Raw genomic sequence first — 57,671 nt, forward strand, 5'->3', positions numbered from 1 at the left:
GACCCGCTCAGCGGCTTCGACACGGGCACGCCCTCGGGCTGGATGGCCACCAACGCCCTCATGGCCGCCTCCGACCCGCGCTTCTCCGCCGGCTTCTGGGAGGCCGTGGACGCCCGCGGCGGGCTCAGGCGGGGGTAGGGGCGCGGCGCGCCTTACCGAACATAGCACGGAACACTGCGTTGAGGTGCCAGGTTTCCTGGACATAACCTGGACAGTAATGACATCTTGTCCAGAACAGTTTCCAGATAGCGACGAGGTACTGAAGTGCGGTGCGCTTGATGGGGTGCACTTGGGTGGCGAAGGCGTAAACGTTGAGTTCAAGTGCTACGGTGCTCGGCAGGGTGTATTCGGTCATGCCCTATTGAATGGCTCGGTCGCATCGTTTTCTGTGCGTTTTACGCGCCTGCCCTTACTGCATGGGGGCGTGACTCGTGCGTCAAAATCGTCGCAGAGTTGGATGTGTCTGCCGTGGTGCAAGATCCTGTCGATGACGGCGACTGTCATCTGGCCGCTGCTGAATACCGCTTTCAACCCAGGATAAGACACACGCGGCGATGGCTCTCGATGCTATGGTGGCAAGATGCGAGATTCCCGGAATTTCTTCCAGCTTGCGATGTGGGTAGCGTGCTTGTCAAGGCAAGGTGTAGGGGTTCTCTTGACAAGTTTCTGATGGACGCCAGCGGGGCGCGCTTCGCGTTTCGCGACGAATTCGACTGCGCGTCCTTTGGTGTGATTGGCTCGCTTGACCACAATCGATTCTTACGAAGGGGCATTGTGTTTCCGTGAACGTAAAGCTCAGGTGGTAGGCGAGATTTTCAAGGACAACCAGTTCGACATTGCAATCTTTGGATACGTAGTCTGCCATGAGAGGCTCGTGAAACTCGGCGACCTCGGTTACCGGATCGAAGAGTCGCTCGCGGTCGGTAAGGTGGGGCCTGGCGATATGCTTGCGTTGAAATCTGAAAAAGATGGCATTGCATAATTCGAAAGAAGGACCGCTCATTTTCGAAAGGGAAGATTGACCAAACATAGAAGCCTCAATGAGTTTAAACCTAGAACACGTGCAGTATAAGATTAAATTCTGTAGAATATCTACAGAATTTAATCTTATACTCAATATACTATTCATTGAATCTGGTCATTCTTATTCGAAGGGTTGGCTGCTATGATTCTTAATTTCTCGTTCAAAAACTTTCAAAGCTTTGCAGAAGTTCAGCAGTTTTCGATGGAACGAGAGAAACGCGATATTAGCGATAATCAGGCGTGGATTCGACCAGATATTTCTGCCGTGACCGCCATTTATGGACCTAATGCATCGGGAAAGTCAACTTTTCTTGAGGCTTTTAATTTCGTTTCCCGTTTTGTGAGGCTTAGCGACAGGGAAGGTGACGCGTTCAGCGCGATAAGCCATTTTGAGCCTTTTCTTCTAGATGAACAGCTCTGTCATCAGCCCACTGATTTTCTTATTGAGTTCATTGTGCCAGAAGGGGAAAAATATGTTTACTCATTTACTCTAACGTCAGATGAGATTTTGGAAGAGGAACTCATTGCATATTTCTCAAATCAGCCTACAAAGCTTTTTTCCAGATTTAGCGTAGATGGTGACCAGCACATAGAATTCGGCTCCTCGCTCAAAGGGCCAAAAAGGCTGCTATGGGATATTACCAGGCGTAACGCCCTTTTTCTCTCAGTCGCGGGGTCACGTGGTAAAAATGAAAAGCTCAGTAACGCATATAGATTTCTAACAAGGGACATCGTTGTCCCCGCTTTAACCAGGCGTACCGGATTATTCCGTCTTTACAATCAAAACCAAAATGTCAATCAATCGAACATTGCTGAGTTTCTTAGACATGCAGATTTCGGCATTGAGGGTTTCGAAGTTCAAACACGGCTTGTTGAAAATGAGAGCCTTCACTTCGTGGAATCAGGTGATGTTCCGCATCCCGACCCTGGCGCGCATCGCGAGAGGAAAGAAGTATACTTCCTGCATAAAGGTCCGAAAGGAAATGTCAAGCTTTCCTCGAATCAGGAATCAGAGGGCACGTTGATGGCCCTTTCGTTCTATGCTGAAGCACTAGGTTGTCTCGAGCGTGGTAGGACCATGTTGATAGACGAGCTTGACATGAGCCTACACCCTACTCTGGTGAGAGAGTTTGTCGCTCTCTTTGCAAATCCAGAAACAAATCCGAATCAGGCGCAGCTAATCTTTACCACTCACGACGTTTCGCTTATTTCCGTCTCTCAAGGACCTATGCGTGTCCTTGATCGCGATCAAGTTTGGTTTTGTGAAAAAGATGATTTTGGTAGAACGGAACTCATTCCTGCAACGGATTACAGTCCGCGCCGTGAGGAGAACCTTGGCAGAAACTATCTGAATGGGGTATATGGCGCTCTTCCACGTCCTTCTTTTCAGAGCTTAACGTCTAATCTTGTTAAGAAAGATTATGCAGAATGAGAGGGGCGGGGCAATGGGCAGGCAGATGAAAAAACTTAGCAAGGGGCGACCTCACAAAAAGCGTTTGCGAAACAAAAGAGTACTCATTGCTTGCAACGCAGAAATCACAGAGCCTCACTATTTTTCTATGTTAAGCGAAAGCCCAGAGTTTTCACATTGCAGTATGACTATTGATACCAAGCAGAAGCGTAGAGACCCGCTTACGCTTGTTCGAGCAGTCAAAACATATCTAGATATTGATGCAAAAGATGCGAAGAAGGAGGGTTTCGAGCCGTATTATCGAGTGTGGGCGGTTGCGGATACGGATGACCATACTGTTAAGCTTGACGAGGCTCAAAGAGAGATAAAGGCTAGCAAAGCAACACTGATACTCAGTAATCCGTGTTTTGAGGTCTGGCTATTAGACCATGTGTGCGTCTGCCCAAGTTCATGTGCCGAAACCAAGGCGTGTGAGAGGCTTGCTTGCCAAAAGGGTCTTGTCATCCCAACGGGCAGCAATAGGAAAGCTTCCCGTTCGCGTCAAAAAGAGATTAGCTTAACAATGATAGAAGGAAAGCTGCATACAGCGCTAAAAAATGCGGAGTTTCACAATACGGAAGAGAAGGGCCTAATCCGAAAAAGTAATCCAGGAAATACTGGTGGGTATGCCGTATGGACGGATATTCCTAAGCTGGTAAAAGAGCTACTGCTGATTAATGGTGATAGTGGAATCGGTTAGGTGAGAGAGGTAAATGCTGAACGTTTCCAGCTATAGAATCTGCCCGAGCAAGCTGACACGAGTGGCATTACATCGAATTCGGGTGCGAGCTTTCCCATTTTAGGTCGTCCAACACCGCCCTGACCAGGATGTTCTCGGTCATGGCGGCCTCGTAGGCAGCCCTCTCCTCGGCGTTCGCGGTGGGCCCATCCCTGTTCGTCTCCTTGTAGACAATTCTACCTGCCCGGCGCTCGTGCGGGACGCGGCTCGCGGCCGACCTCGACACTGCCATCACGAAGGTTTCGACCAGTGTGTTGCCCCCCCCCTCACACATACGGGAGCAACCTCGTCAGGGCATACAGCGAGCTCGTCGGCTTCTGTGAGAAGTGGCTGCCGGACTCCTTCGTGCTCGACGGGGGGCAGCGCAAGAGCGCGCGCGATGTCATCGCCCGCGAGCTCGTGTGCAACTGTCTCATCCATCGGGAGTTCGTCAGCCCGCACATCGCCCGCATCACCATCGATGGGGAGGGCATCCGCACGAGCAACGCGAGCCGCGCGCTCTTCGCCGGTCCCGTGACGCTCGAGAGCCTCGACCCCACGCCCAAGAACCCCATCATCGCTAACTTCTTCACCCAGATGGGACGTTCTGAGGAGCTGGGGAGCGGGACGAGGAACCTCTACAAGTTCTCGAGGCTCTACACGGGAAAGGATCCCGTCTTGAAGGACGGTGACCAGTTCACCGCGTTCGTGCCGGCACCGTCTGTTATGGGGAGTGCAACGGATGGTGAAGGCGACCGAGGTGTTGCAGGGGGCGCGAAGGGAAGCGGGGCTGCTCGCGGATTCGGAAAGAACCGTACCCGTACGGAGGTCGAGCGCGTGGTCGATGACCTCATTGCTTGCTATGACTCTTTCCCCGCCTCGGCTGTTAGCGAGCGGGTTACGAGTGTAGGCGAGAGGACAGTGAGGCGCTACCTTGCCGACATGGTGGGGGAAGGCAAGCTCATTTGTGTCCCGCGTGGTAGGTCGACGATGTATCGGGTTGGCGATCCTTCCGACAGCTCCAATGCTGATTGCTGAGTTCGGCCTTGTTGGAGACGCCTGCTAAATCTCTGTACCGAACATATGCTCCTTGCGCTATCTGAGGGCTTCCTTCAGCATGGGCAGTCGGCTTGAAGTCGCTCTGTTTCATGCTCCAGGCTCCTTTCCCATGTGTCGCTCACAGCCCCGAAGCGCTTTACTGATGAACTTACCGGGCAAGCCGCCGAGCCGCAAGGCACCATTCAGTGCATCAAGTTTTATAAGACGGTTTAGGAGACGAAGCGTTCCAAGCAGAGCCTTCGTTCTTTATTGGAAAGCTCTTCTTTTTCGTTCGTAGTATACGGCTCGGTTCTCGTAATGCCTTTCGCAGCATTATACTTTTCATAGAAGCCATCGCCGGAATACTTCTTGTTTTTATAGGTCACTATGGAAGGCAGCAGGGGATAGCCCTGCGCCGAGCATGCATCGGCGATGTGCCCCAACGGTTTGCCGAGTGCACGCCAGTGAATCCTGAGCCCCTTTCCATGGCTGGAGACCTGGACTTTCTCCTCTGCACTATCATGGATATAATGCGCGAACTCTCCGTAGCTGATGGGTTCCCCCTTCCGCTCCCTGAGCACATTCACAAGGTGCTGAGCGATCAATTGCTCATCATCGGATAAACTGTTGAACACAAGCATAAGAGCCTCCGTTTCTAGTTTGATTACCAAACTGCTACGTAACTAATATAGGTGCGACGCCGTGCGCTTATCGATGTGGCTCCTTCAGGGGGTGGGTTCTTTTTGGCTGGATTATGACTGGTGTTCTATTCGGTCACACTTTTGTCCTATAAGCCAACAATCCTCCTGGACCAGAAAAGAAGTCTAGGAGGATTGTGCCGAAACGCTCTTAGAAGCGTGACCAATCGAAAGACGTTACGATTGCATTACCGCAAAACGGACAGATATTTCGTCCGGCTTTGACATGAACCGTGTTATCGCAGTGTGGACAGGCGATATTGACGCCTGCTTGCGGAAGTTGGCGCTTTACGGAGCGTTTCATATCGCGCTCGATGTCTCGCATGAAGCGTTTCATGTCGGACTTTTTTGTGATGTCGTATTTTCGTGTCATGGGTACTCCCTTCAGGATGCTTATTAATAAGAACGAACGTTCGTCTCTTGAATCATATCAGAGTCGAAAAACAGAAACGCTATATATGCTATTAATCTGCAAACGGTAACACAATATATAGTATTTAGATGGGTTGTTTATTATGAGACTTACAAGTGGAGGGCACCTTGATAAGGGGTTTTTATCATTATCGCTAGCGTCATATATTGGGATCAGTCTAGTAATGAACGACGAGGAATGCCGTTCATATCCTCTAGGGATAAAGGATGGCTTTCAAGGCACTTAAAGCTTATGCAGCTTGCGATCATATCTTGAACGTTTTTGACGGTGCACTAAAGAAAAAAGTAAGGCCAGACGACACGAGCTCCACGGCACCTTCGACGAACGTATCCTCGTTTAGGTTGAGCATATTCAACGCTCGCGATATGACGCTTGCGAGCCCGCGCCGGCTCTTTAAGCATAGCGTACCTGAGTTTCTCATGTTCAAAGGGTTTATGTTATGCGTCACGGGAGGCTCTTAGGCGTCGTCTGCATACTACTGCACTCTGTCTGCTCCTGAGCGTTCTACTGGTGTTCACGCTTATCTCATACATATTCATTTGGGTGAACGAGCCCAGCGTACTGAAGGCGTGTCCATCATTGAGGATGCTCCGATTGGAGCGAGTGGGGGAGTGAGCCGAGCTAGGCCTGAGGTGGTGAGGCTCCGGTTTGGATCGGCAAAACCTATTTGGACGATTCTGGGAAGGTCAGTTCGCAATTCCTGAACTCGACGGGCTTATGTGGTTTTACGTAGAGCGCAGCCTGAAGTCGTCGTGCCGATGCACGTAGTCTGACAGCTTGGTCTGGAGGTTGTGAAGGTCTCTCTCACGACTCTTCTCATTGGACGTTACGACGGGCTCGGATGTAGCCTTTCTCCAGTCCAATCGAAACTAGGCAACTCGAATCATTCCGGGGCGAGTGGTGTCCCCGTTCTATCTAAATGCTATTCCGCTGTCGGCGTGTGCGGGAGATTGTACGTTTCTTTGATTGATCAAATGGATGCTCGAGGGTTTTCCGGAAAATAGGTGCACGTGACATTTGGCGCAGAGCCTCTTCCTGTAATGCATCGATTTCATGTTGAATCGATTTTTTCGATTCAATGAGGTAGACTGTCAATTGTCTTCGAGGCAAGGAGGATACATGCTTATCAAGCTTTCTTGCAAGAATTTTCGCTCTATCGGATCTGAGCCCATAGCGCTCGACATGATTGCCTCTACAAAAATCAAAATGCACGAGAATCATATGCGTCCTCTTGGTAACAACGCATATGCTCTACGCAATGCTGCAATTTATGGTGGAAATGCCGCCGGCAAGAGCAATATCATCCGCATTCTTTCTCTCATGCAAGCTGCAGTTATGAATGGCTTTATTCCTCAGATGGCCTCTCAGGAATTTTGCCGGGCTGGATCTGGATTTGAAAATCATGAATCGGTCTTTGAGCTTCAGTTTGAAAAAGATGGGCAAGTTTTTGATTACGGTTTTAGTTGCATATTGAATAAACTCAGTGTCCAATCCGAATGGCTCTATGATTTGGGTGATGCGCCTCGGTTGCTGTTTGAGCGTTTTGCAAACGGATCTGTTTCACTTGGGGACGATTTAGGCGCTGGCTATAATGAGCAAGAAGAGACACGTCTTAGCATCTACACTTCAGATTTCACAGGCCAGGCAAAACAAAACCCTTCGCTCCTGTTTCTCAGCGCCATTGGGCGTGGTAAGTCTTTTGAGTCCGGCACCCGATTGGAGAGCTTTGCCCGAGCGTTCAACTGGTTTGCCGAGAATCTCCTCATTTTGGTGGCAGGACAGCCCTCTCCCACATCAGACTTTTATCGTGATGATACAACGCTTGACCAGGTAGCCGAAGTACTCGCCTCCTTCGATACCGGTGTTTCCGCACTAGCCAAGCGGTTCATCAGTCTTGACGAACTTAACAAGCGCCTTGACCCCAGCCTACTCGCGATGATTCGCAATCTTATGACGCAAAGCACGCAAAATAACTTAAAAAACAGCTATCTCATTACCGCTCGAACTGGTAAAGAGTTTGTGGGCATAGAGTCAAGTGGAGGTTCTGAACCGCAGGCTTCCCTCCTTGAAATCCAGCACAGCGGATCCAGGTCGCTTTTTGATTTTGGGGACGAATCGGACGGAACGCAGCGCCTTTTTGATTTCATGGATATCCTTTTCTCAAAAAAGGCTGATGCCACCTTTGTGGTCGACGAGATTGATCGCAGTCTCCATCCTATGCTGACGCAGCAGCTTATTGATCTTTTTAATAAATCTCATGTCAACGATACCTGTCAGCTTGTGTTCACAACGCACGAGAGCGCGATTATGTCGTTTGACTACCTGCGTAAAGACGAAATTTGGTTTATTGATAGAAATGAGATCGGGACTTCGCATCTTTATTCTCTTGACGATTTTGCCCAAGTTGGAAAGGTGCGGACCGATTCGCGTATCGACAAGCAATATTTGGAGGGTCGATACGGCGGCGTGCCATGCTTGTCTTCTGTCCGCGCGCTCGCAGCACTTAATCAGAAAGAGGCGTGACGGTATGCCACCTTTGATTGCGCTAGATACTTGGAACGAGCGGACGCCTCGTCCCGAGCGCAGCCCAAAGGCGATTTGTTTTATTATCGCAGAGGGTGCGAATAGCGAACTCTGGTATTTTACGGAGCTTGCGTTGCATTTGGCAAAGCAAAATATTCCCGAGCTCATCGAGTTAAAGCCGATTGAGCGAACAGATGATGATCAGAACAAGTCCCACCCTCATGCCTTGCTCGAACAAGCTGAGAGCATTCGGGAAGGCAAATTCGGTTTCAATAAAGATACCGACCGAATCGTTGCTGTTTTCGACGTTGATATCTACAAGGGAAACAACGATCAGTATCAAAAAGATTTGCAATCGTTTTCCGGCATGGCTGAAGTGGCCGTGACCAATCCAAGTTTCGAGTTATACCTTCTGCTTCATAAAGAGGATGCATATAAAACGTATATCGAACCGTATAGGGAAAAAATCTTAAAGAACGCCTACGTAGAAGGAACTCACAGAAGATTTATCAGCAGACACGCCAACGACGTGCTTGGCATAAACGTAAAGTCGAATAAGCGTGTCGCGGGGTTTGCCCACCGCTTTGGGTGCGCTATTAAAGAGGAGCGTCATCTAAACCAAGATCCAGCGACAGCCATGGGTCGGCTTACGAGCAATATAGGAAAAGTCATTAAGGAAGTTATAGAAGTGGGAAGAATCCAGCGATAGGTTGTTCGAACTCCGGCAGAGCACCCTGCTCTGTTTCAGCGCGATGTTCTTTGCGCATGCCGTGTGAGCTTTTGCAATGATTGACAATCTGTCTAGGTAATTAAACCAACTGTGCCCAGCTGTCAGCTGGGCACAGTCTGCTGAGCGCGGTCTGTCGACCGTCTTGTTGCAAGTTTATCATGGAGTCCAGTTGCCCTGCTGCCGAAGACTGATAGGTCGCGAAAAGTGACGTAGGGTTATTTCCTGGAGACACAGTCTCGACTGGTATCCTTTACAGCTCTGCTGATGGGCTCGTGCAGATCATATTTCAGGGATTCCTCATTTAACGTTACGATTGGCTTGGGCGCGGCCTGCCTCCAGCATGCTTCTTGTCTCGGAAACTCGGATTATGCCGCGCAAGGCCCTCCTTCCTATCCGGACGCTATTTCGTCGTTAGAGTGCACAAGAACTAGTACGCTATCCGCTTGAGTACTGTACAACTCTCTGCGTAATTTGTCGGCTGGACTGCATTCAAATTGAGAGGACGTGACTCGTTTACGCATAGCATTGCGAGATTCTCCATCGTGCCGCATTGAGAAAGCTTGAGTTTTCAAACTGGTCGATAACCTCTTTTGGAAGTCCCAAACGTTTCATAAGGATGATATAGGCAATAACTATCTGCGCGTTGTAGTGATTAATTTGTAAGTGGGGATCTGCCGAGCCGTTCTTTCCGTGTGCCCCATTGGTTCTGAGAGCATGTTGCTCCTCTTTAAATCGTTTCCAATTCGGGATGAGCCTGCTGCTCCAAGGAAGACTTTCTTCGTATGCCTCATTGAGCAGCTGGCTATATGAGGGCTTTTGAAGTAATCCGAGCAAACCGTTAACTCGATCTTTTATCTGCTCGTCCGCTGCGTTAATCATTGGCTTTATAAGTTGAGCGAAAGTCTCCTTGTCGTAGATATCTGCTCGATCCGCCCTCATGAGCGCTTCAAGCATTGTTGTCGCCGATAGAAGTTTTAGATCAATTGGCATGTTCCATGCACCCAGCAGGGACGTTAGCATATTTGCTGCATGGTGTTTATCGCCGCTGAGTTGAAACCAATTATCTGCTAATGCTGCCAATCCATATGAGCCCAGCGAAGAAAAGGCTAGCGGCGGTAAATTGAGTAGTCTTGGCTGCTCGATTGTGTTAGCAGAGCTTCGGTAGACGTTAACCCACTGTTCGTCATGGCGATATTGGATCTGCGCGCGGGAAATCGCTGGGTAAAAGCCAAAGCAAAACGCAAACAAAGACCGTATCCGCCATATAGAACCTTGCCAGATTTCTTCAAGAGGCATGCCGCTTGAGTAATTGATATTAACTTGGCAATGCGATTTAGCGGTTGTTTTGCCTGGGGAAAAGTTTGAGTTATCGAAATCAAGCAGTATTTGAGCGCGCATTATTGGGGACTCGAAAAGCTTAACCGCTGCACCCCTGTTGTCATGATACGTCCCATCACCCATTAATTCAAAGCGGTTAAACCTCATCCAGTCGTTAAGCCGTTGAACTTCAAATCGTACAGAGGTCACGGGCGCTTCTGGCTCGAACCGATTGTGAGCAGCTAGGACGATTGGAGCGGAAAGCATTTCGCTGGATTTTGAAGAGAGGGAGATGCTGGATTTAATGGATAGTGCATCGCAGAGCACGAGATGAGTTCCGTCGTCGGATCTGCCAAAAAGATAGTTATAGTGAGCTCCGCTAAGACCGTGTGGGCTTGATCCTGTTGCGCTGAGCGAACGAGAGATGCTCAAATTACCGGAAGGTATCTCAAGGCAGGCGCCATCAGTCGTTGAAAAGCGGCAAGTCCCTCTACACCTGAACGTCTTTTCTTCAAGTGCGTGCCAACTTATATCCCATTGGCCGTCCCATTCCGTCGTTTGCATTGCATTCCTAAAAAGAGAGTTCTGGTCACGTGCCGGTTCGGATTTCCGTAGAACAATGATACTGTCTCAGAGTCCCTCTTTACCCCGTCAGAGCGTAGACAACGCGCAATACTTGCCGCTCCTAGCGTCTTGTGCGCCGCCCCTGCACCACCGCAACAGCCCTTCCAAACACCGCCTGCGTCGCCCGCACCACGGTGGTATCCACAACCGAGGCAACTGCAAGCGCCAGCGCCCACGCGCCAACGACCATGACAATCCACCACATAAGGCGCAGGGGAGCGGCAAGCGCGGCAACGCCGCCGCCGAGCACCATGTCGTAGATGAAAGGCGCTACCAGGGCGATGGTCGTGTACTGCAGCAGGTAGATCGCAAACGACCTGCGACCCGTCCACTCGAACACCTTCTGCAGCCGTGGACTTCGAACCTCGATTTTTCGAAGATGAGCAGTACCGCGATGGACACATCGGAAAGCTACCAGCGCGATCGCGTCGAGATCGAACGGCTAGCGTATAAAACTTGAAAGAAAAAATGTGTGCTCTTTCCTGAAAGCAAGATTTGATCAAACACAAACTGGGTGAGGATTCGCTCGGTATCGGGGATCTCGGCTTCGAGGAGTTTGGAGCGAACATTATGGAGGATTTCGTCGGGAAGGTGGCGTAGAGCTTTTATATGAGAGTCGTGGGACAAGCAAAACGATTATTATCGTCATACGCCATGTTTATGTCGTTCTAATCAATGATGTGGCGAGAGTGTTCCCGTAGAAAATCGATATAGTGTTGAATATTTTGTACTAATAGTACAAAATATGTTTAAGAGAAAGGAGAGCTGGTGTCAGATGAGCGTGTTTTTGACTTGTCTCACATTAATAAACCTTACGAAGAAGTCTCCAAATATCTGAAGAAGATTAAGCGACATGCATCTCAAGGGGATTTCAAGATTTCTGAGCGCGAGGACAAGAATCTTCCGTTTATGCGGGTCTACAACTTGGCAGGTAATAAAAAGAAATGTGCCGAAATGATCTGCAGCCTTGATCCTACGGATTATGTCCATACGGTATCCAGCAGAATGAAGGGGAATGAAGGACAGGAGCTATTCGTCTTTTGTCGCAAGCACGCTCTATACAAACTTATGGCTAATTCTGCAGACGAAATATGGGTTTACTACAAGTTTGACGTTGTCAGCGATTCGTTCACCGTTGTAGTGTCGTTTCACGAGGCTGAGCACGAACCAGAGTTTCCTTTCCAGTAGATATAGATTGGGGGAGAGGGTTATGGACGAGAAATGCATGGCCAAGGCATATTGCGAGCAGTGTCGAGACTTCGTTGATGTTGAAATCGTTGCAGCTGAAGAAATAACCATGCTCGATGGGGTGCCGTATGCCTATCCGGTGCATTACGGCGTTTGCAGGCATTGTGGCGGTAAAGCAACCCCAGATGAAATACTCCAAGAGAATCAGAGGGCGTTCATTGATGCGGTGAGGGCTCATAACGGGATAGTATCTCAGCGCGTGATCGCTAACATCCCGAAGCGCTATTGCATTGGGAAGAGGCCTCTTTCAAAGGTACTTGGCTGGGGAGAGCAGACGTATTCGCGGTTCCTCGACGGAGATGTTCCTAGCAGGTATTATTCCGACATAATTGAGCGCATTGGAAGGAGCCCCTTGGCGTATCTTCTTGTGTTGCATAGCAATAAAGAGGCGTTGAGCAAGGTGGCATTTGAGAAGAGCAAGCGGGCATCTCTTCAGTTCTTGATGTCGGCTGGGAGTATGATTGAACGAGTTGCCGCATATATCTTGGCAAGAACGGGCAGCGCTTCTCCATTGGCACTGCAGAAAGAACTCTATTACGTTGATGGCGTAGCTAATGCATTCTTAGGATGCCCGCTTTTTTTCGAAAGATGCGAGGCGTGGGTTCGCGGCCCTGTTTACCCGCAGCTTTGGAAAGATCTCGATCTTAGAAATGTGCGTGAAGAGTCGTTATTTGGCGAGGAGGTCGCTCAGGAAATCGAGGATACATTCTCTGAAAGCGAGCTGGTAATTCTACGTGCCATCGTAACTCACGTGGCGTGTTATAGCCCATTTGTGCTGCAAAATATCACGCATAAAGAATCTCCTTGGCTCGATGCCCGGGCAGGTATTTCCAATGACGAGGCTTCAGATGCCGAGATAACTGAGGATGCAATCAAGAATTACTTTAGCAAGATTAAAGCGGATTACGATATGCAGCAACCATCTGACATTGGGAAGTATATGCAGGCAATGGTGGTAAGGCTGCAGGAAGAGTCAAAGCTTTAGTCTATCTGACAGCGTTCTGTGCGAGGGTGCTTTCTTCTCTTTTCTGGAGGATGAGAATGGGCGCGTTATTAAGTAGCTTGCCAGCTCCGCTCGGTAAAGAAATTGAGTTCTTTTTAGTTTCCGAGTTTTCATTTGATCAAGTTGGACTTGGGGATATCCTTGTTAATCTCCTTTTTGCTGTGCTTGCATTTCTTTTAGTGCGAAAAATCGGACCATATGCAATAGATCGTTATTATCTCGAGCCTTATCGCAATGTCTCCAGAGGCTCTGCGATGGCTAATGTTCTCTATAGGATTATTGCTCCAGTTATCGTTTTAGAAGTGCTTCACCTTGCTTTATCTGTGTCGTTATACTTTGTGTTTGAAAGAATAATGGCAGTAGATTTGCGCTGGATATCTGTTGCGGTTTATTGGGTGATTCTGTTTGGAATAAAAATAACTAAGAGACTGTTTCTTGCCCCAAAGGGTCTTCTATTAGAGGCGCTTGCATCGCTTACCCTTTTCATGTTGTTCGATTCTACGGTGATTAGTCGCATTCCGCTCGAAGGACTTACCGTTTTTGACGGCACGAATATCGGTTTCCAAATGTTGATCTCCATCGGGTTTATGCTCGTTTATTGGATTACATCATTAATTGTCGGCTCTACTGGGTTTGGCGAAGATCCCTCTGCCGTTCTGAAGGAGCGGCTCGAAAAAACGCTCTATAGCTATCTTAGACAATTTAGGCATGTAATAAAGAGTTGTAAAAATGGGGAGCGTTTTGAATCTGATTACTTATTAAGGGCGATTGTTTTATCGGTTATGTACATCGAGGATCAAAACAGACCGAAGCCTGTGAGGCAAATCGAAAACATGCTTTCGCGTGTTGGGTTAAGCAAAACCACCGGAATCATGCAATGTAAGATGGAGAATAATGCAAGTCATGCTAAGCGATGCTACACCGATGAAGAAAGCATACAGGTGGCTGTTCCGAAGCTAATTACTCTTTGGGAGAGATTCATCTATGCTGCGGCAATGAACGGCGACGGCGATTCTACCGGCAGGACAATTTGGTTTACATCCAACTGGTATTCTTTTGATGCAAAATGGTTTGAAGTTGCTTTAAAAAGCCACTTTTCTCTTTTATACGGGGAGTATCGAGGGTCTAAGGTCCTGGATTGTGATTCGGTGTTTGCACAGATACTTGATTTTGTAAAGAACGAAAGAAATCAGATGACCCCATCTAGGATAGCTGTTTCTTCTGATCTGTTTGAGAAAAGCGTCCAAACCTATTCCGATGCGGTGATGACTGTGAATGGAGGCAGTTTAGGCTTCTACGGTGATTACGAGCTAGAGCCGGGGCATGGCGTATATTGGTCCCTGACTTTTAACGAGAGTACTATGGACGAGTTAAATCGCATCGTTAAGGCCTTAAGAAAGACTAATGCGACAACGATTGATTCGATAAGAATTGAGAATAATGTGTATTGTAAAGTCGAATATAGTGGTCGTTCGTTGCAGAACTTGGATCTTAGAGCTGCCTGGTATAAATATGAGAAACCAAAAGCGCGGAAATAGGTGAGCGCAGAACAATAGGCGTTACGTTGTTCAAGGAAGACACTACAGGAAAACACGTTTCCTTGAGCTGGATTAACGATTTGTATCATTTGGCGAGTCGCGTCCCGAAAAGTGGTGTACTGCCGTTCCCCTGAAGTTACTGCCTCACCCAATATCTGAATCTGCCTCCGATTTCGTTTACGCCTCTATGCTGCCCTCAGGGTAGCGCTCTCCATAAGTCCGGCATCGAACTCCTTTGAGGCCGAGGTTGTCGAGCGCCGAGTGGATCCGCACCTTGTTGTAGAAGCACTCAACGTACTCGAAGATCTCCAGGGCTGCCTGTTCGTGCGCCTTGAACATGCGGAGCTGCACGCACTCGGCCTTGATGAGGAGCATCAGCGACTCCATCGCGGCATTGCGTGTTTGGGCATGTACCTCTCTCGGAAATGATCACGGAAAACCAGGTCATATTCGACTCTTACGAGAGGAGGAGCATCGTGTTCACCACGAACGTGGAGTTCAGCCGGTGGGGCACGGTCTTCGCGGACGACAAGCTCGCCGCCGCGATCGTGGACCGCGTCGTCCACCACGGCAGGCTCGTCGAGTTCGGAGGCCCCAGCCACCGGCTCGAGGAGTCGCTCATGCTCGGCAAGTCAGGAAGCTAGGGGCGTGCCGGCGCCGGAAACCGAAAAACTTGCGTGCTGAAACCCGAAAGAAGGGCGCGCTCTTTTCCGAAAGTGAGACTTGACTAAACACAACCCTGGCCTACACGCGCTTCCCGTGCGAGGACTGGCGGCGCATATGCGCCGGCGACGCCATCGAGTGGCTCGACCGCAAGATGCGCAGACGCACGCGCGTGATCGGAACCTTCCCCGACGGGAAAAGCGCACTCATGCTCGTCGCCGCGAGGCTCAAGTACGTCGCCGAGGGCGAGTGGGGCTTCCGCCGCTACCTGGACGTGACCCTGCTGGACGAGTGACCCTTCAGGAGGACGGGCCTATAGGGCTGTCGGAAAGTGCGCAGGAATCTTGGCGGCATCGATGCCGTTAGCCACGCGCTTACGTGGCGATTGTGGCAGAACTTCAGCTAACCGAGGGGGCTTGGCATCGCGGATCATCGGGGCACGGGCGTAGGTCTTGCGATACAACTATTGTCTCTCGCCCTGCGAATTCAAGATAGGGGGGAGGGAGCTGTATCGTTCGGCCCAAACCGCTTTTACCACTTGATGTCAATTCCAAGCTTGTTAATCATAAAGCGATAGCAAGTTAATGCGATTGGCATGAGATGCATCTTGTAGATCAGTTTGCCAAAGTACATATTTCTGAATGGGCCCCCATAGCGAACTGCATTCGAAAAAGAGATATCTTTCGAAGTATTCCAACGAGGGAAGTTCTTATCTAGGAATAGCTTATTTTGCCTGAGTGCATCTTTCATGTTTGCATTCTTGTCGCAGGATATGCGAAACATTAGAGATATGCCTAAATGGAGGAACGCGGCGCTGTCCAGGAAGGACATAAGCTTGGTGGATACTCGGCGATCTTGATAGTGCTCGCGAACTTTTTTCATCGCTTCATAGGTAGAAGCTATTTTTGATTCATCAATGGTAGTCATGATGGAATCGCTACGGATCAGGTAATAAACAAGCGCCTCTGGAACGAATGAGACATGAGCAACATCGGGGTAAACGAGCAGGTGCATCATCATGTCGTCAAAAATCTTCGGAGGATTTTCGAAATCATACATGCTTTTAAGAAGGCTTGCCTTAAATAGTTTATTCCAAGGAGCACCGTTGAGCTGGAGAAGCAACTCGGGATGTTCCTTTACCGAAAATGACTCACGATGTTCCGTCATCTCTTCAGTTAAGATTTCCCCACTCTCTACATCCACGCGATAAAAGCCGCAAACAGTTAAATCGGAATTATTCGACTTTGCAGCTTTATATAAGGATTCACAGAATGTGGGGGCGACATAGTCATCGCTATCGACAAAGCCGATGTATTCTCCGCGTGCTATCGCAATGGCATCCTGACGCCCGCGCCAAACCCCTTCGTTTTGCTTGTCAATAACAACCATTTTAGAGGGATTCTTTTCTTCATAGGCACGAAGAATATCTATGCAGCGATCGGGCGATCCGTCATTGATGCAGATAATTTCAATGTTCTCCAAGGTCTGGGCTACAAGTGAATCAAGGCATCTCGGAAGGTACTGCTCAACTTTGTAACAGGGAACAATTACGCTAACTAGCTTTTTTTCGCTCGAGGGTTCTTTTCCTTGATGCATCGATTAATCCTAACGTGTCCCAAGTTGTTTTATTAGAAGGTAAACCATGACATTCTACCAATGTTTTTTACATCTTAGGATCGTTCATATGTGATTGACGGACGTTGCCGAAAATTTGATGAGTTTGATGGTCTTCATTTTAGCTTTTCACGGCTGCTAGAATGTCAATGATTGAATCGAAGTATCGTTAAGCTTTTCCTGCCTTGGAGGAACTGTGTTTCACGGACATGGATCTCGAGCCTGCCGTCTAATTGTGTCAGCGCTTTGCTGCGTGCTTGTATTCGGCGCTCTATTTCAGCCATTTTCGATTTACGCTTCCATTGCTCTTCAGGAAGAAAACACCCAGAAATTCGAAGAATCAGACGCGGTTGAGTCAAAATCGGATTCACAAGCAGGTGATTCTGCCGAAGTATCTGGAAATTCTTATGAATCTGAAATCTCCGGCGCGCAGAGCCAGCCGAGTCAATCCGTCCGCGCCACGGAAGAGGATGCTCAACCCGCTTCTGGTGGTAACGGTGAATCGGCCCAGTTGACTGACGCGGCGGTTAGCGACATGAACAATGAGACTGGGCTTGATGATAAGCGTGAAGATAAGGCAAACTCTTGGCGCTATAAAGATGGTCAGAGAATTGATGTTTCTTCTGAGGGTAATGGCATCTCAACTTTTTCGATGAGTTTTTTGCCCGAAGGAGCGTCTGCTCAGGGTATTGATGTTAGTTCATGGCAGGGAGTCATTGACTGGCAGAAAGTCAAGGATGCGGGTATCGATTTTGCGATTATCCGTCTAGGCTGGTGGGTCGACGGAAAGGATGCTTATCTCGAGCGTAACGTTGCGGAATGCGAGCGCCTTGGGATTCCGTGGGGAGCCTACCTATATTCTTACTGCTCCAATCCTTCGCAGGCATCTGCTGAGGCGGATCATGCCCTTGATTTGCTTGGCGAATTGAAAGCAAAGGGCTATACACCTGATCTCCCAGTTTATTTCGACATGGAAGATAACGCTCTCCTTAACGGTAATCGTGACTTTGCTGGGATGGCTACGCAGTTTTGCAGCAAGATTGAAGCCGCGGGTTACATGGCAGGTGTTTACGCAAACTTAAATTGGTGGAACAACAATCTAACTTCCAGTGTTTTCGATAGTTGGAATCGTTGGGTTGCCCAGTATTACAGCGCTTGCACATATGAAGGAACATATAGTGCATGGCAGTATACGTCCAGAGGAAGTGTCCCAGGCATTTCTGGCAATGTGGATTTGAACTGGTGGTATGGGGATTTCCCGGGCTATAGTCTGGATTACTACAGTTCCGTTTTTGATCCTGATTACTATTTAGACAATAATCCTGATGTAAAGATGGCGTGCGGAAATAACCCATACGCGGCTTTGCGTCATTTCATCAACTACGGTATGTCTGAGGGCCGCAGGAGCTCCCCGGACTTCGATATCGCGAGCTACTACAACGCCAACCGCGACCTGCGCCAGGCATTCGGCATGGACCTGCCCCGGTACTACGAGCACTACGTCGAGTTCGGGTCGGATGAGGGGCGCCCCTGCTCGGGCGCGCCCGAGATCACGCGCTACGTGACGGCGCGGGGCGGCGTCGACTGGTCCCCCGTCTACGACGGCGCCTACTACCGCGAGAGGAACGCGGACGTGGAGGCCGCCTACACCGAGGACTTCGGCTCGGTCGAGCTCCTCGACGACTCCGGCATGCTCGCCCACTTCGTTACCTATGGTATGGGAGAGGGGCGTTCCGCCGCATTAGATTTCAATGTCGATTTTTATCGGAGTCGCTATCCGGATCTTCAGAAGGCGTTTGGCTCTTCACTTCGAGACTACTACATTCATTATGTTGAGTATGGCCGGTTTGAAGGCCGTATTGGGAACGATTGGGCGAGCTAAATCTGATAGGTGTTTGGGTGCGATTTTATCTGCGGCCATACCCCTTGTGAGGATGGCGGCGTGTTATCGGCTTTCCTATTGAGCGCGCTGGAACACAGCTAGCGGCTTGGAGGCGCTTTGAACGAACATACGGAAAACAACGCTGGAAGTACAGAGACTTCTAGAACTGTTTTTGCAGCTAAAAACTCTTTTTATGGATTGATAGGCAAAGCGGCGGGTTTGATAGTCTCATTCGTTTCCAGGACCATTTTTATCTACGCGCTTGGGCAATACTATTTGGGCGTAAATGGTCTTTATACGGACATACTGAACATGCTTTCTTTTGCAGAGCTTGGCTTTGGCTCTGCAATGACGTTCGCGTTGTATGGTCCAGTTGCTCGGAATGAAGAAAGGAGAGTAGGGGAGCTTCTTAGCTTTTATAAAAAAACATATCGAATAATCGCTCTTGTAATTACGGTTCTCGGCATAGGACTGGTTCCATTTCTTCAATACATTATTCGCGGAGCAGATTCTCTTTCACTATTTGAGCTGAGGCTATACTTTTTAATTTTTCTGGCAAATACGGTTGTTACCTATTTTGTTTCATACAAATATGGCCTCTTGAATGCTATGCAGAGAACATATCTTCAAACGAATCTGGAAACCTTGACCACTGTCACGTCTGCCGCAATTCAGATCGTAGCGTTGCTGCTCACGTCTAGCTTCCTGGTATATCTGCTCTCGAATACTATCACCCTTATCATTTCAAGAGTTTTGATTGCGAGATATTTAAATCGCAAGTATCCACTGCTTACTCGATATCCAAACGCATCTTTACCTCGTGCGGAGAGGAAAAAAATCATTCACGAAGTTCAGGGGCTTGCGGTGCACCAGTTTGCGTCAGTTGCAGTCTATGCAACTGATAGCATCATTATTTCTGCAATCCCCACTCTCGGTATTGCTGTAGTCGGCGCAGTGAGTAACTATAATATGATTATTAATGCCATTTCAGGTATTGTGATCGTTGTACTAAATGGCGCTGTTGCCGGCTTTGGGAACCTGGCGATTTCCTCATCTAAAAAACGATTCTTAGATGTGTTTAAGGAAGCGAATTTTATTGACTTTTGGATTTACGGGGTGTGCACGGTCTCGCTGTTTGTTCTTCTGCCCCCATTCATTGAATTATGGATTGGTGAAAACTATCTAATTGATCGCGCGAGCTTCCTGTTAATCTTGGTCAATTTTTATCTTCAGGGACAGAGCACTATTTACAATAATGCGAGAATTGCAAAAGGCAATTTTAATATGGATAAAAACTGGGCTTTAGCCCAAGCACTTACCAACCTTGTTGTGTCAACGATCTGCGCTCTGCATTTTGGGTTAGTCGGAGTTTATATGGGCACGGTCGCCTCAAGGCTGGTTCTCTTTATATCGCGTCCTTGTGTAACATACAGATTTCTTTTCGATGAGGGGCCGATTCGCTACTTTATTACCTCGGCGAAGTATTTCATTGCTGTGTCGATCGCGGCGGGTCTTTGTTTTTATAGCTGCGAGATTGTAATAGGCATGCTGTCTTTAACGTGGCTTAGCTTTATGCTGGCTATCGCAATATGCGTCATTGAGGCTAACCTGTTTTTCTACATTGTTTTTTCTAAGAATCAAGAATTCTCAGAGTTCAAGATTCGACTTCAACGCTTGATTGGCAGGGTTAAACGATGAGTGGGCAACAATCTCTGGTTAGCATTATTACCACTTGCTATAACGGAAGCCAATTCTTGCAGCGATATTTCGAATGCATTTTGGGGCAGTCTTACGATAATATCCAGCTTATTTTCGTTGATGATGGTTCCAAGGATTCCACCTTTGAGATTGCGACATCATATCAAGCAGTTATAGAAGAGCGTGGATATTCCTTCGTTTTGCTGCGTCAGGATAATTCCGGTCAAGCTGTTGCAATCAACAGAGCGCTTCCCTATGTAAAGGGGGAGTTTATCAGTTGGATTGATAGCGATGACATTATGTATTCAGATTGCGTCGAACGCAAGGTAATGGCGCTAAGGGAAAATGAAGACGCGGACTATGTTTTCGCGCAAGTCAATGTTGTCAATGAAGATGACCTTAATACCGTTGTTGGCATTTTCAAGAGAGAACAGATCGACAACCCGTGGCTCTTTGATTCTCTGCTATCTGAGCGTGATGGATATTGCTGCAATATTGCATACCTGGCTCGCACCAAAAAGCTGCTTGATGTGTTGCCGCCTCAAGGAATTTATGAAAGCAGGGCTGGGCAAAATTGGCAACTTTTACTTCCTCTTGCGTATTATTCCAAATGCTGTTTCATAGATAAGCCGTTAGCATCGTATGTTATAAGCAAAAACAGTCACTCACATAGAATTGTTTCGGCAGAACAAATGCTCAAAAGGACATACGAACTTGAGGATGTATTACGTCATGTGATTTCGAGCATGGACTTGAGTGGTCAAGAGAGATCCCGTATTGATTTAGAAATTGAAAGGAAATATATCCCGCAGCGTCTCAAGCTTGCGATTGAGACAAAAAATGATGAATTATTTGAAGATACAAAGTTGAAATTAAAAGCAATGAAAGAAGCATCCCCGTATAGCTTGGGTTTGATTGCCGCACATAAACTTCGCTGTGGCAATCTTGCGATAAAGATAGCGGACGCTCTCTATCAATTGAAACAGCGCTTTTTATAAGAATGGCCATATTGGCAATACAAGAGGATGTGCTAATACGTGAAAGATTTCGTACGTTTGACAACAATAGGTGATAAATGCTGCGGATGCGGTGCTTGTGCTGCCAAGTGCCCGAAAAAGTGCATAGCAATGGAAGAGGACGATTATGGTTTTAGGCGGCCGAAAATCGACTCCAATAAATGCATAGAATGCGGTATCTGCGACGCAACTTGTCCAGTTTTAAATGATGGCCGCAAGGATGGCGATCTGCATGCATTTTGGGCAAAAGCAAAAGAAGCCAGAGTGCTTGACAGCTCATCGTCAGGCGGTATCTTTGGCTTGCTTGCTGCTGAAACGCTGAACCATGGTGGGATGGTTGTGGGTGCCGCATGGGACTCCGGGTGCAGGAATCTTCGCCATGTTTGCATCGATAGCATAGAAAACCTTGATTTAATTATGCGCTCAAAGTACGTTCAAAGCATCATCGATCCTGAAGTATTTATGGCTGTTGAGGAGGGAATTAACGAGGGAAAACCCGTTCTGTTCTCTGGCACTGCATGCCAAGTTTCCGCCATCAGGTCCTTCTTAGGGAAAAAGGCGAAATCAGATCTCTTTACCTCAATAGATGTAATTTGCCATGGGGTTCCCTCGCCCAAGCTTTGGCGCCGCTGGGCGGATTACATTGAGACTTCTGAGCAGGGAAGTATTGTCGACGTTAATTTTAGAAGTAAAACAACTGGATGGCAGTTTTACTCTGTTTTATATAGTCTGCGTAGCAGCAATGACGTTTCCCGCTCCTGTATTTCAACTCCCTTTTCTAGCGATTGGTATATGCGAGCATTCCTGCAGAACGCTTCACTGCGGCCGTCCTGCTTTTCGTGTCCATCGAAGCGCGCTTGCGGCAGCGATATAACTTTAGGTGATTATTGGGGAATACAGGTCGTTCATCCTGAGGTGGAGAGCGCAAACGGCGTATCTGCAGTTATCGTTAATTCTGAGAAAGGCCAAGAGGCAATTAGGTTAATTCTCGACAAGGTCGATCATGGTAATAGCACTTTTGCTGAAATCGCAGAAAATAACCCGGCACTAGTCGGTTCCGTACAGCCTTATCAAAGCTACCATGAATTTCAGGAAGCCATCATGAATGAAGAACCTATTGTCCGCATGACTGCAACATATGGGTTTAGGGACTCGCTTCTCAAGCGCCTGATAAAGGGGCTTACTGCTGTTGCTGGATATGCGCTTAATCTTATTCGCCGAGGTTAGCAAAGTTTTGGTCAACCGCTGCTGAATAGCTACAACTATCCGGCGTGAAGGCAGCTAAATCTTTTTAGGAGAGCGTTAAATGGTTTGCGAGCAGTTGAAGGTGCCTTTTAAGGCCGATTCGATGAGGCAGCCACTTTTTTCAATTAATATTCCGATGTATAACTGCGAGGAATTTATTCTTGAAGCCCTGAAATCTATCGAACAACAAACGTTTCGAGACTGGGAGATAGTTTTAGTTGACGATGGGTCTACCGATGGGACTTTGGAGACGTGTTTACGGCAGAAGATTATTCCCTCTGAGAAGATAAAGATCATAGCAAGTTGCCATGCGGGGCAGTACGCAACCCGACGTAAGCTTATCGAAAACAGCTTGGGTGCCTACATCATTTCTCTTGATGCGGATGATATGCTTATCGATTCGGATTCTCTAGAGAAGATAGCTGCTGCGATTAGCAATCATGGCTGCGACGTGGTCCTGTTCAATGCGACTCGTTCATTGGATGAGATTAATAAAATAGTTGATTACGGTATTCTTGATGCTGATCAAGACGGAATAATAACTTCCGCTGAAGTCTTGTCGGTTATGAGTTCAAGCTATGAGCTTAACAACATTTGCTTTAAAGCTTATAGAAGAACATTATGGGACAGCGGCGAGAACGAAAGGGAGATTAACAATACTGAGGACAGGCTTCAGTGTGCTCAAATTCTCTCCAAGGCAGACACATGCGCTTTAATCGATGAGCCGTTTTATTATTACCGCCCTAATCCAAGCTCTGTAACAAATAAGCCCATTCCATTTAAATTTCTTCAGGATTTGATTTATGTTGAGGAATCTTTGAACTCTATCCTCAGTAAAATCTCCTATGACAAGGAGAAACGGTCGGCGTTTCTTTGCCAAATTGTAATAGGTTTGCTTGGGCTAATGAGGAAAGCATATCCGGATAGAGCATCAAGGATTGTGCTATATAGAAATACGATTGATGAGCTATCAAAATCCGATCTATTTTCCAACATTGCCCCTTCGATAGTTCGCGGTGGTGCCCCCATACACGTGATTGCGTATAGATTATTGATTTCTAACAGGCTTGGACTTTTAGATAATCTAGCTTCGGCAAAGGAAAAGATATATGGCTTCAGTAACAATCGTTAACAGTCGTCACCGCTTGCAGCAAGAGTTTAATTCAAGTGGTGAGCAGAGGGATAAAGTCGGAATAGTTACCTTAGACGGTAATTTTAATTACGGCAATAGACTTCAGCTTTATGCCGTTTATAGGATATATAAATCGCTTGGTTTCGATCCGGAATATCTCTCCGTTTCGAACCTGACGCCTCATACGCTAGTTGATTCGATGGCTAGGGTCGTTCTCAATAACAAAGTGGATGACCCGCAGTCTTTGAGCTCGCGAGATAGGCTCACGGCATTTAGCCGTTTCAATAGCATGGTGAAAACAAGACACTTTAACCGAATTAATGATATCCCTCAAAATGAGTACAAGTGGTTTTCCGTTGGAAGCGACCAAGTTTGGAATCCAGGCATGGTTCGGAACCGAAGCAATATGCCGATTCCAATTAGGCCATTGCTTCTTCATAGAGATGCGAAATGGGCGAAGCATATCATAAATTGGTATTTTCTCGGCTTCTGCGAGAGAGATAAGCGGTTGGCGCTGGCTCCGAGCATCGGGATTGATCATCTTGATGATGTTCAAGAATCGCTCGTAAAAGACGGTATTGCAAAATTCGATACTATTTCGATTCGTGAGGAAGCCGGGGCGAATATTATTGAACGCTTGTGTGGCAAACGGCCACCGGTAATTTGCGACCCAACCCTTATGGTAACCCCCGATGATTGGCGAGCTGTTGCAGATGACACGCTTACCCCAACCACGCCCTACATATTTACTTATTTACTAGGTGGAATTGGTTGCGAAGCCAAGGAGGCATTATCAGACATTCACTGTAGGAGTGGGGTCGAGAATGTCATCCACTTGTCCGATAGGCAGAAACCCGACGAGCCTGATGCCGGCCCGTCGGAGTTTATCTCTCTTATTGATAATGCGTCCCACGTTGTGACGGATTCTTTTCACGCGGCAGTATTTGCTTCGATGTTGAGGACACCGCTGACGATTGTTCATCGAGAGGGAGGCGCTGCCATGTTTTCACGTTTGGAATCCCTGACTAAGCGCCTTGGCATTGAGCATACAGTATTTGGATCCTCTGGCTACGACTATTCTCGCGCTGGGGACTATCAGCAAGTTCCAGATGCCATTACTAGCATGCGGAAGGAGTTTTCTGATTACTTGCGAATTGCGTTACGAGCATAGGCGATAAATAACTTTTCGCTGCTGAGGCTAATTGTTTTTAGAATTGCCCAGTCATAGTTAATGGAGCCAAGAGATATCTATGTAATGGCTGAGTCTTTTGATTGGATGACTTGCCCTAACGTGTGGAGAACGAAAGTGCATTCAAATTATATCGAAATACTTATGGCAACTTACAATGGTGAGAAATACATTGCCGATCAATTAGCCTCGATTCGGTCACAGACTATTGAAGACTGGCGCTTATTGATTTCGGATGACTGCTCAACAGATAAGACTGTTGAAATTGTGTCCCAGTTTGCGAAGGATGATCCCCGTATCAGCATTATCTCAAGAGGGGAGCGTTTCGGCGGGGCTGTTCCCAATTTCTACAACCTTATTCATCGATCAAATGCCTCGTACATCATGTGTTGTGACCAGGATGATGTTTGGAATAACAATAAAATAGAAGTGACGCTTCGCGAAATGAGTAGCCTTGAGAGGCGCTATGGCTGTAACGTGCCCATTTTGGTTTCTACTGATGTTGAGGTTGTTGACGAGCAGCTGAGAAGCCTCGAGCGATCCATGCTTGAATCGGAAAAGCTGTCATGCAAGTCATATCTTCCGCATTCCTTGGTTGAAAATAATGTAATCGGATGTACGTTAATGGCAAATCGCGCCCTTGTTAACCTTGCAAAGCGTCAGATACCGTTCGAATGCATCGTAATGCACGACTGGTGGTTAAATCTTATCGCGCAGGCTTGTGGACATAGCTCAATACTGCCTGTCCAGACGATGAAGTATAGGCAGCATGGGAACAATGTCGCTGGTGCCAGTTACTCGCCAATAGATGCGTTTAGGAAATTCGATTTTGATCGTTCTCGCAAAGATTGGAACAGGATTGTCTGTCAAGCGCGTCTGTTGCTCGATAGGTACGCCAACGAATTGGATAGCAAAGCCTATGATATGGTTGATTCCTTTATCTCTCTGTACGAAAAAAAGAGTTTCATAAATCTGTATCGTCTATTAAAACACGGATACAGATGCTATGCTCCGTTGCGCCTAGCAAGTCAGATTGGGATGTTCTTTTTAAGATAGTGCTTTTTTGCGCATCGTTTTGTTTGAGGAATTGGAGCCTATAGTCGTCCCAGCAAAAAGATGATTCGACATTGAAGATCCTCGGGAACGGTTATCCTCCATTTTTTAGGGAACATAGCTTTGCGAAGAGACTTAATTACCCGTTGCCCAGGCATGAAAAGGTTTAAAATTTTCTGATCGTCAGAATTTAGCTCGCTCGAATAGTGCTCTGCAAAGCAGATAATTTGTTTACGCACCTTAGATAAGTTGTCATTAAAAATAAACTCTTTAATTCGAAAAACAAACTTCTGAAGCCTGCTATTCCCAACACCGCTTGAGTTGTCTCCATGCCGGCGATACTGAACCGTAACTTGCCTGTCTTCAATTATATTTCCGCAGCCTGATGAAATAAGATATGCCCACCAATCATGTGAGACAGGCAGATTCGCGTCGCATCGAATCATTAGCTTGCGAAGCTTTTCATTGAAAACCATTGTTGTTCCTAATATATTGACATCAACTAGGGCATTGCGAAACGAAAGGGGAGTATCCTTTCCTTCGAAGGTTGAATGTCCGGTAAAGTTCATATTTCTGTCGTAAAAATCATAATGGGAGAAATAAAGAGTTGGCTCAATGCAGCTTCCAGCCGCTCCTGAGAGAGCCGCGACAGATCTTTCGATTTTATCTGGCAACCATATGTCGTCTTGGTCGCAAAACGCATAGTAATTAAATCCCTCTACCTCACTTAAAAGGGTGAGGAAGCTCGCGCCATACCCAATATTGTTGCACCAGCGAACGATAACCTTGCCATCTTTTTCCACTGTTTTAATCGCTCGAATCGACTCCTCGTCATTTGAGCCGTCATCGCGAACAAAAATAGTGCATGGATATGTTTGCTTGTACAAGCTATCCATTTGTTGCTTGAAAAAAACTGGGTTTGGATTGTATGTGGAAATCAGAATGGCTATTGACGGTTTTGACATCTAGACCACCTAGGCATAAAGGTTTGATATTCATCATCGGGCACATATTATCGTTGAAATGCATTATTGAGTTACCTGGTCTTTGAGAACCACATCGACCTTTCTACAAAAGTGACACGCTCAGTTTGAATGTGTGCAAGCAACTCTCTGAAATACATATGGTGTCCGGTTGTTTGATTTACTATAAACAAGAATGTGTTCGAATACGTGAGTTGAGTGATTAACTTGAAGACATTGATTATCATACCTGCCTACAATGAGGAGGAATCCCTCAAGCATACGGTAGATAAGCTTGTTGCTGCCGTACCTCATGTTGATTATCTCATAGTAAATGACGGTTCCACGGATAGCACAGTTCGAGTGTGCCGTGAGAGTGGGTACCCATTTCTAGATTTGCAAACTAACTTAGGCCTTGCTGGCGCATTCCAAGCGGGCATGAAGTATGCATATAGACATAATTATGATTGTGCCATCCAGTTTGATGCGGATGGCCAGCATCAACCTCAATACATTCCTTCGCTCGAAGAGGCGATTAAATCCTACGATATCGCTATAGGGTCGAGGTTCGTATCTGCTTCAAAGGGCACTTCTTTGCGCATGCTTGGAAGCAATATTATCGAGGCCGCTATTAAGCTCACGACCGGTAAAACCATTCATGATCCCACATCCGGTATGCGCGCATTTAATTCGAGAATGATTCGCATTCTCGCGACAAATCTCAATATGGGTCCGGAACCGGATACCGTTTCCTATCTTATGCGCTCGGCAAATGCCAGCGTGGTTGAAGTGCCCGTTATTATGGTTGAACGCACGGCAGGGGAAAGCTATTTCAATGCTTGGTCTTCCATTATGTACATGTTACGGATGACGATCTCCATCCTTTTTATTCAGTTTTTACGCAAGAAAGTGACGGTTTCTTAGTATGACTGCAGGGCTTCGTGTAACTCTGATCGTTGCATCCTTTTTGACGTTAATCTTCATGGCTCGCAAGGTTCGTAGTTCTAAGATTCGTCTAGAGGATTCTATCTTTTGGTTTTGCTTCGCCATCCTGCTGCTCGTAGTGAGTATTTTTCCAGGGGTGTTCTACCTGCTTTCCGCGATAGCGGGAACGATATCAGTGGCTAATTTCGTGTTCCTCTTCTTTATCTTCATACTACTCATTAGCTGTTTTTCTTTGAGCGTTCGCGTTTCACAGCTCGATACAAAACTACGTGATTTGACTCAACAACTAGCAATTGAGAGATTCGAGCGCTATTCGAACGATAAAAAAGATTGCGAGGCGATTTCCGCTGATGACGGCTTAGGTTTCGCAAACGTTTCAAAATGTGATAACGAGAATAACGAATGACTACAGGTCATTGTCAGGAGCCTGCTTTAAAGTAGGGAGATATATTCATGAAAGGCATCATCCTTGCGGGCGGATCGGGCACACGCCTGTATCCGCTCACTACGGTCACAAGCAAGCAACTTCTGCCCGTCTACGATAAACCCATGATCTACTACCCACTGTCAGTGCTCATGATGGCGGGCATCCGCGACATCCTTATCATTTCGACGCCTGCGGACCTGCCTAACTTCGAGCGCCTGCTGCGCGATGGGTCAGACTTTGGCATCAACCTCTCCTACGCGGAGCAGCCTTCGCCAGACGGCCTCGCCCAGGCGTTCATCATCGGCGAGGAGTTCATTGCGGGCGAGCCGTGCGCGCTCGTGTTGGGCGACAACATTTTCTACGGTAATGGCCTATCGCGCCACCTGCGTCGTGCTGTTGAAAATGCTGAGCAGAACGGTGGTGCCACGGTCTTTGGCTACCATGTGGACGATCCGGAACGCTTCGGCGTCGTGGAATTTGATGCAGAGGGCAAGGCGGTTTCCATTGAGGAGAAGCCTGCACGCCCCAAGAGTTCCTACGCTGTTACCGGTCTCTACTTCTACGATTCCCGCGTATGTGAACTCGCCAAGCAGGTGAAGCCTTCTGCACGTGGCGAGCTGGAAATTACGGATCTCAACCGCATGTACCTCGAGGATGGCACGCTTTCTGTAGTCACGCTCGGCCGCGGCTACGCTTGGCTCGACACGGGCACCATGGAGAGCCTCTACGAGGCGGGCGAGTTCGTGCGCGCCGTCGAGCGTGCGCAAGACACCCCCGTATCCGTGTTGGAAGAGATTGCCTATGAGAACGGCTGGATTGACCGCGAGACGCTCGAGGCTTGTGCGGAGCGCTACGGAAAGAGCGTGTACGGCCAGCACCTTAAGAAGGTTGCTGCCGGCATGTTCGTTAAGCAGGCGTGGTAGATGGGGTACGTTTGGAATTGGTGACACATGCTTAACGTTTATTTTGGAGACATGCCAGGCGCAATTTATAACACGGCGGTTTACTTCAAAAATACGTATCGCGACGAATGGATAACCGACGACTTTGGCCGTTCGGTCATACGGGATATCGATAGCTCCGAGGTGTTGTCTGCCCAAGTCATCGAGAGCCCCGTTCTGGGGAGCATCACCCCTCTCATGTTATCGGGTGGAGTTAAGACGCTGTTACTCGTCAAGCATATGAGAAGCCAAGTTTTCAATGCTTCTACGTGCGGCGATAACTGCGCGAGATGGCTTTTGAACATTGCCCAGGATCGAAAGGTGACAGTTAATCTTTATCACGTTATGGATTTTGGAGAAGAGGAGTTCAAGATTCGAGTCCTTAACAGTGGTAAAACTGTCCACACTATGACAGAGCTCATTCAAGAGTCTGCAGAGTATCTGTAGGTGATGTCATGATTGGTTCGTACGAGGTTCGCATTTCTCGCCGCCGGCGTGCTTCTTACAAATTCACGATCAAGCGCAATATCACCATCATTCGTGGTGACAGTGGAAGCGGCAAGACCACACTCTATGACATGATTAATGACTACGCGAGATTTGGTGCCCAGTCGGGGGTATCGCTTCAGTGCGACCGTCCTTGCGTGGCGCTTTCTGATAGCGACTGGCGTCATCAGCTCGAGTCCACATCCGAATCAATCGTGTTCGTAGACGAGGGCCTTCGTGATGTTTTATCTCCGGAATTTGCAAGTGCGGTGAAACGTTCGAGCAACTACTTCGTTCTCATAACACGCGCCGATCTTGCGAACTTGCCGTATAGCGTTGATGAGATTTACAAGATTAAGACGAGCGGGAAGTACCACACGCTCGAGCCGTTCTATAAACACAACAAGACGTATCGACATTACCTTCGGTATTCCGCAAAGCCAAAGAAGAACTTCGATGCGATTCTTACAGAGGACGCAAAATCGGGTCATCAGTTCTTCTGTGCGCGATTTGGAGAAAAGCTTACCTGTGCGTGTGCGGGCGGCAATGCAAATATCCTTCGTTGGTTGCTGGATCATCCAGATAGTCGCGTGTTTGTAGTTGCTGACGGTGCGGCATTCGGAGCGTATGCGGATCGGGTGCTGAGGCTCCAGCAGGAGCGTCGCGACTTCATTGCGGTTTGCTTGCCCGAATCGTTCGAGTGGCTTCTGCTTCGTTCGGGACTTATAAAGGCTAACGGCATTGATGAAGCTCTGGATAGTCCCAGCAGCCATATCGACTGCGAATACTATGAAAGTTGGGAGCAATTCTTTACTCAGCTGCTTACGGAGAAGACCGCCGGGACGATTTTTGAGTATAAGAAAAGCAAGCTTTCCGAAGCCTATATGATTCCGAAGAATGCCGATAAGGTAATGGCTCTTATTGCATGTGGGAACATACAATAGCCAAGTAACCGATCCAAGGAGCATCATGACCCAAGAGGTTTTCAACCCCACGAACATCATCGTCACCGGAGGCTGTGGATTCATCGGCAGCAACTTCGTCCACTATGTGGTGAACAACTGCCCCGGCGTGCATGTGACGGTGCTCGACAAGCTCACCTATGCTGGCAACCCCGAGAACATCGCCGGTTTGCCCGAAGACCGCGTGGAGCTTGTGGTGGGCGACATCTGTGATGCGGAGCTGCTTGACCGCATCGTTCCTGGGCACGACGCTATCGTCCATTACGCGGCGGAGAGCCATAACGACAACTCCATTGCCAACCCTGAGCCGTTCCTGCGCACGAACGTCGAGGGTACGTACGGCCTGCTCGAGGCGTGTCGCAAATACGATGTCCGCTATCATCACATTTCGACAGACGAGGTGTACGGCGACCTCGCGCTCGATGATCCCGCGCGTTTCACCGAGGAGACGCCGTACCATCCCTCCAGCCCGTATTCGAGCACCAAGGCATCCTCAGACCTGCTAGTTCGTGCCTGGCACCGCACGTTTGGCGTGCGCGCCACCATCTCCAACTGCTCGAACAACTACGGTCCCTACCAGCACATCGAGAAGTTTATCCCGCGCCAGATTACGAACATTCTGTGCGGTATCCGCCCCAAGCTGTACGGCGATGGCAAGAACGTGCGCGACTGGATTCACACGGACGACCATTCCAGCGCTGTGTGGACGATTCTCACCAAGGGTATCATCGGCGAGACATACCTCATTGGCGCGGACGGTGAGAGGAGCAATATCGACGTGCTTCGCGCCATCCTGGAACGCATGGGCAAGCCGGCGGACGATTTCGACTGGGTGCGCGACCGCCCCGGCCACGACCGCCGCTACGCCATCGACTCCACAAAGCTCCGCCGCCACTTGGGTTGGGAGCCTGCCCACACGGACTTCCTGGAGGGCCTCGACCAGACAATCGCCTGGTACCGCGAGAACGAGGACTGGTGGCGCCCAACGAAGGAAGCCACCGAGGCGAAGTACGCCGCGCAGGGGCAGTAGGAAGAGCGGGGGAGTGTAACCGGCATGGCACTTGAGTACGAGAAGCAGCTCGCTACACACGAAACCGGCATCCCGGGGCTCGTGGTGGTCGACCTGTCCGTCCACGGCGATAATCGCGGCTGGTTTAAAGAGAACTGGCAGCGCGCGAAGATGGCGGGCGAACTTGGTCTGCCGGATCTGCGTTGGGTGCAAAACAACATAAGCTTCAACGTTGAGCGGGGGGCGACGCGCGGCATCCATGCCGAGCCATGGAACAAGTTCATCTCTATCGCCACAGGCTCGGTTTTTGGCGCGTGGGTGGATCTGCGGGCGGGGAGTCCCACCTTTGGGCGGGTGTACACCTGCGTACTCGATTCGTCGAAGGCTATCTTCGTACCCCGCGGGGTGGGTAATTCTTACCAGGCGCTTGAGGACGGTACTGCATACACGTATCTGGTCGACGCACACTGGTCGCTTGAACTCAAGAAGACGTACACGTTCGTGAACCTTGCAGACCCCGATCTTGCGATTGAGTGGCCTATCCCGCTCGACCAGTGCGAAATCTCCGAGGCGGACAAGAACCATCCCATGCTTGAGGATGTCGTCCCCATGCAGCCCAAGCGCACGCTTGTGACGGGCGCGAACGGCCAACTGGGACGCGCCGTGCGCGCGCTTGCCGAGGAACGTGGGCTGGGAGAGAGTTTCGACTACTGCGATATTGACACCTTTGATATGAGCGATCCCGCCGCGTACAGCGCCTACGACTGGAGCCTGTATGGTACGGTGATCAACTGCGGCGCCTATACGGCGGTCGATCGCGCCGAGACGCCCGAGGGGCGCGTGCTGGCATGGAAGGCGAATGCCACTGGTCCCGCACTGCTGGCGCGCACGTGCGCGGAGCACGGCATCACGTTGGTGCATATGAGTTCAGACTACGTGTTTGATGGTACGAAGGAAGTGCACGCCGAGGATGAGTCGTTTTCGCCGCTTTCGGTCTATGGTCAGTCCAAGGCGGCAGGCGATATCGCCGTTGCTGGATGTCCAGCTCACTATGTTATTCGCTCGGGATGGGTAGTCGGTGAAGGGCATAATTTTGTTAAGACCATGATGGGACTTTCCGATCGCGTAGCGGATCCTAATGACTCGCTCGCGCGCGTGACAGTGGTAAACGATCAGATTGGGCGTTTGACATTTACCGACGAGATGGCGAAGGCCGCGCTCTGGCTCCTGGGTTATCGCGACGGTTCCGAGATTCCCCTCGAACCGGCGCCATTCGGCACGTATAACGTTACCGGCTCGGGCGAGTCCGCCAGTTGGGCGGAGATCGCGCGCCTCGTATTTGAGCATGCGCACGGTAACGGCGATGCCGTGCAGCCGGTGAGCACCGCGGAGTACTACGTCTCTGCGGCGGGTCCGGTTGCTCCGCGCCCCGTGTACAGCACGCTCTCGCTCGATAAGATCGAAGCTGCGGGGTTCGCTCCAAGGGATTGGCGCGAGTCGCTCTCACTCTATCTCGAGTCATATAATGTTGGCCGCGGTGTGTAGTATTACTTGCGTATTATTATTTAATCAGAGGTCGCTATGTGGGTTCAGTTTATAGAGTGTTTCGTGCTTGGTATCGGGATTTTGCTAATCCCCGGCTTCATGGTATTGAAGAGCCTTTCTGTTCCCGCGTGGGGCGCACTAGGTTTTGCTGCTCCGATTTCAATCATCTGGCTCATCGCGATGGGCGTATTGTTCGGCGCGCTGGGGGTGCATGCATCGCTTGCAACGATGTTTCTTCCCTTACTGCTCATTTCCATTGTGTTCTTTGTTGCTGTTTTCGTTCGAAAGAAGCTCTTGATTACGCATGAGGGCTCAACAAACAACGATAAGGCCATCCAATCGTATTCGCGCTCGCGTGACGAAGTGATTATTATCGGTCTGACCATTGTCATTTCATTGGTTCTCGGCTTCGCCATCTTTGTCAAGCAGCTTGATGGTCCAGATTCTTTCATTCAAGAATATGATAATGGTTGGAATTTGAGTCTAATCCGGAGCTATGCAAGTACCGGCATATACTCGGTTTTCGGTCCTACCGTCTATCCTGATGCTGATTTTATCCCCCCATCAGGTGATATTAACTTTTATCCCGCGACATGGCATTGCCTAGCCGCGCTCCTGACTTCAACCCTGAATGTTTCTCCAGCCCTCGCAGCCAATGCACTCAATACAGTTCTGTCTTTTGTGATTTTCCCACTTGGGATGCTCGCTCTATTGTTCGGGCTCTTCAAGAGCAATCGGCGTTGGCTCATATTCGCTCCGGTGCTGATTTTGGCGTTTCAATCGTTTCCGTGGCGTTTGCTCGAGTTCGGACCTCTGTACTCAAATCTCTCTTCGTTTGCAATTGCCCCCGCCTTCATCGGGTCGTTCATCAAGCTTACCGAGGATAAAGCGAATCTAAAGGATCGCTTCATTTTCGGCGGCCTGAGCTTCGTTACGCTGATTGATATGACTCTCATGCAAACCAATGCGGTATTTACTTGCGGGGTTGTTCTGATTCCATATTGCGTTGCACGGCTATGGGCGATTTCTTCCACGCGTGTGGGCAAGCGACGCTTAGGCATGCTTCGCGTGGGGGCCGTTGCCGGCTTTTTGTTGTTTGTTGTTGCGGTTTGGGCCTTCTTATATCACGCAACCTTCATGCAGCCTATCGTCACCTTTAACTGGCCTTCGTTCTTGTCAAAGCGTCAGGCGGTCATCAATATTCTCTGCTGTGCGATTTCCTCAGACTATGTGCAGCCTCTTCTTGCTGTTCTCATTGTTGCGGGCATGGCTTTCGCCATCTATTCGAAGCGTAATCGATGGCTGATTGTCTCGTATGTGATTGTTGCCTTCCAATATTATGTATGCGCAACGAGCGATGGCGTTTTGAAGCATGTGCTAACGGGGTTCTGGTATACGGATTCGTATCGCATTGCAGCCTCGATGGTATTTGTGGGGATTCCACTCGCTTGCATGGGTGCTTATGCCTTGTTCCGAGTTTGTGCAAAGGTATTCGACCTTATTTCCGCCAAGGGGCATGATGGAGCATGTGTTGGCGCCTCTATCGCTGCCGGAGTGCTTCTCATCGGCCTAATTTATTATCCGAATTTCACGATTTCTCTGCAGCCTGTCCAAACGGCTTTCGGAATGCTGGAGGAGAAATATACGGTTGCCAACAGCACGACGGTCGAGAATGTTCTGACGAGTGGGGAACGAGCATTTCTGCAAGAAGTTGAAGAAATCGTTCCCGATGACGCCGTGATTCTCAACCAGCCCTATGATGGAAGCGCATTTGCCTACGGGCTTTATGACATGAATGTCTATTACCGTTATTTCGGCCAGAACACCGGTACGGATTCGGAGACCAGCAGACTGCTGCGTTTGCGTGTAGACGAATGGGAGTCTGATCCTTCGGTTGCTCAGGCCATACGCGATGCCGATGTTCAATATGTCCTCTTGCTCGATGAAGGGGATGATTCCCAGGAGTCTCGGCGCTTCTTGCCTACTCCGGTAAATAAAGAGGGCGATTTCGCTGGTTTGGAAAACATCTCTGAAAAGGATGCACCAGGCTTCGTCGAAGTTTTACGGGATGGCGATATGGTTTTGTATGAAATTATCGACTAGTGCTTCCCTTGGATATAATCATGAGGTCTGAATTCGAATGATGAAAGGCCTACATGATGAGGTTCAAGCTTGCAAATATTGTTCTTGAAGAGCTCCCGCAGTTTGTGCGGGAGCCCACGCTGTGCTGCAGAAGCACGTCTGTATATAGGGTTGAACAGGGGATTATGCGTTTCTTTGATGCGGGGACGTATGATTTCACGACCTTCTTCGGAGGTCTTTCTACGCAAAAATGGCGCAAGTACACTGCTGCCAAGGAGTTTTACATCCATATGGAGTTGCGCGGGGCGGCGTGTTCCGTCGTTCAGACGCGAGCCGATTCGTTCACGTGGGATACGGCGGAGTTTATCGAGGGGACTGAGGTTGCGTACCCGGCGTCTGAGGAATGGGCGTCCTATGATGCCAAGCTGGTCGTAGGCGATCAGGATGTGCTGAATGCCGTGGCAGTGAGTTCTTCGGGAGCGCTTTCAATTCGCAATGCGTATTATTACACGGAGATCAACGAGTCCTCTTTGCGTCCCGTTGAACTGGCCCTCGCAACTACTACGTTTAGGAAAGAAGGGTATATCGAGCGCAATATTCGCCTCGTCAAGGATTGTATCGTCGGCTCGGACGAAGATATCTCTAGCCACTTCCGTATGCACGTGGTTGATAATGGTCGTTCGTTGGACGTCGATCGGCTCCAGGGCTCGGGTGTCTCGATTTATCCGAATAATAATGTAGGGGGTGCCGGTGGCTTTGCGCGTGGTATGATTGCCGCGCTCGAACAGGAGCCTCAAGCAACCCACGTGTTGTTGATGGATGACGACGTTATCATTTCTCCCGAAAGCATCGTGCGCACATATAATCTTCTGCGCATTGTAAACGATGAGTATAAGGGCGCATTTGTAAGTGGCGCCATGATGAAGATGGATGAGCCTGAAGTCCGTTGGGAAGACACCGGATTTCTTACGTCTAACGGTCACTGTCGACCCATGAAGCCCGTCATGCGCATGAACGATCTGCATGATGTCATCTCGAATGAAATATATCGGGAGCCCCCGTCTATCCCCGCATATGCTGATAGGCAGCAAGAGTATGCTGCATGGTGGTATTGCTGCATCCCGGTCTCCGCGATTAAGCAACATGGCTTACCGTTGCCCATTTTTGTGCGTTATGATGATGTTGAGTACGGGCTTCGTTGCCGCCCGGGCTTCATCACTATGAATGGGATTTGCGTCTGGCACAGTGCGTTTGACAATCGTTATAACGCGGCGGTTGAACGCTACCAGACAACTAGAAATGCTTTCGTTGCACAGAGTATCTCTGGCATTGCTCCCTTGTCTGATTTCACTGAGGAATTTTTCCATAATGTGCAACTTGAGTTGAAGAAATTCTGCTATGCGAATGCCGAGCTTGCATTGGAGGGCTTCGAGGATTATCTCAAGGGTCCTTCGTTCATCATGCAGCCCGTTGCGGAAGAACGGTTTATGCATGCTAATCGCGTGAAGGAACAGCTTCGTCCATTCGATGAGATTCGAGAAGAAGCGCTGAGCTATGGTGTGGATCTCGATCATCTGACCGCGGATCGCGTGACGCTTGATATTCCGAGAACGAGTAAGGAGCGCGCGGAGGATCTCGTTACCTTCAACGGTCAACGCATTAAGGATTATGCGATTTCTGGAAAGGTCGGCATCATCGATGCCCGTGGCTGGGAGTATCCGGCAGGCAAGATTCGCCGAGCCGAGGTGTTAATTGCGGTGGATACCTATTCGAAGACTGCCGCTATTCGGCATAAGGATAAAGCGAAGTTCAAGGAGCTTTGGAGTCGATATAAGCGGGATATGAAGTATTACAAGGCTCATAAAGATGAGTTGACCAAAGCATATGCCGCTGTGAAAGACGAGATTACTTCTATCCCATATTGGAAGAACTATCTCGGAATTGCATAGCGTTTGACAGTGTATACAACGTAAGGCGTGCAGTTATGTGCGCCTTACGTTACTCTCGACAGCGTAACAAGAGGAGTGTGCCGGAATAATGGTTGCCTTCAAGCTGGCAAACATTTTGCTTGAAATCGACGATTTCCTGTCTTCGTATCCCGAAATGCTGTACCGCGCATCCGATGTGCCGGTTCATGAGGCGAGCGAATCTGCCCTCTCGTTCAGCGGCTCCCTTGATTTGATGACGTATTTTAATGGGTTTTCTTGCTCGAAGTGGGGGAAATATACCGGGCTTGATCGCGCGTACCTTCATGTAGAGTTGGCAGGCGATGCGTGCGACATAGAGATGATGGGCGTTTCTTTGGATGCTGCAAAGTCACTTCCGATGACCCCATTGACGGAGCCTGAGCCTCTTGATCACACGCTGGGGCCTTCAGAAACTGGAGTTAGATTCCATTTTGCGGGATCCGACGCGTTTACGCCGATTGAGCTGGAATTCACATTTGATACATGGGCTGTTGTTGGGCCGATTCTAAAATCGTCTGGGACGACTCGGATACGCAATGCGTATTGGTATGCACAGGTGGATGAAGATGCGATTCGATCTGTTCGTCTCGCGCTTGCTACAACGACGTTCAAAAAAGAGGCGTACGTTATCCCAAACATACAAGCTATAAAGGATTCGCTGGGTGCATGTTCAGATCCTATAGCCGGTAAATTCCATATGTTTGTTGTGGACAACGGCAGGACACTTCCGGCTGTCGAATTGAGCGATGAGCTCGTTACGGTGATTCCAAACAATAACGTTGGCGGTGCTGGCGGTTTTGCACGTGGCATGATCTCGGCGCTCGAGGATGAGAGCTCTTTTTCTCATGTTCTGCTGATGGATGATGACGTGCGCATGTCTCCTGAAAGCATAAAGCGAACGTTTAACCTGCTTTCGCTTGTGAGCGACACATATAGAGACGCCTTCATTAACGGGGCGATGCTTAAGCTTTCCGAGCCGGATGTTCAGTATGAAGATGTGGCGCACGTGCTGAATAACGGTCAATTTGATAGGTGCAAAGGCTCCCTCCGCATGACCAGTTTGGCAGATATCGCCTTGAATGAGACGGTTGATGTCGAGGTGCCGAATGCATACGGAGCCTGGTGGTATTCTTGCATTCCGCTTGAGATGGTGAGGAAAAAGGGCCTACCGCTCCCCGTGTTTGTTCGCTGCGATGATGTTGAGTACGGTATGCGCTGCGATCCCATTTACATGTGCATGAACGGAATATGCGTTTGGCATGAGGCATTTGACGGCCGCTACCGTGCTTCGGTAGATGCCTATCAATATATTCGGAACTTCATGATTATGATGGCGTGCGACGATAAGAGCAACGAGACGATATTCTTCCTACGAACCGAGCGGATGTTTATCGTTGCCCTGCGTGCGATGGCGTACGATTTGGCGGATCTCATTGTTTCAGCGCTAGAGGACTATCTCAAGGGTCCAGATTTTCTTTGCACGGCGAATGGCGAGGAGATTCTTAAGGCGAATAGCGTGAAAAACGAGAAGTTGCTTCCTCTTGCAGATGCCTTGAGGGAAGCCGCGGTGAATCATCCTGAATTTGCCGATAAGTTGTTGAAGTTCTCGCCAGATATGAAAGTTCTTCATGACACACGCCCGTCTCCTATCTTTATGAAGGTGATTCGAGCGATTCCGTACAACCGCCATCAGCTTCCCGATGCTCTTTTGCGAGATGATCCGGCGACTGTGTTTTACGGGCCTGGTCCAGCGGCTTCGCGCGATCAGGTTGGGACGCGTATCCTAGTGGCGTGTGATCGCGAGGGCGAGCATGCCCATGTTCGCTTCATGGACCGCGACCGATACCGCTCGCTTCGCGCGCGTTGGAAAAAGGCGAAGCGTGCCTACGGTAAAAAAAGATCCGCGTTGCATAGGGAATATAAGAGCGCAATGCCGAAGCTTACGAGCGTTTCATTTTGGAAGAGCTATCTGGGCATGTCTTAATGTATGGGCGAGCAATGCCGGTTTCGGCATAAAGGGGAGAGCGAGTTGCGTCCGAACGACGTTGTCGAAGAGTCGGGTCTCATGTCCTCAGTGAAGGAAGATGCTGCTGGAGCGAGCAGTGCTGACGATGGGCGAATCGATGAGTACAACGCGCCGCTCTCCATCATCATGCCCTGCTACAACGTCGAGCGGTACCTCGGCGCCGTAATCGAGAGCCTGCGGGTTCAGCCGTATGAAAACTGGGAGCTCATCGCGGTCGATGACGCATCGACCGATGGGACGGCTGAGGCTCTCACTCGCGCGGCGCGGCAAGATGCGCGCGTGAGGCCCGTTCACCACGACCGTAATCACGGTGCTGCTGCTGCGCGCAACACCGGCCTGGCGCACGCGCGCGGCGAATACATCTGGTTTCTCGACCCCGATGACGACTTCGAACCCGCGCTGCTGCCCGAGGCGCTCGGTGCGCTCGAGGAATCGGACGCTGACGTCGCGGTCTTCGGCTGTCGGGAAGAGACGTACGATGCTGCGGGTGCACTGCGCGCGACGCGGGACGTGTTGCCGCCGGCATCTGGCGTCCTCGCGGGCGACGAGCTTCATCGCGCCATACTCGACCTGGAGGAATCCACCCTCTACGGCTACGCATGGAACAAGGTGTACCGCCGCGAGGTCATAGGGTCCGCGCGGTTCCCGGATGTCATGCTCGCGGAGGATCTCCTGTTCAACGTCGAGGTATTCGACCACGTTACCCGCGCCGTCTTCATCCCGCAGCCGCTCTACCACTACAAGAAGCGCCTTCGCGCCAACCTTACAAACCGCTTCGACAAGAACTACTATTCCGAGCATCGCATGCGCATCGAGGCGCTCTATAACCAGCAGGTTCGCTGGGGGCTCGACAGCGCGGAGACCCGCTCCCGCCTGGGCTCGCTCTACGGGCGTTACATCATCTCGGCGCTCGAGCGCAACTGCGACAAGCGCGCCGAGATGTCCCATGCCGACCGCGTGGCCTGGTGCCGGGCGCTCACAGACGATCCGCTCTTCACGACGCTCGTGCAGGGTGCCCACTCCCGGGGAGGCGTCGCGCTCGAGGCATGTCTCGCCCTCATCAAGACCGGCCGCCCCGCGCTCATGCTCGTCCTGGGCAGGCTCGTGCATGTGGTTCGCTCACGCTTGGGTTCGCTGTACGCAAAGCTGAAGAGGCAAAGGTAGACCACATGGCTAAGGTGCTTTCCATCGTCGTTCCGTCGTACAACGTCGAGGCGTATCTCGAGCGCGGGCTGCTTTCCATGTGCGACGAGCGCCTGGCCGACGCGCTCGAGGTCATCGTCGTCGATGATGGCTCCACCGATGCCACGCCCGCGATCGCGCAGCGCTTCGTGGACCGCGAGCCGCGCATCTTCAAGCTCGTCTCCAAGGAGAACGGCGGGCACGGCTCCACCATCAATACCGGCCTCGCCGTCGCGACCGGCACGTATTTCCGCGTCGTGGACGGCGATGATTGGGTGGATACCGAGGGACTCGTGCACCTGATCGAGCAGCTCCGCTCGCTCGATGCGGATCTGGTCGTCGACGAGAAGCGCGAGGTCGACATGAAGACCGGCGCAAGTAAGCTGTTCCCGCTGGTCGAGGGAACGGTCACCGGCCAGGTGCTGCCGTTCTCGACCGTATGCCGCGACCCCGCGATTTCGTCCCAGATCATGATCCACACGCTCACCGTGCGCACGCAGCTCATGCGCGAGGCGGGCGTGCACCTGCTCGAGCATACGTTCTACGAGGATTACGAGTACGTGGTGAAGGCTTCCGTCCCGGCGGAGAGCATCGTGTTCCTCGACCTCGAGGTCTACCAGTATCTCGTGGGCAACGCGAACCAGAGCGTGAGCCATGCGAACTACGTGAAGCGCTGGGACGACCACGAGCGCGTCGTGCTCGAGCTCCTGCGCTACCTGGGCGCATGCCGTGCCCATGCAGACGACTTCACGCCCGAGGCGCTTGCCTACCTCGCGTACAAGGTGCACCTCATCATCGACACGCACTACAACATCGCCCTGCTCTTCGATGACGACCGCCGCCGCGGTCGCGCCCGCGCCCGGGCGTTCCGCGAGGAACTCAAGCGGATCGACGAGGGGCAGTGGCGCTGGGGCAACCGGCGCTACCGTCAGGCGCTGGTGCTCAACCGGCTCGGCATCGGATATGACACCGTCGGACGGCTGCACGGACGCCGGCACGTGTAGGGGTATTGCGTAGGCGGCGTGCGCGCGCCCGCGTTCCGATACAATGACGTTTTGAGATATATGGCACCGGGCTACAGGAAGGGGGAGAGATGCCGTCGCGAGGCCGTATAGCGGTGTTCAGCATCGATGCGAAGCTCGGAGACGAGGTCAGGGGCGCGACGCGCTACACCTTCCTTGCCCAGTTGCTGCACGAGCACGGCTACGAGGTCGACTTCATCACCTCGCGCTTCCAGCATTGGGATAAACGCCATCGCGACGCATCCTTCGACCCCGCGACCGACGCCTACGCCGTCCGTTTCATCGACGAGCCGGGCTACCCCGCGAACATGTGCCCCCAGCGCATCTGGTCGCACCGCATCGCCGCGAAGAACCTCACGGCGTACTTCGAGCAGCACCACGATTACGACCTCATCTACTGCCAGATCCCGCCCAACGACGCGACGCTCGCGGCGGGGCGAGCCGCCAAGCGCTACGGGATCCCGTTCGTGATCGACGTGAACGATCTCTGGCCGGAGGCGTTCCGCGTGGCGCTGGACGTCCCCGTGCTGTCGGACGTGCTCTTCGCTCCGTTTTACCGGCAGGCGAAGCAGGCCTATGCCCTGGCAGACGCTGTGGTGGGCACCTCCGATGAGTACGCGTCGCGCGCATTCAGGGATCGCCGCCAGGACATCCCGAAGGTCGTCGTCTACGTTGGCAACGACATCGACGAATTTGACGAAGGTGCCCGGGAGTTCGCCGGCCAGATCGAAAAGCCCGCCGGCGAGCTCTGGGTGACTTACGCCGGCACGCTGAGCGCCTGCTACGACATCGACACGCTCATCCGCGCGATGGCGGAGGTGCAGCGCACGCACCCCGAGGCCAAGCTGAAACTGCTGGGCGATGGGGGAGAGCGAGCGCACCTCTTCGAGGCCGCGTCCGAGACCGGGTGCGATGTCGAGTTTTTGGGGTATCAGCCCTACCGGAAGATGGCGGCGTACCTCTGTGCCTCGGACATCCTGGTGAACTCGCTGGTGGGCAAGGCGGCGCAGAGCATCGTGACCAAGATTGGCGACTATCTCGCCGCGGGGAAGCCCCTCATCAACGCCGCAGTGGGCGCGGAGTTCCGCCACAAGGTCGAGGAGGACGGCTTCGGCGTCAACGTCCAGCCGGGCGACGCCTCGGCGCTGTCCGCCGCGCTCGTGCGCCTCATCGAGGACGCCGCGGCGCGCGAGCGCATGGGGAAGCGGGCGCGGGGCATCGCCGAGCAGCAGTTCGCGCGCAGGGTGGCGTACCAATCGACGGTGCAGCTCATCGATGACCTGGTGCGCGAGGGCAAGCAGGGCAGATGAAATGTGTTGCCTGGTACGTGCGCGGTGCTGCGCCAAGCAAAACAGGTATGATTATCCGATGTCTGAACCGACAGATTAGGTAGGGGAGCGATCGTGGCAGATAGCTCAGCGAATCATTCGAATTACGTCTCGGGCACGTTCTCGAAGGACGCCTTCATTCTTCGCCAGCTGGTTTCGACCGATTTCAAGCTCAAGTATCGCCGCAGCATCTTGGGTGTGGTGTGGAGCGTGCTCAACCCGCTGCTCATGATGATCGTCATGAGCGTCGTGTTCTCGTACATGTTCCGATACAACATCGAGAACTACCCGCTCTACCTCATCATCGGCAACATCACCTTCGCCTTCATGAGCGATTCCACGAATCAGGGCATGACCTCGATCATCAACGCCTCCTCGCTGCTGAAGAAGATCAAGGTCGACCGCTTCCTCTTCCCGGTGCAGAAGGTGCTCTTCGCGTTGGTGAACTTCGCCTTCTCGTTCGTCGCCGTCCTGGCGGTCATGCTGTGGTTCCGCGTGGTACCCACCTGGCATTTCATCTTGCTGCCCGTCTGCCTCCTGCTGCTCGTGGTGTTCTGCAGCGGGCTGGGTCTGCTGCTATCGGCCGCCGCGGTGTTCTTCCGCGACGTCATGCACCTGTGGGGCGTGGTCATCACCGCTTGGAACTACCTCACCCCGGTGTTCTGGGATGCGCAGATGCTCGTCGACAACCACGCGCCCTGGTTCGTGCTCGCGGTCGTCCGGCTGAACCCCATGTACAACTACATCCAGTTCATGCGCGACATCGTGCTGTGGCAGACGGTTCCGTCCTTCGAGACGGTCGCGCTCTGCGTGGTGTGGGCGGTTGTGATGATCGCGATCGGCATCTTCGTGTTCAAGAAGACCGAGCACAAGTTCATCCTCTACATCTAGGGCGGGGCCATGTCTGAGCAGATTGCGACAAACGAGCAGGAATATGCCATCGAGGTCAAAGATGTGACCATGGTGTTCAACATGGCGAGCGCCAAGTTGAACAGCCTGAAGGAGTACTTCATCGCGCTTGCGCGCCGCGAGCTCTTCTTCAAGGAATTCAAGGCGCTGAAGAACGTGAGCTTCAACGTGCCGAAGGGTTCCGTCGTCGGCTTGGTCGGCACGAACGGCTCGGGCAAATCGACCATGCTCAAGATCATCGCCGGGGTGCTCGAGCCCACCGAGGGCGAGTGCGTCGTGCGCGGGAACATCGCGCCCCTCATCGAGCTCGGCGCCGGCTTCGACATCGAGCTCACCGCGCGCGAGAACATCTACCTCAACGGTGCGCTCCTGGGATACACGAAGACGTTCATCGACGAGCACATCGACGACATCATCGATTTCGCCGAGCTGCACGACTTCATGGACATGCCGCTCAAGAACTACTCAAGCGGTATGGTGGCGCGCATCGCGTTCGCCATCGCGACGGTGACCGAGCCGGATATCCTGATCGTCGACGAGACACTTTCGGTGGGCGACGTGTTCTTCCAGGAGAAGTGCATGAACCGCATCCGGAGCTTCATCGACACCGGCAAGGTCACGGTGCTCTTCGTGAGCCACGACATCAACCAGGTTGAGAACCTGTGCCAGACCGCCGTGTGGATCGAGAAGGGCGTCAAGCGCATGGAGGGCCCCGTCGCCGAGGTCTGCGAGGCATACCGCAACCAGTAGTGGGGTGTAGCTGCTCCTGAGCTAGTCGCTCGCCTCGTCTCTCGCCTGCCCGCGGATATACTCTTTGAATCCGGGCAGGGCAAAACGGAACGCGCCGCCAGGTGTCTCCTCGATAATGCCCTGTTCGATGAGGCGCTTTTTGTAGACCGTGATATGACTTGAAGGTTTCTGCAGCCTCTGCATCAAATCGGAGCGTTTCGACTGCGCTTCATCTTCGGACATGGCGATGAGGAATGCCTTGTCATGTTCGGAGAGCTCCGAATACGTTGCGTCAAAGATGCGCGTCGCAAGCTCTTCGCGGGCGAGTTTCGCGCCTTGCTGCACATGTTCAAGCGAGATGGCTCCATGGTCGCTTGACGCATTCCATGAGCGATAGCCAACGAGCTGAAAGAGATAGGGAAAGCCCTCGATCGCGTCCGCTGCGTACGCAAGCGCCCCATCGTCGATCGTCTTGCCGCCGCTCTCAACGGTGAGGCGAAACGCCTCCACCACTTCATACCGAGGGATGGAGCCAAGCTGATAGCGCGCAGCGCGGCGGAGAAACGAGGTTGAATCTCCGGAGACGAGGGAATTGATGCGGTGGGGAAGGCCGGCCATGAAGAGGGCCACCTTTCGGTCTTCACGCACAAAGTGCTGGTATGTGGTGACGAGGCGCTCCATCGCCTCAAGGTCCGGATCGACCTCGTCAACGGTGATGAGCAGGCCGCAGTGCATCTCGCTGAGCTTTTCGAGCAGGTCACTCATTGTGATACGCCACGTTTCTGGTCGGTGATTTTCCTTAGACCACGAGATTCCCCCAATGCCAGCGATGTTCAAACCGGTAATGGTGCGTTGGTCCTCCTTGTAGATGAGGTGTTGCGTCGCGCGCTCTGCCTGTGCTCGGATTTCTTCGAGCATGTCATTCGAGGCGGTGACATCGGCGCAGATCCATCCGGATGCTTCGGCGATGCGGCCGAGGTGCGTGAGGAGTGCGGTCTTGCCCGTCCCGCGCGCTCCCACGAATAACGTGCACCGGTCTGGATTGTTGTCCGGATCTTGGAATACCGAGCTGATTTCGTCGATGATTGATTCACGGCCGGCGAAATAGGGGGGGACTTTGCCGAATATGGGGGTGAAGGGGTTTGACGGTTTGAGGATCGAGGTATCTGATGCCTGCATGCTTCGCTCCTTCGATGCTTTTATTTATTTTAGCAGCTTTTAACTTTTTTAGCATCTATTATTTCTTTTAACGGTTTTAGTATACCCGCATCAGCAATAGCATAATTATGCTCGCAAGGTGTTGCATCATGGGAGCGGACGCCCATAACGAATGCGACCCGGATGCTGCCATCCGGGTCGCGCTCATGTTCGGTTGGTGCGCCCAGGGGGATTCGAACCCTCGACCTTGAGATTAGAAGTCTCCTGCTCTATCCAGCTGAGCTATGGGCGCATGTGACGGACTATGCTGCCGTGCCCCCGATTATAGACGAACCCCGCCGCGCCCGCACTTAAACATGAACGTGAACGGGCTCGTTGTTCTCGTTCGACCAGAAGAAGCTCCGGTATCCGCCGACAAGAAACAGGCTAGGCAACCTTCAGCCCTCCGTTTGACGCGTAGCGATACAGGAGGTGGGCGTTGTCGCGCAGGAACTCTTCGAACCGTTCGACTTCCGCGTCTGAGAACGCGCCCTCCCATGCGGTCCATGTATACGAGGGCAGCTCACAGCGAGCGGAGTCGAAGCCGTGCTCGTTCGGACGCTCGAAATGGACGAGCACCTTGTCGAGGCCATCCTCGTGCAGAATCTGGGAATGGGTGACTTCCGTCCCGTCTTCGAGGGTCATATACGGATACATCACGGGAATCACCTTCTCGGCGCGTGCGTGAGCTGCATATCTCGGAACCGCTTATAGTTTACTTCGACGAGGCTTGTGCGACGGTTGCGGTGTAAGGCGTGTTTCCCCTAACTTTGCTTGTCGGCTTTCGTGAAAGTGGGTACGATATAAAGCGATGGGTCCGGGAATGACCTCTGCACGCAAGTCACCGGGCCTCAATCATATCTATTGGAGGTGTTCGATGGCATTCGCGTCCGAACAGCCTCTTCTCCATCAAGGCGACAACATTTCGAACTGCTCGACTAGGACATGGGCGGAACGCTGGCTTTCGTCCGAGCGCCTTGCACCCTATCTTGCGGATTGCGAGGGCGACATCGATCGTGCACTTGCGCTCTATGAATGGAACGTTGCGCTCGGGCAAGTGCTCATGCGCGATATCTCCCACTTTGAGGTTGCGCTGCGCAACGCCTACGACAGGGTGATGTGTGAGGGCTGGCATGGTGATGCGCATTGGTTGCTGGACGACGCATCGCCTGCGCGCAGGCCTGTTATGCGGAGGTCGAAGCGCGGAGAACTCGACGCGAACCGGATTAACCGGAAGGCGATCGACGCGGTGATCGGGCGACTGCCAAGTGGCGCAACGTCCGGTTCGGTTGTATCTAACCTTACGCTGGGGTTTTGGGTTCATCTCTCGGATCGTTCCCGTGAAGCGGTTATCTGGAGAACCTTCCTCTATCGAGCATGGCCGAAGGGGACTGATCGCCGGAATCTTCAGCCGCGCGCCTGGACGGTATTCTTCGCGTGCGCAACCGGGTCGCTCATGCTGAGCGCCTGTTTGATCCACAAAATGGAAGGCCATCGCCGCTCGCTGCGGATGAAGATGCCGTTGCATTATTGCGCGCTCTTTGTCCGGAGGCTGCAGAGCGGTTGTATGGGGACGAGCCGACCCCTGTGAAACGGTTCCGCGAAGAGCACCCTGCTCCCGCCAAGGTGAGGCTATAAACATGGGCCTGTAGTTGGTTGGTGTGGAGGGGGGGCGACGTGAATAGCGTTTCTCCAGTGGCTGCGGCCAGGCATCTCGAACTGCATCCTATGCCTGATTCCGGCATCGTACCTCGATACCGCCCCTCCACACGGCCGCAAAGCAGCACCTCCGCCGCCGCGTCCACCCCGCCCTCCGCCCGCCATGTTTCCGTCTCGTCCAAACACCCGCCATCATTCGTATTCTGTTACTTTTAGCACACGTTTGAGGTACACTAATCCTGTCGTATGTCAGCCTCGCGGCGGGTCGGCCGTCGCTGGCGTGTAGAACAGAAGGAGACAAGCTATGGTTTCTGAGAAGGTCACCCTTATCAACCCCCAGGGTCTTCACATGCGTCCCGCGGGTCTGTTCGCGTCCACCATGGGCAAGTTCGCCTGCGACGTGACCGTCGTCACCCCCGAGAAGGAGGTCAACGGCAAGTCCCCCATGGCGCTCATGGCCGCCGGCATCCCCTGCGGCACCGAGGTCGAGATCCGCTGCGACGGTGCCGATGAGGCTGACGCCCTCACCACCGCCATCGACCTCATCAAGAGCGGCCTCGGCGAGTAGCACGCTGCCCCGCCTGGCGTCGTGAGCAAGTAGTTCATCAGGTGAGCGCAGGTGCCTTTTGCGGGTGCCTGCGCTTTTTTGAGCTGCCCCCTTGGCAGCAATGCACGGAGAGAGGACACGCAATGTTCGAGGGAGTCAACGCATCCGAGGGCATCGGCATCGGTACCGTCGTCGTAGCGGTCGAGCCCGACCTGACGTTCGATCCGGTCACGATCCCCGAGGATCAGCGCACCGCCGAGCGTGAGCGCTATCAGTTCGCCCTGGGCGCCTTCTGCAAGAAGACCGAGGCCCAGGCCGAGCACATGAAGGAGACCGTGGGCGAGAACGAGGCCGAGATCATGGTCGGCCACATCGCCATGGCGAAGGACCCCGGCCTCACGGACCAGATCAACAGCCTCATCGATAACGGCGTCTGCGCCGAGCAGGCCCTCGTCGAGGCGAGCACCATGTTCGAGAACATGTTCCTCGCCATGGACGATGAGATGTTCCGCCTGCGCGCGTCCGATATCGCCGACATCCGCACCGGCCTCCTGTGCGAGCTGCTCGGCAAGGAGGTCGTCGACCTCTCCACGCTCCCGCCTGCGTCCGTCATCGTGGTGCACGACCTCACCCCGTCCATGACCGCGACCATCGACAAGGACAACGTCGCCGGCATCGTGACCGAGGTGGGCGGCCGTACCTCGCACTCCGCGATCATCGCCCGTGCCCTCGAGATCCCGGCCGTCCTCTCCGTGGTGAACAGCTGCGCCGCCATGCGCCCCGGCGCCCGCGCCATCGTCGACGGCACGCACGGCCAGGTCATCCTCGACCCCGATGAGGCCACGCTCGCCGACTACACCGCCAAGGCCGAGACCATGGCGGCCGAGAAGGCCGCGCTCGAGGCCTTCCGCGGCAAGGAGACCGCCACGGCTGACGGCGTGCACAAGGTGCTCGCCGTGAACATCGGCGGCCCGGGCGACGTCCCCGCCGCGCTCGAGCACGACGGCGAGGCCATCGGCCTGTTCCGTACCGAGTTCCTCTTCATGGACGCCACCTCGCTGCCCACCGAGGAGGAGCAGTTCCAGGCCTACCAGAACGTGGCGCTCGCCCTCAAGGGCGCCCCGGTGATCATCCGCACGCTCGACGTGGGCGGCGACAAGGAGATCCCGTACCTGAAGCTCCAGAAGGAGGACAACCCCTTCATGGGCTACCGCGCCGTGCGCTACTGCCTGGACAACCCCGATGAGTACAAGGTCCAGCTCCGCGCGCTCCTGCGTGCGAGCGCGTTCGGCGACATCAAGATCATGGTGCCGCTCGTCACCTGCATGGAGGAGCTCCGCCAGGTGAAGGCGCTCGTGGAGGAGTGCAAGTCCGAGCTCGACGCCGAGGGCGTGGACTACAACAAGGACATCGAGGTCGGCGTCATGATGGAGACGGCCGCCGCCGCCAACATCGCCGACCTGCTCGCCGACGAGGCCGCGTTCTTCTCCATCGGCACGAACGACCTCACCGGCTACACCATGGCTTCCGACCGCGGTAACGACAAGGTGGCCTACCTCTACAGCTGGTACTACCCGGCGGTGCTGCGCGCCATCAAGAAGATCATCGTGAGCGGCGTCGAGAAGGGCATCATGGTGGGCATGTGCGGCGAGGCCGCGGCCGACCCGCTGCTCACGCCGCTGCTCATCAGCTGGGGCATGGAGGAGTTCTCCGTCTCCGCCCCGAGCGTCCTGCGCACGCGCAAGACCATCTCGCAGTGGACGAAGGCCGACGCCGACGCCCTCGAGGAGAAGGTCATACAGCTCAAGACCGCCGAAGAGGTCAAGGCTGCCCTCGAGGAGGCCTCGCGCAAGTAGGCGTTCAGCGCATTGTGCGACCGGGGTGCGGGCGGGCTGCCCGGCCCGCGTCCCGGCCTTGAGCGGGAGCGTTCCGTTTGTTAGCGAACGGAAAGCTCTCGCAACTTCGCTTGCATTCGCTGCACGGCGCGTCTATCCTTTGCGCCGTGCAGTTTTCTTGTGAAAGGAAGGTGGCTGTTCATGTTCTACACGCTCACCGCTAACCCCGCCGTCGACATGACCGTGTCCTGCCCCTCGCTCATCCCGAACGAGAACGTGCGCTCGATGTCGGCGAGCTATACCGCCAACGGCAAGGGCCTCGACGTGTCGTTCGCCCTCAAGAAGTTCGGCGTCGACTCGGTGGCGCTCGGCTTCTTCGCGGGCTTCACCGGCAAGTACGTGGTCGATGAGACCATGAACTCCGGCTGCCTGTGCCGCCCCGTCTGGATCGACGGCGTCACGCGCATCAACTCCTACTTCAACGACGGCGAGAACGAGTACGGCATCCTGAACCCCGGCCCTGTGCTCACGCCCCAGGGCGAGCAGGAGCTCTACAAGATCCTCGACACCACGGGCGACCTCGAGTGCCTCATCGTTTCCGGCTCGCTGCCGCGCAAGGCCTCGAAGGACTTCCTCGACCAGGTCGTGAAGCACGCGCAGGATCGCGGCGCCGACGTGGTGCTCGACCTCTCGAGCGATAAGCTCAAGACGCTCTGCGCCACGCACCCGCTGCTCATCAAGCCGAACCACCACGAGATGCGCGAGATCTTCGGCGTGCAGATCGACACCGACGACGACGCCCGCCGCGCGCTCGCGCTCGCCCATGAGGCCGGCGTGCAGAACGTGCTGCTCACCATGGGCAGCCGCGGCAGCGCCTACTTCTCGAACGGCGAGGACATCTGGTACGCGAAGCGCGACTTCAACATCAAGCTCGTGTCCTCCGTGTGCGCCGGCGACTGCACGCTCGCGGCGTTCCTGCTCAAGTGGTACCACGACCGCGACAACGTCGAGGAGGCCATGAAACTCGCCATGGCGACGGGCGCCAACGTGGCCGAGAGCGTCGGCCTGGGCGACTTCGCGCATGTCGACGAGTACAGCAAGCGCGTCACGGTGCGCAAGCTCTAGTTCCGCTGGACAGCCTCGGCTCAATGCCGAAGACAGGCGCCGCGCTCCTCGATTCGGGGGCGCGGCGCTTTTTTGCTGTCGCGGGGCGCCCAATGAGGGTATGCTAGCGGGGTCGATATGTACGTTCGAGCAAGGAAGGGAACCAGCTCCTATGGATCAACGAGTTTCTCTGACGCCTGAATTCACCGCCGATTGCCGCGAGGCGCTCGAGGCGGATATCTGCGCGCGCATCGCCCGCAACGCCGTGACCTCCTCCGGCGTGCGCGCTGCCGCTCGCGATGCCGAGGTGGCGGCGCTTGCCACCACGACCTTCGACATCCAGCTCGAGCAGGGCGAGATCACCGATCAGAAGCGCTCGGGTCGCTGCTGGATGTTCGCGAGCCTGAACACCATGCGCTACCGCATCATGAAGAAGCTCGGCATCAAGACCTTCGAGCTCTCCCAGGCCTACCCGCTCTTCTGGGATAAGTACGAGCGCGCGAACTGGTTCTTCGAGAACATCATCGCCACGGCGGGGGAGGAGCTCACCTCGCGCGAGGTGGCCTACCTGCTCGCCGATCCGCTCTGCGACGGCGGCCAGTGGGACATGTTCCGCTCGCTCGTGAAGAAGTACGGCGTCGTGCCGAAGGAGGCCATGCCGGAGACCGTCTGCTCGAGCAACACGGGCGACATGAACAAGTACCTCACGCGCTACCTCCGCGCGGGCGCCAAGCGGCTGCGCGACGCCCTCGCCGCCGGTGCGACCGCCGATGAGGCGCGAGCGGTGAAGCAGGAGCTCATGGAGGGCGTCTACCGCATGCTCGCCATCTGCCTGGGCGAGCCGCCGGCGAGCTTCGAGGTGCGCATCCGCGACGAGAAGAACGAGCTCAAGGCGAACGGCACCTACACGCCCCAGCAGTTCTTCGCGGAGTTCGTCGACATGAACCTCGACGACTACGTCTCCATCATCAGCGCGCCCACGGCCGACAAGCCGTACCTGCGCTCGTACACGGTCAAGTACTTGGGCAACGTGGTCGAGGACGGCACGGTGCGCTACGTGAACCTGCCCATCGACGCGCTCAAGCGCGTGGCGGTGGCGCAGCTGAAGGACGGGCTGCCCGTGTGGTTCGGCTCCGACGTGGACCAGGGGTTCCTCTCCGCCGACGGCGTGCTCGACCCCGCGGCGCTCGACGTGGACACGCTCTTCGGCCTGCCGATCGAGACGGGGCTCGACAAGGCCGCGCGCCTGGATTACGGCGAGTCCGTCATGACGCACGCCATGACGCTGCAGGGCGTGAACCTTGACGAGGACGGCGCGCCCACGCGCTGGCGCATCGAGAACAGCTGGAGCGACGAGCACGGCAAGAAGGGCTACGACGTCGCGTCCGATGCCTGGTTCGACGAGTACGTCTACCAGGTCGTCGTCGATAAGAAGTACCTCACGGACGAGGAGCTGGCGGCCTATGAGGCCGAGCCCACCGTGCTCGCGCCGTGGGACCCGATGGGCACGCTCGCCTGCTAGCGCGGGCGTGGCCGGCGGCCCGGACGCATGTCGGGCTGCCATCTTGCAGGTTGTGGAGGCGGCTGGCCGGCGCGGGGCGCGGGGTCGCCGCGAGGAGACAGGAGGCGCGCGATGGATGCGAAGCTCGAGCAGGCCGCCGGGGCCGCCTCCGTGCCGGCGCCCGCGCTGAACGGAACCCGTCCGAGCGCGGGTGCGCTCGCCGTGCTCGCGGCCCTCGAGGGCGCCGGGCTCGAGGCGTGGATCGTGGGCGGATGGGTGCGCGACGCGCTCCTCGGCGCGCCGAGCCACGACGTCGACATCTGCTGCGCGGGCTCCTGGCAGGAGAACGAGGCGGCGCTCGAGGCGGCGGGCATCCGCGTGGTGGAGTCGGGCGTGCGGTTCGGCGGCATCGCGGCCATCGCGGGCGGCGAGCGCATCGAGGTGACCTCGTACCGGCTGGACGGGTTCTACACGGACGGCCGGCACCCGGAGAGCGTGCAGCGGGCGCGCACCGTGGAGGAGGACCTCGCCCGGCGCGACTTCACCGTGAACGCGATGGCCTGGCATCCGGAGCGCGGGCTGCTCGACTGCTTCGACGGCGCGGGCGACCTCGCGCGGCGGCAGATCCGCGCGGTGGGGGAGCCGCGCCGCCGCTTCGAGGAGGACGCCCTGCGCATGCTCCGGGCGGTGCGCTTCGCCTGCCGGCTCGACTTCTCCATGGACCCGGCCACCGCCGAGGCGCTCGCGGCCTGCGCCCCGCTCCTCGACGCGGTCGCGCGCGAGCGCGTGGGCTGGGAGCTCGATGGCATCCTCGCCACGGGGCGCGGCGGCGATGCGCTCCTGCACTACCCCGAGCTCATGTGCGCCGCCATCCCCGAGCTCGCCGCGTGCCGGGGGTTCGACCAGCACAGCCGCTACCACGCCTTCGACGTGTACGAGCACACCGCGCGCGTCCTCACAGTCGCCGGCGAGCTCTCGCTCTCGCGCGTGGACGGGGCGGGGCCGGACACCGCGCCGTCCCCGTCGCTCATGTGGGCGGCGCTGTTGCACGATGTCGAGAAGCCCGCGTGCTTCACCCTCGACGAGCGCGGCAACGGTCACTTCTACGGGCACCCCGAGCGCAGCGCCGAGGCCGCGCGCGCCATCATGGGCCGCCTGGCCTGCCCGGGCGCGCTCGTGCGCGACGCGTGCCTGCTCATCCGCTACCACGACCGCCCGCTCGAGGCGGAGCGCACCGACCTGCTGCGCATGATGGGACGCCTCTCCGGGTCCGGGCTCGACACGGTTCGCCTCATGAACGAGCTGCTCGACCTCAAGCGCGCGGACACCCTCGGCAAGGCGCCGTCGTGCTTCTACTACGTCGAGGACATCGAGCGGATGCGCGAGATGGTGCGCGAGCTCGTGGCGAACCGGGAGCCGTACAGCACATCGACGCTCGATCTGAGCGGGCGCGACCTCATCGAGGCGGGCGTCAAGCCCGGGCGGCAGGTGGGGGCGCTGCTCTCCCGCGCGCTCGATGCGGCGATCGACGGCGTGGTTCCCAACGCGCGCGCGGAGCTGCTCGCGTATCTGGGGCTGTAGGCGTACCGGGCGGCTGCCGGCGACGCGCCGGGGTTCGGTGCGCCCATCCCGCCGCGGGCTTCTGCTATCATCCTTTCGGTAACACGTTTTGCTTAATTCGTAACACCGAAAGGACGATGCGGTGAGCGCACACCATTCGGATACCATCACGCGCCGATGCCTGCTCACGGGCACCGCGGCCTTCGCTGCAACCGCCGCCCTCGCGTCCGCGGGATGCGCGGGAGGCTCGGGGCAGGGGACTGCCGGCTCGAGCGGCTCTGCGGCTGCGGGCGACGTGGACTCCGCGCACCAGGTCATCGTCGCGATGAGCCCCACGAGCGAGCCCGCGGCGGGCTTCGACCCCCTCGTCTCGTGGGGGTGCGGCGAGCACATCCATGAGCCCCTCATCCAGTCCACCCTCATCACCACGGATGCCGACCTCGCCTTCCAAGGCGACCTCGCTACGTCCTGGGAGTGCTCCGAGGACGGCCTGACCTGGACGTTCTTGCTGCGCGACGACGTGGTCTTCTCGGACGGGGAGCCCCTCTCGGCCGAGGACGTCGCCTTCACGGTGAACTCCGCCGTGGCGAGCGACACGTTCGAGTCGGACCTCTCCATGGTGGACGAGGCCGTCGCGCTCGACGGCGCGACCGTCGAGCTGCACCTGAACAAGCCTTACAACGCCCTACTCTACACGCTCGCGGTGCTCGGCATCGTGCCCGCGCACGCCTACGGCGAGGGGTACGGGGCGGCGCCCGTCGGGTCCGGCCGCTACCTGCTCGAGCGCTGGGATCGCGGCCAGCAGGCGATCTTCCGCGCGAACCCGTCGTACTACGGCGAGGCGCCGCGCATGGAGCGCGTCGTCGTCGTGTTCATGGACGAGGACGCGGCGCTCGCGGCGGTGCAGGCGGGCGAGGTCGACATCGCCTACACGTACGCGACCCATGCGCACCAGGCCTTCGACGGTTTCGAGCTCGTGAACTACGCGACGGTCGACTCGCGCGGGATCTCGCTGCCCGCCGTCCCCGCCGGCGCTACCAAAGCCGGGCAGGGCGATGTGGCTTATGCCGCCGGCAACGACGTGACCTGCGACGTCGCGGTCCGCCGCGCCATCATCATGGGGCTCGACCGCGACCGCGTGATCGAGCACGTGCTCGAGGGCTTCGGCGCGCCGGCATTTAGCGTGAGCGACGGCATGCCGTGGTCGAGCGCGGACATGGAGGTCGCCTGCGACCCTGAGGGCGCCTGCGCGCTGCTGGACGCCGCGGGCTGGGTTCCCGGCGAGGACGGCGTCCGCGCGAAGGACGGGCTGCGCGTCGCCTTCGACCTCTGGTACGCCTCGGACGATTCCGTGCGCCAGGCCATGGCCTACGAGGTGGCCGCCCAGCTCGCCCAGCTCGGCCTCGAGGTGAGCCCGCGCGGCGGCAGCTGGGATGAGATCTACCCGCATCAGTACGAAGCGCCCGTGCTCTGGGGCTGGGGCTCCAACTCGCCCGTCGAGGTTTACGCGCTCAACTACTCGACCGGCTGGGGCAACTACGCCTGCTACGAGAGCGCCGCCATCGACGGCCACCTGGACGACGCGCTCGCGCAGCAGGCCATCGAGGATTCCTATGTTCACTGGCAGCTCGCCGCCTGGGACGGCGAGGACGGCTTCGCGCCTGAGGGCGCCGCGACCTGGGCGTGGGTCGCCAACGTCGACCACCTCTATTTCAAGCGCACGGGGCTCGACGTGGCCGAGCAGAAGCCGCACCCCCATGGTCACGGTTGGTCGCTCGTGAACAACGTCGACCGCTGGAGCTGGGCATGACGCGTGTGGTCGCCCGTGCGGCGGCGCGCTTCGCCCTGCTCATGCTGGCGGTGAGCTTCCTCACGTTCTTCCTGGTGAGCGTCTCGCCCATCGACCCGGTCCAGGCGAACGTGGGGCAGGCGGCCTATGCCGCGATGAGCCCGGAGCGGCGCACGGAGCTTGCGGAGCGCTGGGATGCCGGGACGCCGCTCCTCGAGCGCTACGGCGCATGGCTCGCCGATGCGGTGCGGGGCGACCTGGGCGAGAGCCTGCGCTTCAACGCGCCGGTTGCCGAGGTGGTGGGCGAGCGGCTCGGGAACTCGGCGCTGCTGCTCGCGTCGTCTTGGCTCATCGCGGGCGCGGTGGGGCTGGCGCTCGGCGTCGCGGCCGGCGCGCGCCGGGGCAGCTGGGTCGACCGCGCCGTGTGCGCCTACTGCTACCTGCTCTCCGCAACGCCGACGTTTTGGATCGCGCTCGTCGCGCTCATGGTCTTCTCCGTGTACCTCGGCTGGTTCCCGCTGGGCTTCTCGGTGCCCATCGGGGCGTCGGGCGCGGTGTCGCTTGCCGAGCGCCTCTACCACATGGTACTGCCGGCGCTCGTGCTCTCGCTCACCGGCGTCGCCAACGTGGCGCTCCATACGCGCGAGAAGACCATCGACGTGCTGGGCAGCGAGTACGTGCGGTTCGCGCGCTCGCGCGGCGAGGGGACGGGCGAGGTCGTGTTCCGCCATGGCCTGCGCAACCTCGTGCTCCCGGCGCTCACGCTGCAATGCGCGCAGATCGGCGAGATCGTGGGCGGCTCGATCCTGGTGGAGCAGGTCTTCTCGTACCCCGGCCTCGGGCAGGCGGCGGTCACGGCGGCCCTCGGCGGGGACGCGCCCCTGCTCGTGGGCATCGCGCTCGCGACGGCGGCGCTCGTCTTCGCGGGCAACGCGCTCGCGGACGTGCTCAGCCGCTCGATCGACCCGCGGCTGCGTGGGGAGGTGCGATGAGGATGGCGGAGCGGGTCCGGGATACCGGTGCCGCCCTGGGCGGTGGGGGCGCGCCGTGCGCCGATGCCGCCGCGTACGCGGCGCGGCCGCTTTTGCACGCCCCGGCGGCGGACGGCCCGCTGTCCGGGCGGCGCGCCCTCGCGACGGTGCTCGTGCTCGTCGCGGTGCTCATGGTCCTCATCGTCATCGCGGGGCGCCTGCTCGAGGGCGCGGCCACGACGGTGGATTTCGCCGCGCGCAACCTGCCGCCGTCGCTCGCGCACCCCTTCGGCACCGACTGGATGGGACGCGACATGCTCGCGCGGACGCTTGCCGGCCTCTCGACGTCGGTCGTCGTGGGGCTCGCGGCCGCCGCGGCCTCGTCGGTCATCGCGCTCGGGCTCGCGATGGTCGCCGCCCTCGGCGGCCGCCGCGCCGATGCCGCGGTGAGCTGGCTCATCGACCTTACGATGGGCATCCCGCACCTCGTGTTGCTCATCCTCATCAGCTACGCCCTCGGCCGGGGCACGCTCGGCGTGATGGTGGGCATCTCGCTCACCCACTGGCCGAGCCTCGCCCGCGTGCTGCGCGCCGAGATCCTCCAGGTGCGCGCCCAGCCCTACATCGCCTGCTCGCGTGCGCTCGGGGCGGGGGCCGCGCGCATCGCCCTCGCGCACGTCGTGCCCCATGTGCTGCCGCAGTACCTGGTGGGGCTCGTGCTGCTCTTCCCCCATGCCGTGCTGCACGAGGCGTCGATCACCTTCCTCGGCTTCGGCCTTTCGCCCGAGCAGCCCGCGATCGGCGTGATCCTCTCCGAGGCCATGGGCTACCTCACCTCGGGCGCCTGGTGGCTCGCGGTCTTCCCCGGCGCGGCGCTCCTTGCGGTCGTGCTGCTGTTCGGCCGCGCGGGGGCGTGGCTGCGCCGCATGATGTCGCCCGAGGGGGTGCAGGCATGACGGATCATGCTTCCGAGGCGGCTGCGCGCGACGCGGCGCAAACCGGCGCTTCGCCGGTGTGCCCGCTCCTGCGCGTCGAGCACCTCTCGATCGGCTTCAAGATGTACGACCCGGCTGCCCCGTACTTCCGGGCGCGCAAGGTCGAGGTGCCCGTCATCCGCGACCTTGCGCTCACGGTGCGCGCGGGCGAGCTCC

At 54.3% G+C, this 57,671-nt stretch carries 52 protein-coding genes, 1 tRNA gene and 1 pseudogene (1 of these 54 running past the window's edge); 43 read left to right on the top strand and 11 right to left on the bottom strand.

The annotated features are described in order from the left end of the window. The first annotated feature begins 742 nt into the window (after positions 1 to 742). From B5G02_RS03295 to B5G02_RS03315, 4 genes are all read left to right on the top strand, one after another. On the top strand, positions 743 to 982 hold the full coding sequence (locus B5G02_RS03295) for a hypothetical protein (protein WP_143758274.1): 240 nt from the start codon (positions 743 to 745) through the stop codon (positions 980 to 982). Between the two features lie 183 nt (positions 983 to 1,165). Beyond that, complete coding sequence (locus B5G02_RS03300) at positions 1,166 to 2,455, top strand: AAA family ATPase (RefSeq protein WP_094335178.1); 1,290 nt, start codon at positions 1,166 to 1,168, stop codon at positions 2,453 to 2,455. Positions 2,456 to 2,468: 13 nt separating this feature from the next. Next, positions 2,469 to 3,173, top strand: coding sequence for an RloB family protein (locus tag B5G02_RS03305; RefSeq protein ID WP_162609744.1), 705 nt, complete (start codon positions 2,469 to 2,471; stop codon positions 3,171 to 3,173). 384 nt (positions 3,174 to 3,557) lie between these two features. Continuing rightward, positions 3,558 to 4,229, top strand: a complete 672-nt coding sequence (locus B5G02_RS03315) for a hypothetical protein (RefSeq protein WP_241146149.1) — start codon at positions 3,558 to 3,560, stop codon at positions 4,227 to 4,229. A gap of 230 nt (positions 4,230 to 4,459) precedes the next feature. Here B5G02_RS03315 and B5G02_RS03320 read toward each other — a convergent pair whose 3' ends face one another. Together B5G02_RS03320 and B5G02_RS10035 are read right to left on the bottom strand one after the other, a co-directional pair. Continuing rightward, the gene (locus B5G02_RS03320; protein ID WP_094335181.1) at positions 4,460 to 4,870 is read right to left on the bottom strand and encodes a hypothetical protein; all 411 of its coding nucleotides are present in this window, start codon (positions 4,868 to 4,870) and stop codon (positions 4,460 to 4,462) included. A 208-nt stretch (positions 4,871 to 5,078) separates the two neighbouring features. Continuing rightward, entirely contained in the window at positions 5,079 to 5,300 is a 222-nt protein-coding gene (locus tag B5G02_RS10035) for a hypothetical protein (protein WP_143758275.1), read from the bottom strand. 1,179 nt (positions 5,301 to 6,479) lie between these two features. Between B5G02_RS10035 and B5G02_RS03325 the strand changes: the two genes are divergently transcribed. Both B5G02_RS03325 and B5G02_RS03330 read left to right on the top strand, forming a co-directional pair. Continuing rightward, positions 6,480 to 7,883: an AAA family ATPase gene (locus B5G02_RS03325; RefSeq protein WP_162609745.1), complete on the top strand. Its 1,404-nt coding sequence runs from the start codon at positions 6,480 to 6,482 to the stop codon at positions 7,881 to 7,883. A 4-nt stretch (positions 7,884 to 7,887) separates the two neighbouring features. Next, entirely contained in the window at positions 7,888 to 8,592 is a 705-nt protein-coding gene (locus B5G02_RS03330; protein ID WP_162609746.1) for an RloB family protein, read from the top strand. A 534-nt stretch (positions 8,593 to 9,126) separates the two neighbouring features. On the opposite strand, the gene B5G02_RS10040 is transcribed toward B5G02_RS03330, so the two are convergent. Further along, positions 9,127 to 10,494, bottom strand: a complete 1,368-nt coding sequence (locus B5G02_RS10040; RefSeq protein ID WP_241146150.1) for a hypothetical protein — start codon at positions 10,492 to 10,494, stop codon at positions 9,127 to 9,129. Positions 10,495 to 10,615: 121 nt separating this feature from the next. After that, the gene (locus B5G02_RS03335) at positions 10,616 to 10,894 is read right to left on the bottom strand and encodes a hypothetical protein (protein WP_094335183.1); all 279 of its coding nucleotides are present in this window, start codon (positions 10,892 to 10,894) and stop codon (positions 10,616 to 10,618) included. Positions 10,895 to 11,322: 428 nt separating this feature from the next. On the opposite strand from B5G02_RS03335, the gene B5G02_RS03340 reads away from it, so the two are divergent. The 3 genes from B5G02_RS03340 to B5G02_RS10045 are packed head-to-tail and all read left to right on the top strand — an operon-like array spanning position 11,323 to position 14,343. Next, positions 11,323 to 11,742, top strand: coding sequence for a hypothetical protein (locus B5G02_RS03340; RefSeq protein ID WP_094335184.1), 420 nt, complete (start codon positions 11,323 to 11,325; stop codon positions 11,740 to 11,742). Between the two features lie 22 nt (positions 11,743 to 11,764). Next, a complete protein-coding gene (locus B5G02_RS03345; RefSeq protein ID WP_094335185.1) occupies positions 11,765 to 12,787 on the top strand; it encodes a Panacea domain-containing protein in 1,023 nt (340 codons plus the stop codon). Between the two features lie 56 nt (positions 12,788 to 12,843). Beyond that, positions 12,844 to 14,343: a hypothetical protein gene (locus B5G02_RS10045; RefSeq protein WP_143758277.1), complete on the top strand. Its 1,500-nt coding sequence runs from the start codon at positions 12,844 to 12,846 to the stop codon at positions 14,341 to 14,343. Positions 14,344 to 14,520: 177 nt separating this feature from the next. Here the strand turns inward: B5G02_RS10045 and B5G02_RS03350 are convergent, their stop codons facing one another. After that, on the bottom strand, positions 14,521 to 14,718 hold the full coding sequence (locus tag B5G02_RS03350; protein WP_162609747.1) for an IS3 family transposase: 198 nt from the start codon (positions 14,716 to 14,718) through the stop codon (positions 14,521 to 14,523). A gap of 50 nt (positions 14,719 to 14,768) precedes the next feature. On the opposite strand from B5G02_RS03350, the gene B5G02_RS03355 reads away from it, so the two are divergent. Beyond that, positions 14,769 to 14,987, top strand: coding sequence for an ATP-binding protein (locus B5G02_RS03355; protein WP_428843241.1), 219 nt, complete (start codon positions 14,769 to 14,771; stop codon positions 14,985 to 14,987). Between the two features lie 92 nt (positions 14,988 to 15,079). Then, a pseudogene (locus tag B5G02_RS10245) lies at positions 15,080 to 15,301 on the top strand (transposase); the annotation flags it as partial. Between the two features lie 236 nt (positions 15,302 to 15,537). On the opposite strand, the gene B5G02_RS03365 reads toward B5G02_RS10245, so the two are convergent. Then, a complete protein-coding gene (locus B5G02_RS03365; RefSeq protein ID WP_094335188.1) occupies positions 15,538 to 16,602 on the bottom strand; it encodes a glycosyltransferase family 2 protein in 1,065 nt (354 codons plus the stop codon). Between the two features lie 271 nt (positions 16,603 to 16,873). Between B5G02_RS03365 and B5G02_RS03370 the strand changes: the two genes are divergently transcribed. The 7 genes from B5G02_RS03370 (at position 16,874) to B5G02_RS03400 (ending at position 25,838) form a co-directional block, all read left to right on the top strand. Then, entirely contained in the window at positions 16,874 to 18,502 is a 1,629-nt protein-coding gene (locus B5G02_RS03370) for a glycoside hydrolase family 25 protein (protein WP_143758278.1), read from the top strand. A 117-nt stretch (positions 18,503 to 18,619) separates the two neighbouring features. Further along, positions 18,620 to 20,200, top strand: a complete 1,581-nt coding sequence (locus B5G02_RS10050) for a lipopolysaccharide biosynthesis protein (protein ID WP_143758279.1) — start codon at positions 18,620 to 18,622, stop codon at positions 20,198 to 20,200. Next, the gene (locus tag B5G02_RS03380; protein ID WP_094335191.1) at positions 20,197 to 21,198 is read left to right on the top strand and encodes a glycosyltransferase family A protein; all 1,002 of its coding nucleotides are present in this window, start codon (positions 20,197 to 20,199) and stop codon (positions 21,196 to 21,198) included. The genes B5G02_RS10050 and B5G02_RS03380 overlap by 4 nt, the downstream gene beginning before the upstream one ends. 39 nt (positions 21,199 to 21,237) lie before the next feature. After that, positions 21,238 to 22,443 carry a Coenzyme F420 hydrogenase/dehydrogenase, beta subunit C-terminal domain gene (locus B5G02_RS03385; RefSeq protein WP_094335192.1) on the top strand — a complete coding sequence of 402 codons (1,206 nt, stop codon included), beginning with the start codon at positions 21,238 to 21,240 and terminating at the stop codon, positions 22,441 to 22,443. Between the two features lie 79 nt (positions 22,444 to 22,522). After that, on the top strand, positions 22,523 to 23,593 hold the full coding sequence (locus B5G02_RS03390) for a glycosyltransferase family 2 protein (protein ID WP_094335193.1): 1,071 nt from the start codon (positions 22,523 to 22,525) through the stop codon (positions 23,591 to 23,593). After that, positions 23,571 to 24,764 (top strand): polysaccharide pyruvyl transferase family protein, encoded by a 1,194-nt coding sequence (locus B5G02_RS03395; RefSeq protein ID WP_094335194.1) that lies wholly within the window; start codon positions 23,571 to 23,573, stop codon positions 24,762 to 24,764. The genes B5G02_RS03390 and B5G02_RS03395 overlap by 23 nt, the downstream gene beginning before the upstream one ends. Before the next feature lie 162 nt (positions 24,765 to 24,926). Beyond that, positions 24,927 to 25,838: a glycosyltransferase family 2 protein gene (locus tag B5G02_RS03400; RefSeq protein WP_162609748.1), complete on the top strand. Its 912-nt coding sequence runs from the start codon at positions 24,927 to 24,929 to the stop codon at positions 25,836 to 25,838. 38 nt (positions 25,839 to 25,876) lie between these two features. On the opposite strand, the gene B5G02_RS03405 is transcribed toward B5G02_RS03400, so the two are convergent. Continuing rightward, the gene (locus tag B5G02_RS03405; protein ID WP_094335196.1) at positions 25,877 to 26,800 is read right to left on the bottom strand and encodes a glycosyltransferase; all 924 of its coding nucleotides are present in this window, start codon (positions 26,798 to 26,800) and stop codon (positions 25,877 to 25,879) included. A 216-nt stretch (positions 26,801 to 27,016) separates the two neighbouring features. On the opposite strand from B5G02_RS03405, the gene B5G02_RS03410 reads away from it, so the two are divergent. The 15 genes from B5G02_RS03410 to B5G02_RS03480 all read left to right on the top strand — a co-directional run bounded on the left by B5G02_RS03410 (position 27,017) and on the right by B5G02_RS03480 (position 44,378). Continuing rightward, on the top strand, positions 27,017 to 27,721 hold the full coding sequence (locus B5G02_RS03410) for a glycosyltransferase family 2 protein (protein WP_094335197.1): 705 nt from the start codon (positions 27,017 to 27,019) through the stop codon (positions 27,719 to 27,721). 1 nt (position 27,722) lies between these two features. Further along, the gene (locus B5G02_RS03415) at positions 27,723 to 28,148 is read left to right on the top strand and encodes a DUF2304 domain-containing protein (protein WP_094335198.1); all 426 of its coding nucleotides are present in this window, start codon (positions 27,723 to 27,725) and stop codon (positions 28,146 to 28,148) included. Between the two features lie 47 nt (positions 28,149 to 28,195). Then, the gene (gene rfbA / locus B5G02_RS03420) at positions 28,196 to 29,092 is read left to right on the top strand and encodes a glucose-1-phosphate thymidylyltransferase RfbA (protein ID WP_094335199.1); all 897 of its coding nucleotides are present in this window, start codon (positions 28,196 to 28,198) and stop codon (positions 29,090 to 29,092) included. Positions 29,093 to 29,119: 27 nt separating this feature from the next. After that, positions 29,120 to 29,557: a DUF4869 domain-containing protein gene (locus B5G02_RS03425; RefSeq protein ID WP_094335200.1), complete on the top strand. Its 438-nt coding sequence runs from the start codon at positions 29,120 to 29,122 to the stop codon at positions 29,555 to 29,557. A gap of 8 nt (positions 29,558 to 29,565) precedes the next feature. Next, positions 29,566 to 30,540 (top strand): hypothetical protein, encoded by a 975-nt coding sequence (locus B5G02_RS03430; RefSeq protein WP_241146153.1) that lies wholly within the window; start codon positions 29,566 to 29,568, stop codon positions 30,538 to 30,540. A 25-nt stretch (positions 30,541 to 30,565) separates the two neighbouring features. Then, positions 30,566 to 31,588 carry a dTDP-glucose 4,6-dehydratase gene (gene rfbB / locus B5G02_RS03435; protein WP_094335201.1) on the top strand — a complete coding sequence of 341 codons (1,023 nt, stop codon included), beginning with the start codon at positions 30,566 to 30,568 and terminating at the stop codon, positions 31,586 to 31,588. Between the two features lie 24 nt (positions 31,589 to 31,612). Next, a complete protein-coding gene (locus B5G02_RS03440; RefSeq protein WP_094335202.1) occupies positions 31,613 to 33,112 on the top strand; it encodes a sugar nucleotide-binding protein in 1,500 nt (499 codons plus the stop codon). A gap of 63 nt (positions 33,113 to 33,175) precedes the next feature. Next, entirely contained in the window at positions 33,176 to 35,215 is a 2,040-nt protein-coding gene (locus B5G02_RS03445; protein ID WP_143758280.1) for a DUF6541 family protein, read from the top strand. A 56-nt stretch (positions 35,216 to 35,271) separates the two neighbouring features. Next, the gene (locus B5G02_RS03450) at positions 35,272 to 37,143 is read left to right on the top strand and encodes a glycosyltransferase (RefSeq protein WP_206383735.1); all 1,872 of its coding nucleotides are present in this window, start codon (positions 35,272 to 35,274) and stop codon (positions 37,141 to 37,143) included. A gap of 88 nt (positions 37,144 to 37,231) precedes the next feature. Then, a complete protein-coding gene (locus B5G02_RS03455; protein ID WP_094335205.1) occupies positions 37,232 to 39,145 on the top strand; it encodes a glycosyltransferase in 1,914 nt (637 codons plus the stop codon). An 81-nt stretch (positions 39,146 to 39,226) separates the two neighbouring features. Continuing rightward, entirely contained in the window at positions 39,227 to 40,351 is a 1,125-nt protein-coding gene (locus B5G02_RS03460; RefSeq protein WP_241146154.1) for a glycosyltransferase family 2 protein, read from the top strand. A gap of 5 nt (positions 40,352 to 40,356) precedes the next feature. Beyond that, positions 40,357 to 41,373, top strand: coding sequence for a glycosyltransferase family 2 protein (locus tag B5G02_RS03465; RefSeq protein WP_094335206.1), 1,017 nt, complete (start codon positions 40,357 to 40,359; stop codon positions 41,371 to 41,373). Positions 41,374 to 41,462: 89 nt separating this feature from the next. Continuing rightward, entirely contained in the window at positions 41,463 to 42,701 is a 1,239-nt protein-coding gene (locus B5G02_RS03470) for a glycosyltransferase family 4 protein (protein ID WP_241146155.1), read from the top strand. A 93-nt stretch (positions 42,702 to 42,794) separates the two neighbouring features. Beyond that, positions 42,795 to 43,610 (top strand): ABC transporter permease, encoded by an 816-nt coding sequence (locus B5G02_RS03475; RefSeq protein WP_094335208.1) that lies wholly within the window; start codon positions 42,795 to 42,797, stop codon positions 43,608 to 43,610. Positions 43,611 to 43,619: 9 nt separating this feature from the next. Next, positions 43,620 to 44,378 carry an ABC transporter ATP-binding protein gene (locus tag B5G02_RS03480; RefSeq protein ID WP_019238726.1) on the top strand — a complete coding sequence of 253 codons (759 nt, stop codon included), beginning with the start codon at positions 43,620 to 43,622 and terminating at the stop codon, positions 44,376 to 44,378. Between the two features lie 21 nt (positions 44,379 to 44,399). Here the strand turns inward: B5G02_RS03480 and B5G02_RS03485 are convergent, their stop codons facing one another. The 4 genes from B5G02_RS03485 to B5G02_RS03500 all read right to left on the bottom strand — a co-directional run bounded on the left by B5G02_RS03485 (position 44,400) and on the right by B5G02_RS03500 (position 46,211). Continuing rightward, positions 44,400 to 45,536 carry an AAA family ATPase gene (locus B5G02_RS03485; protein WP_094335209.1) on the bottom strand — a complete coding sequence of 379 codons (1,137 nt, stop codon included), beginning with the start codon at positions 45,534 to 45,536 and terminating at the stop codon, positions 44,400 to 44,402. Between the two features lie 194 nt (positions 45,537 to 45,730). Beyond that, positions 45,731 to 45,807: transfer RNA gene (locus tag B5G02_RS03490), tRNA-Arg, on the bottom strand. 58 nt (positions 45,808 to 45,865) lie between these two features. Further along, positions 45,866 to 45,949 (bottom strand): DUF4160 domain-containing protein, encoded by an 84-nt coding sequence (locus B5G02_RS10285; protein ID WP_143758282.1) that lies wholly within the window; start codon positions 45,947 to 45,949, stop codon positions 45,866 to 45,868. Then, complete coding sequence (locus B5G02_RS03500; protein ID WP_094335210.1) at positions 45,942 to 46,211, bottom strand: hypothetical protein; 270 nt, start codon at positions 46,209 to 46,211, stop codon at positions 45,942 to 45,944. The genes B5G02_RS10285 and B5G02_RS03500 overlap by 8 nt, the downstream gene beginning before the upstream one ends. A 220-nt stretch (positions 46,212 to 46,431) precedes the next feature. On the opposite strand from B5G02_RS03500, the gene B5G02_RS03505 reads away from it, so the two are divergent. The 10 genes from B5G02_RS03505 to B5G02_RS03550 form a co-directional block, all read left to right on the top strand. Beyond that, on the top strand, positions 46,432 to 47,145 hold the full coding sequence (locus B5G02_RS03505; protein ID WP_094335211.1) for a hypothetical protein: 714 nt from the start codon (positions 46,432 to 46,434) through the stop codon (positions 47,143 to 47,145). Positions 47,146 to 47,517: 372 nt separating this feature from the next. Beyond that, entirely contained in the window at positions 47,518 to 47,781 is a 264-nt protein-coding gene (locus B5G02_RS03510) for an HPr family phosphocarrier protein (RefSeq protein ID WP_019238723.1), read from the top strand. Positions 47,782 to 47,903: 122 nt separating this feature from the next. After that, complete coding sequence (ptsP, locus tag B5G02_RS03515; RefSeq protein WP_094335212.1) at positions 47,904 to 49,616, top strand: phosphoenolpyruvate--protein phosphotransferase; 1,713 nt, start codon at positions 47,904 to 47,906, stop codon at positions 49,614 to 49,616. Positions 49,617 to 49,796: 180 nt separating this feature from the next. Next, on the top strand, positions 49,797 to 50,720 hold the full coding sequence (locus B5G02_RS03520; protein WP_094335213.1) for a 1-phosphofructokinase family hexose kinase: 924 nt from the start codon (positions 49,797 to 49,799) through the stop codon (positions 50,718 to 50,720). Positions 50,721 to 50,871: 151 nt separating this feature from the next. Then, a complete protein-coding gene (locus B5G02_RS03525; protein WP_094335214.1) occupies positions 50,872 to 52,221 on the top strand; it encodes an aminopeptidase C in 1,350 nt (449 codons plus the stop codon). Positions 52,222 to 52,332: 111 nt separating this feature from the next. Further along, positions 52,333 to 53,781: a CCA tRNA nucleotidyltransferase gene (locus B5G02_RS03530; protein ID WP_094335215.1), complete on the top strand. Its 1,449-nt coding sequence runs from the start codon at positions 52,333 to 52,335 to the stop codon at positions 53,779 to 53,781. A 121-nt stretch (positions 53,782 to 53,902) separates the two neighbouring features. Next, the gene (locus tag B5G02_RS03535; protein ID WP_094335216.1) at positions 53,903 to 55,570 is read left to right on the top strand and encodes an ABC transporter substrate-binding protein; all 1,668 of its coding nucleotides are present in this window, start codon (positions 53,903 to 53,905) and stop codon (positions 55,568 to 55,570) included. Beyond that, entirely contained in the window at positions 55,567 to 56,541 is a 975-nt protein-coding gene (locus tag B5G02_RS03540) for an ABC transporter permease (protein ID WP_094335217.1), read from the top strand. Before B5G02_RS03535 ends, B5G02_RS03540 begins: the two co-directional genes overlap by 4 nt. 2 nt (positions 56,542 to 56,543) lie before the next feature. Beyond that, positions 56,544 to 57,476 (top strand): ABC transporter permease, encoded by a 933-nt coding sequence (locus B5G02_RS03545; protein WP_094335218.1) that lies wholly within the window; start codon positions 56,544 to 56,546, stop codon positions 57,474 to 57,476. Then, a protein-coding gene (locus tag B5G02_RS03550; protein ID WP_094335219.1) for an ATP-binding cassette domain-containing protein crosses the window boundary here: on the top strand, positions 57,473 to 57,671 show its beginning. It continues 701 nt past the right edge of the window; only the first 199 of its 900 coding nucleotides appear in the window; the start codon lies at positions 57,473 to 57,475; its stop codon lies beyond the right edge, outside the window. Before B5G02_RS03545 ends, B5G02_RS03550 begins: the two co-directional genes overlap by 4 nt.

Origin of the sequence: [Collinsella] massiliensis (genome assembly GCF_002161605.1) — a bacterium.
Lineage (GTDB): Bacteria > Actinomycetota > Coriobacteriia > Coriobacteriales > Coriobacteriaceae > Enorma.

Coding starts and splice junctions, on each gene's coding strand:
- B5G02_RS03300 (WP_094335178.1), top strand. CDS start 1,166: ATGATTCTTAATTTCTCGTTCAAAAACTTTCAAAGCTTTGCAGAAGTT.
- B5G02_RS03305 (WP_162609744.1), top strand. CDS start 2,469: ATGGGCAGGCAGATGAAAAAACTTAGCAAGGGGCGACCTCACAAAAAG.
- B5G02_RS03320 (WP_094335181.1), bottom strand. CDS start 4,870: ATGCTTGTGTTCAACAGTTTATCCGATGATGAGCAATTGATCGCTCAG.
- B5G02_RS10035 (WP_143758275.1), bottom strand. CDS start 5,300: ATGACACGAAAATACGACATCACAAAAAAGTCCGACATGAAACGCTTC.
- B5G02_RS03325 (WP_162609745.1), top strand. CDS start 6,480: ATGCTTATCAAGCTTTCTTGCAAGAATTTTCGCTCTATCGGATCTGAG.
- B5G02_RS03330 (WP_162609746.1), top strand. CDS start 7,888: ATGCCACCTTTGATTGCGCTAGATACTTGGAACGAGCGGACGCCTCGT.
- B5G02_RS10040 (WP_241146150.1), bottom strand. CDS start 10,494: ATGCAAACGACGGAATGGGACGGCCAATGGGATATAAGTTGGCACGCA.
- B5G02_RS03345 (WP_094335185.1), top strand. CDS start 11,765: ATGGACGAGAAATGCATGGCCAAGGCATATTGCGAGCAGTGTCGAGAC.
- B5G02_RS10045 (WP_143758277.1), top strand. CDS start 12,844: ATGGGCGCGTTATTAAGTAGCTTGCCAGCTCCGCTCGGTAAAGAAATT.
- B5G02_RS03350 (WP_162609747.1), bottom strand. CDS start 14,718: ATGCTCCTCATCAAGGCCGAGTGCGTGCAGCTCCGCATGTTCAAGGCG.
- B5G02_RS03355 (WP_428843241.1), top strand. CDS start 14,769: ATGATCACGGAAAACCAGGTCATATTCGACTCTTACGAGAGGAGGAGC.
- B5G02_RS03365 (WP_094335188.1), bottom strand. CDS start 16,602: ATGCATCAAGGAAAAGAACCCTCGAGCGAAAAAAAGCTAGTTAGCGTA.
- B5G02_RS03380 (WP_094335191.1), top strand. CDS start 20,197: ATGAGTGGGCAACAATCTCTGGTTAGCATTATTACCACTTGCTATAAC.
- B5G02_RS03390 (WP_094335193.1), top strand. CDS start 22,523: ATGGTTTGCGAGCAGTTGAAGGTGCCTTTTAAGGCCGATTCGATGAGG.
- B5G02_RS03395 (WP_094335194.1), top strand. CDS start 23,571: ATGGCTTCAGTAACAATCGTTAACAGTCGTCACCGCTTGCAGCAAGAG.
- B5G02_RS03400 (WP_162609748.1), top strand. CDS start 24,927: ATGGCAACTTACAATGGTGAGAAATACATTGCCGATCAATTAGCCTCG.
- B5G02_RS03405 (WP_094335196.1), bottom strand. CDS start 26,800: ATGTCAAAACCGTCAATAGCCATTCTGATTTCCACATACAATCCAAAC.
- B5G02_RS03415 (WP_094335198.1), top strand. CDS start 27,723: ATGACTGCAGGGCTTCGTGTAACTCTGATCGTTGCATCCTTTTTGACG.
- rfbA (WP_094335199.1), top strand. CDS start 28,196: ATGAAAGGCATCATCCTTGCGGGCGGATCGGGCACACGCCTGTATCCG.
- B5G02_RS03425 (WP_094335200.1), top strand. CDS start 29,120: ATGCTTAACGTTTATTTTGGAGACATGCCAGGCGCAATTTATAACACG.
- B5G02_RS03430 (WP_241146153.1), top strand. CDS start 29,566: ATGATTGGTTCGTACGAGGTTCGCATTTCTCGCCGCCGGCGTGCTTCT.
- rfbB (WP_094335201.1), top strand. CDS start 30,566: ATGACCCAAGAGGTTTTCAACCCCACGAACATCATCGTCACCGGAGGC.
- B5G02_RS03440 (WP_094335202.1), top strand. CDS start 31,613: ATGGCACTTGAGTACGAGAAGCAGCTCGCTACACACGAAACCGGCATC.
- B5G02_RS03450 (WP_206383735.1), top strand. CDS start 35,272: ATGAGGTTCAAGCTTGCAAATATTGTTCTTGAAGAGCTCCCGCAGTTT.
- B5G02_RS03455 (WP_094335205.1), top strand. CDS start 37,232: ATGGTTGCCTTCAAGCTGGCAAACATTTTGCTTGAAATCGACGATTTC.
- B5G02_RS03460 (WP_241146154.1), top strand. CDS start 39,227: ATGTCCTCAGTGAAGGAAGATGCTGCTGGAGCGAGCAGTGCTGACGAT.
- B5G02_RS03465 (WP_094335206.1), top strand. CDS start 40,357: ATGGCTAAGGTGCTTTCCATCGTCGTTCCGTCGTACAACGTCGAGGCG.
- B5G02_RS03470 (WP_241146155.1), top strand. CDS start 41,463: ATGCCGTCGCGAGGCCGTATAGCGGTGTTCAGCATCGATGCGAAGCTC.
- B5G02_RS03480 (WP_019238726.1), top strand. CDS start 43,620: ATGTCTGAGCAGATTGCGACAAACGAGCAGGAATATGCCATCGAGGTC.
- B5G02_RS03485 (WP_094335209.1), bottom strand. CDS start 45,536: ATGCAGGCATCAGATACCTCGATCCTCAAACCGTCAAACCCCTTCACC.
- B5G02_RS03500 (WP_094335210.1), bottom strand. CDS start 46,211: ATGTATCCGTATATGACCCTCGAAGACGGGACGGAAGTCACCCATTCC.
- B5G02_RS03505 (WP_094335211.1), top strand. CDS start 46,432: ATGGCATTCGCGTCCGAACAGCCTCTTCTCCATCAAGGCGACAACATT.
- B5G02_RS03510 (WP_019238723.1), top strand. CDS start 47,518: ATGGTTTCTGAGAAGGTCACCCTTATCAACCCCCAGGGTCTTCACATG.
- ptsP (WP_094335212.1), top strand. CDS start 47,904: ATGTTCGAGGGAGTCAACGCATCCGAGGGCATCGGCATCGGTACCGTC.
- B5G02_RS03520 (WP_094335213.1), top strand. CDS start 49,797: ATGTTCTACACGCTCACCGCTAACCCCGCCGTCGACATGACCGTGTCC.
- B5G02_RS03525 (WP_094335214.1), top strand. CDS start 50,872: ATGGATCAACGAGTTTCTCTGACGCCTGAATTCACCGCCGATTGCCGC.
- B5G02_RS03530 (WP_094335215.1), top strand. CDS start 52,333: ATGGATGCGAAGCTCGAGCAGGCCGCCGGGGCCGCCTCCGTGCCGGCG.
- B5G02_RS03540 (WP_094335217.1), top strand. CDS start 55,567: ATGACGCGTGTGGTCGCCCGTGCGGCGGCGCGCTTCGCCCTGCTCATG.
- B5G02_RS03545 (WP_094335218.1), top strand. CDS start 56,544: ATGGCGGAGCGGGTCCGGGATACCGGTGCCGCCCTGGGCGGTGGGGGC.